Below are 55,812 nucleotides of genomic sequence, written 5' to 3'. Positions count from 1 at the left end.
GGCGAGATGGACGAAGGCCAGCCGTGAGATTACGACCGCGCTGTTGTCCGGCGACCCGCAGACGGGTCCGTTGCAACTCATCGTGAATCGGGCGCTGGAGTTGGCCGGTGCCGAGCAGGCGATCTTGCTGGTGCCCAAGGATCCCGAACGGCCCGTCGACGAGGTTGACACCCTGGTCGTCGCCGCGACGGCGGGCCGGTATTCCTCGGAGGTGATTGGTCGGCAGGTTCCGATGGACGGCTCGACCACCGGCGGTGTGGCGCGCCGCGGCCTGCCGTTGATCACTGATTCCTTCGAATACCCGATCGAGGGATTCACCGACGTCGGCAAACGCTCGGCGATCGTCATGCCCCTGATCGCCGACGGTGCCGTGCTCGGCGTCATCGCCGTCGCACGCGACCCGCACCAGCCGGCCTTCGGCAACGATTACCTCGACCTCGTCAGCGACTTCGCCCGGCACGCCGCCATCGCGCTGGCGCTGGCCGCGGGCCGCGAACACGCGCTCAACCAGGAATTGGCCCAAGCCGACACCGTCGAGGAGGCGGTGCACGCCGCCGCCGAGGAACTGCGTCGGCTGTGGCGGGCACGCCGGGTTCTGGCCGTCACCTTCCCCACGCAAAGCTCGTCGGCCGAGGCGGCGTTCGGTGAACCTCAAGTCGTTTCGGTCGGCGAGCCGGCGCAGTGGGCCGACCTGCCAGCGCGCACCCAGCAGGCCCTCAGCTCATTGCGCGACGGCGATCTGCTCACCTCCAACGCGACGCAACCCGGAACGGCGGGCATCGCACTGCAGCATCCCGACGGTGTGCTCGTCGTCTGGATCGATCTGACCGAGCAGCGTCTGTTCACCCTCGAGGACCAGACCTTGCTTACGGTCCTGGCGGGCCGCCTCGGCCAGGGTCTGCAGCGGGTGCACCAGGTCGACCAGCAACGCGAAACCGCACTGGCCCTGCAGCACGCGATCCTCGGCCCCGCCGATCTGCCGGCCGGGTTCGCGGTGCGATATCAGGCCGCCACACGGCCTTTGCAGGTCGGTGGTGACTGGTATGACATCGTCGACCTGGAAGACGGACGGATCGCGTTGATCGTCGGCGACTGCGTCGGCCATGGCCTGGCCGCGGCCACCGTGATGGGCCAGGTGCGCAGCGCTTGTCGCGCCCTGCTGTTCGAAAACCCAAGTCCCGGTGCGGCTCTGGCAGGGATGGACCGCTTCGCCGCGCGGCTGCCCGGCGCGCAATGCACCACCGCGGTCTGCGCGGTGCTCACTCCCGAGACCGGTGAACTGGTCTACTCCAGCGCCGGCCACCCGCCGCCCATCCTGGTGCACAGCGACGGCAGCACCCAGATGCTCGACGACGGTCACACCATCGCTTTGGGGGTCAAGGGGGACTGGCCCCGCCCGGAAGCCCGCGTGACCATCCCGGCGCGTTCGACGCTGGTGCTCTACACCGACGGCCTGGTCGAGCGTCGCCGCGTCCCGCTCGACCACGGCATCTCCCGGGTGGCCGACGCCGCCCAGGACGCGCGCGCGTTGACACTGGACGATCTGGCCAACCACGTCATGTCGCGGGTCGCGCCGAGCGGCGGATACCAGGACGACGTGGTCCTGTTGCTCTATCGCCACCCGGCCCCGTTGGAGCTGAACTTCCCGGCCGACGTCAGCCAGCTTGCCCCCACCCGCAACGCCTTGCGCGACTGGCTGAACAAGGCCCGACTGGACCCCGACCAGACAATGAACGTGCTGGTGGCCGCCGGGGAAGGCGTGGCCAACGCCATCGAGCACGGCCATCGACATAGACCGCAAGGCACTATTCGCCTCGGTGCGATCGCAACCGGCGACGCGGTCCAGCTGACCATCACCGACACCGGCTCCTGGAAGGCCCCACAACCCGCGTCCTACCCGCACCGCGGCCGGGGCATTCCCCTCATGCGAAGCCTCATGCACGATGTCGATATCCGGCCCGACAACGACGGCACCACGGTTCACCTATCCGCGAGGATCACCTGATGACCACCCCGCTCACGCTGGACACCGCGCGCGGCAGCGACGGGAAAACCGTGCTGGTCGTGGGGGGCGAAATCGACCTGAGCAATATCGACACGTTCAACCAGGCGTTGGCCGGCGCCACCACCCAGGTCACCGGCGGACAGGAAGCGCTGCTCGTGGACATCAGCGCGGTCGAGTACCTGGACAGCGCCGCGATCAGCGCTCTGGCCGCCCACGCCGACCGCATCGAGCTGCTGGCCAACCCGATCCTGATGTCCGTGCTGCGAATCAGCGGTCTCAGCGAACTGACCAAGGTCGAAGCCGCGCCGCCGGCCGGGGGGCGCTGACGCGGCTGCGGTGCCAGGTTTCCCACCGCGCGCACTCGCCGCCAAGTGTTCGGTTCGAAGCGCTGAATGCGTATGCCCGGGATCATCATCCGGTTGCCCATCATCAACATGATCGACACAGTCAATCTGCTTGCTACACAGCGTGATTGCGGCGCAAGGTGGCCGACTTGCGCGCCGCATGCCACGATGGCGTAATGGGTGACGACGCGCTGAGCTCAGAACGTGAATTCAACGAGCAGAACATCGAGGAGTTCCGCCGCAATGGCGGCAAAGTGGGCGGGCAATTCGAAGGTTTTCCGCTGCTGCTGTTGACTTCGACCGGAGCGCGAAGCGGCGCTCAACGTGTCAACCCCGTCGCCTACTTCGATATCGACGGCAAGATCTATGTCGTCGGTTCCGCGGCGGGCCGGGACAACAATCCCGCGTGGGTGCACAACATTCGCGCCAACCCTCGCGTGTCTGTCGAGATCGGTTCGGAGGCGGCGAAACCGGCGACAGCGCGGGAACTCCCGCGCGACGAACGGGATTCGGTCTATTCGGTGGTGGTCGAACGCGCACCCGGGTTCGGGGAGTACGAGCAACGCACCGATCGAGTGATCCCGGTGTTCGAATTGATAACCGACTGAAGGCGTGGGCGGCAACGGCATTCGAGCTCACCGAATTCGGCACGTTAACGGGGCGATTGCCGCACAATGATGTTCGCGGGTAAGACCGATGCGACTAGTAGTCACCGCCCGCGTTGCACGAACGACGAAGTGAGGTCGGCGATGAGACATTACCTGCGGCGCTGCGTGATCGGTGCGGTCGTTCTGGTGTTGGCCGGGTTACCGGTGACGGTGATTGCGCCGCCGGCGATCAGCCGCGCCGACGGTGAATGCGCCCCGGGTTGGGGCTGGAGCGTCGAGCTGAACGAATGCGTGTTCCTGCTCCCGGCCGCAAACGGGCCGGGCGGGCCTGGAGGGCCGGGCGGGCCTGGAGGGCCGGGCGGACCCGGGGGACCGGGCGGGCCCGGGGGACCCGGCGGCCCCGGCGGACCCGGGCGCCCGGGGCCCCACTAGAAGTCCCGCTCGCTGCGGCGACGCGACGCCGACCTGGCGAAATAGCCGCGCGGCGGCAGCGTGGGAACTCCACGCGCCTGTCGTTCGTTATGCCGGCTAGGTAACCTGTGATTCCGAGGGGGACAGTAGCCGCATGCCACGCACAGACAACGACACCTGGGATTTGGCGACCAGTGTCGGCGCGACCGCCACAATGGTCGCGGCCGCCCGAGCGATCGCGACCAATGCCGACACCCCGCTGATCGAGGACCGCTTCGCCGAACCGCTGGTACGCGCGGTAGGGGTGGACTTCTTCACGCGCTGGGTGTCCGGCGAGCTGGCGGTCGCAGACGTCGACGACCATGAATCCGGCTGGAAGCTCGAACACATGCCGGCCGCGATGGCCGCCCGGACCCGATTCTTCGACTCCTTCTTCCGCGACGCCACGCATTCCGGGATCCGGCAGGCCGTGATCCTGGCGTCGGGTCTCGACGCCCGCGCCTACCGGTTGGCGTGGCCGGCCGACATGACCGTGTTCGAGATCGACCAACCGCAGGTGATCGCGTTCAAGTCCGCCACGCTGGCGGAGCTGGGCGCCGCCCCGACGGCGCAGTTGCGTACGGTCGCCGTCGACTTGCGCAATGACTGGCCAAAGGCGTTGGCGGAAGCCGGTTTTGACAAAAGCCGCCCCACCGCGTGGATCGCGGAGGGGCTCTTCGGGTACCTGCCCACGGAGGCGCAAGACCGCCTGCTGGACAACATCACCGCGCTCAGCGCTGACGGCAGCCGGCTGGCGTGCGAAGCTATTCCGGACATGTCAGAAGTGGACACCGAGAAAGCCCAGGAAATGATGCGCAGGGCCACCGCGAAGTGGCGTGAGCATGGCTTCGACCTGGAATTCGGCGAGCTCGGCTATCAGGGCGAGCGCAATGACGTCGCGGTCTATCTGGATAACCTGGGATGGCGATCGGAGGGCGTCCGGATGACTCAGCTGCTGGCCGACTCCGTTCTGGATGCGATTCCGCAGACCAACGATTCCGTCTCGGTGGCCGACACGATCTACTACAGCTCGGAGCTTTGTCGATGACCGCACCGCAGCGACGAGGGCTCAACGACGCCGTCACGCGGATATGGAGCTTCCTCGCTCCGGTCTACGATCTGCCGTTCTTGCAGCAGTGGGTGTACCGGCCTCCGCACGACGAGGTGATCGCCCAACTGCGCAATCACGGCGCCCGTAAGATCGCCGACGTCGCCTGCGGTACGGGGATTTTGAGCGATCGGATCCAGCGTGAACTGCAGCCCGACGAGATCTATGGCGTCGACATGTCCGACGGCATGCTCGGTCAGGCTCGCGCCAGGTCCGACCGGGTGCAGTGGATGCGCGCCCCGGCCGAGCAGCTCCCTTTCGACGACGGCGCCCTCGACGCCGTCGTGACAACCTCGGCCTTTCACTTCTTCGACCAGCCGGCCGCATTGCGCGAATTCCACCGCGTGCTGGCGCCCGGCGGCCTGGTGGCCGTCTCGGCGCTGAGCACGCGGCAACCGCGGCTGCAGTCCTCCGCGAACTCCCGGTGGAAGCCCCAACACAACGCCTCCGCACCCGAGATGCGGACGTTGTTCGAGAACGCCGGGTTCGCGATCAGCGACCAACACCGGATCCCGCGACCGGTGTGGACGGCGTTGGTGCCCGACCTGCTGACCGTCGGCATCAAAGGCTAGAACCAGCGCCGAGAGCGAAAACCGCTCGGCGCCAACGTAGTAAACGACGACGCCCGCCTCGCCAATCGGCGAAGCGGGCGTCGTGTCAGTTATCGATCACAGCGGGATCCACACTCCGAAGAAGTCAAATCCCCACTGATTGAAACGGGGGTTCCAGTACGGCGTTTCGTTGTATCCCCAGTAGTTGATCGGGCCGTAGTCCCAGCGCCCACCGGGCGGGGGAAGCGGTCGATCCCATGCCGGCCGCGGCGGCTCGCCCGCACCCCAGGGTGCCGGCCCATCGCCCCACGGTGCCCCGTGGAAGTAGCCGCGGTGGTCATCTCCGTGCCACGGGCCGCCCGGGTGCGGATCCGGTCCACCGAAACCGCCGGGAGCACCGGGATGGTCACCGGGGCCACCAGGCCCGCCAGGGCCGCCCGGGTGGTCACCAGGACCGCCGGGGCCACCCGGACCACCGGGTCCACCGGGTCCGCCCGGGTGATCGCCAGGCGGCGGTCCGCCAGGACCACCGGGGTGGCCGCCAGGGCCTCCGGGTCCACCCGGACCACCCGGACCACCGGGACCACCAGGACCGCCGGGACCGCCCGGATCGTTGGGACCGGTGGGCGCGTGCCCGCCACCGGGCGCCGCCCCGCCATTATTACCCGGAGGCTGTGGCGCCCCGGGTGCGGCGTTGGCAAATCCGGCGCCCATTCCCAGGGTCGCAGCGCCGAGCGCTCCGGCGATGGTCACCCCTCCGACAAGTTGCTTCAACTTCATGATGCTTCACCTATCCACTAGGGATTTCTTGCAAGGAAGTTCCTTCGAACACCCCCCGTTACCAGCCCGACGTTAGATAGCGTTCCTATGGACTGGCTGTGACCCGCCCATGCGCAACGTTTGGTCGCGGCCGTCACCCAGGTGGTCGCTGCCGAGCGCAGCCTCTCGCCGCAGCCCCTGGCAGAGGCGCTCAGCAGGCACTTTGCCCGCGGGCCGCCGCGAACCAACCCTTCGCGCGGGCCGGTTTGGGAAGGCTACGTTGTCTAGTCGGCAAGGGTTTTCGTCTATATGGTTGCGGCCGTGCCGAGTGCGTCACATCCGCACGAACCCCACGTCGGTTCGGTGTCGTCGAAATTGAATTGGCTGCGCGCAGGCGTCCTGGGGGCCAATGACGGAATCGTCTCCACCGCCGGCATCGTCGTGGGGGTCGCGGCGGCCACCGCCGCACGCGCCCCGATATTGACCGCGGGCAGCGCCGGACTGGTCGCCGGGGCGGTGTCGATGGCGCTGGGCGAATACGTGTCCGTCAGCACCCAACGCGACACGGAAAAGGCGTTGCTGAGCCAGGAGCGTCGCGAACTGCGCGACGACCCGGCCGCGGAGCTAGACGAGCTCGCCGCCCTGTATGAAGCCAAGGGCCTGACGCCGGCGACCGCGCGCACCGTGGCCGAGGAACTCACCGACCACAATCCGCTGCTCGCCCACGCCGAGGTCGAACTGGGCATCAACCCCGACGACCTCACCAATCCGTGGCAGGCGGCCTCGTCGTCGGCGCTGTCGTTCGCGGTCGGGGCCCTACTGCCCTTGATCGCGATCCTTGCCCCGCCGACCACGTGGCGAATCCCCGTCACCGTCGTGGCCGTGCTTGTCGCGCTGGTGATTACCGGTGCCGTCTCGGCCGGCTTGGGCGGAGCCCGCAAGCGCCGGGCGGTGCTGCGCAACGCCGTCGGCGGCAGTCTCGCGCTGGCCGTCACCTACCTGATCGGCCATCTGGTGGGCGCCGCAATCGGGTGACCGATGACTGTCGCGGCGCGGTGCGCACCCAGCGACTGGAAGCGCAACTGTAACATCCACAGTTGCGGTCCTCAGCTGAGCCCGCGATCCCATCAGCCGAAGGGTCATGCAGTGGCCGAGCCCAATATCGTGCCGGATGAAGCCTCCTGCGCAGAACCGGCGCCGTACTTCGTCCGCGACGAAAACTATCTCGTTCCAACCAAAATCGCCCGGGGTGGATGGGGCCCCTCGCTGAGCGGACACGTCGTCGGCGGACTCTTGGCGTGGGCGGTCGAGGATGCGGCCGGGGATGCGGACCTGCAACCGGCGCGATTGACCGTCGATCTGCCCCGCCCGACCGCCTTGGCGCCGCTCGAGGTGCACACGAAGGTGCAACACGACCGGCGCCGATTGCGGCTGGTCGAGGCCGTGATCACCCAGGACGGCGCCGCGGTGGCGCAGGCGAGCGCGCTGTTTCTGCGGCGCGGGGCGCAACCCGAAGGCCAGGTCTGGTCACCACCGGTGCAGATGCCGCCGATCCCGGTGGACGAGGCCTACTCGACACTGTTCATGCGAACCTACGGCTGGGGCGCCGACGTGCAGAACCCCGACCCGGACTGGCCTGAGGGCGACGGCTCGAAATACACGTGGATCCACGAGACACGGCCGTTGATCGACGACGACCCGCTTACCGCCTTCACCCGCGTGGCGATGGCCGGTGACATCACGGCGTCGATTGCCAACTGGGGCACCAACTCCCTGCAGTTCATCAACGTCGACTACACGCTCACGCTGAGCAGGCTGCCCGAGGGCGCCCATATCGGGCTTGCCTCGCTGATGCATCACAGCCACGACGGGGTGGCTAGCGGCTCGGCGGTCCTGGTGGACGCCAAAGGCCCGATCGGCACCGGGGTATCCGTCGCGGTCGCGCACTCGGGATTCCGCCCACCCACTACCGACCCGTCGGCGCGGTGAGCCCGAAGGGATTGGCGCGGTGACGTTCTGGGCCCTGATCGCCGAGGCGGCGCAGCGAGGATCACCACGACCGCTTCTCGCCGATGAGTACGGGCGCAGCCTCACAGCGCGTCAACTGCACGACGCCGCGTGCGCGACCGCAGCCGCTCTGGCCGAACGAGGGGTTCGCGCGGGAACCGTCGTGTCCTGGCAGTTGCCCACCACGCTGGAGACCATGGTGGTGATGGCCGCGCTTGCCCGACTCGCCGCGGTGCAGAACCCGATCATTCCGATATTGCGGGAAAGTGAGGTGGGCTTCATCACTGGCCAACTCGATACCGAAGTCTTTGTGGCGCCACAGCTTTGGCGCGGATTCGAGTACGGTGAGCTGGCCCGGGCATTGTCGCGGGACAGGGGCTTCGAGGTCGTCGCGCTCGACTTGGCAACGCCCCCGTCCACCGGCGGGCTGCGGCTGCCCGGCGGCGACACCGGGGCACTCCCGCCGCCGCCGAGAACCGCCGACGACGCGCGCTGGATCTACTACTCCTCGGGAACCACCGCGGCCCCCAAGGGGATCCGCCACACCGACACGTCGGTGATCGCCGGCTCGGCGGGCGTGGTGGGCATGGTGGGGGCCAACAGTAGCGACGTGGATCCGATCGCCTTCCCGATCGCCCACATCGGCGGGGCGGCGATGCTGGCCACCGGGTTGCTGACCGGCATGCGGTTGGCCCTATTCGAGACGTTCGATCCGGCTACCACGCCGTGGGCCATCGCCGCGCACAATCCGACGTTCCTGGGCACCGCGACCCCATTCTTCGTCGCATTCCTCGAAGCCCAACGGGCCCAACCCGATCGGCCGCTGTTTCCTTCCGTCCGGGGCTGCCTGGCCGGAGGGGCGCCCGTCACCGCCGAACTGAGCCGCCAGGTTCGTGACACCTTCGGCCTGGCCGGCATCGCCAATGCCTGGGGAATGACCGAGTTTCCATGCGCGACCTCGCCGTCGTTGACCGCCGCGCCCGAGGTGCTCGACCACACCGTCGGGCCGCCGGTGCCCGGGGTCAAGGTTCGCGCGGTGGACAGCCGCGGCGCCGAAGTGCCCGCCGGGCAGGAAGGCGAGCTGCGGCTCAAGGGACCCCAGTGCTTCCTCGGCTACGCCGACGCGGCACTTGACGCCGATGCGTTCGACAGCGACGGGTGGTTGCGCACAGGCGATCTCGGCATGATCGACGCCCACGGCAATGTCCGCGTCACCGGCCGTACCAAGGACGCGATCATCCGCAACGCCGAGAACATCTCGGCGCTCGAAATCGAGAATGCGCTCGCCACCCATCCCGCCGTCGCCGATGTCGCCGTCATCGGCATTCCCGACCCCCGGACCGGCGAACGCGTGTGTGCGGTCGTGGTGCCCGCGACAGCCGACGGCGTGTCATTGGAATCCCTTGTGCGACATTGCCAATCACGCGGCCTCAGCCGATACAAGCACCCCGAACACCTGGTGGTCGTCGAGACCTTGCCGCGCAATCAATTCGGCAAAGTGATCAAGAAAGAGCTGCGGGCGGCCTTCGGGTGACCCGCGTCCGGAAATTCGGTTACGCCTCCTGAACGGCCCGCGAGCGGCCGCCGCGATCGCCGGACCTATAACCCTTTAGGCGCATCGCGCACGGCCTGCACCGCCGCGGCGTCGCCGTCGAAGTCGACCTTGGCCTGACGTCCCACGCTGAACAACAACAGTTCCTCGGGAGCACCGGTCACCGTCACCGCCGGCCCCTGGCCTGCGGTGAGCACCGTCTTGCCCTCCGAGGTCCGCAACGCCACCCGGCCGGGCACCTTGGCGAGGGTGAGCCGGGCCATCAACGGCAGGGTGCGCCGCAGCATCTTGCTCAGGGCCGGCTCCAGCGAGCGCGGCTGCCAGCCCGGCTGCGCGCGGCGCACGTCCTCGTGGTGGATGAACATCTCGGCCACATTGGCCACCGGGTCGAGCAGTTTGAGCGGCGAGTAGACCGGCGGGCCGGCGGCGAGCTTGCCGACCAGCTCCTCCCAATCGTTCCGCTCGGCGACCTGGTTCTGCACCTTCTCGGTGTGGGAAGCGAAGAAGGGGATCAGGATGCCGGGCGCGGCGTCGGGGCGGTACTCACGGATCACCAGGTGCGCGGCCAGGTCCCGCGTCTTCCATCCCTCGCACAGCGTGGGCGCGTCCGGCCCGACGCCGCGCATGGTTTCCACGAGGGCGGCACGTTCGCGTTGAGCAACAGACATGCGTTCAGCCTAGAGGCGGTCGACGCGTGAGTGGACGGGTCCACAACACCAATAGTGGGCGGCTCGGTAAATTTGAGACGTCACTGTCCTTTGGAAAGGAGATGTAGGAGAAGCCATGAACGCGCGCGTCGAGCAGTTGGAGTTTCAGGCAGAGGCTCGCCAACTGCTGGATCTGATGGTCCATTCCGTCTACTCCAACAAGGACTCGTTCCTGCGGGAGTTGATCTCCAACGCCTCCGACGCGCTGGACAAGCTGCGGCTTGAAGCGTTCCGGAACAAGGACCTCGACGTCGACACCTCCGACCTGCACATCGAGATCGACGTGGACAAGGACGCGCGCATCCTGACCATCCGTGACAACGGCATCGGAATGACCCGCGCCGAAGTGGTGGATCTGATCGGCACGCTGGCCAAGTCCGGCACCGCGGAGCTGCGCAAGCAACTGCGCGAGGCCAAGAACGAAGCGGCCTCCGAGGAACTCATCGGCCAGTTCGGGATCGGTTTCTATTCGAGTTTCATGGTCGCCGACAAGGTCGAGCTGCTCACCCGCAAGGCCGGCGAGAGCGACGCCACCAGATGGGAATCTAGCGGCGAGGGCACCTACACCATCGAATCGGTCGACGACGCTCCGCAAGGAACGTCGGTCATCCTGCACCTCAAGCCCGAGGACGCCGAGGACGAGCTGCACGACTACACCGCGGAGTTCAAGATCAGGAGCCTGGTCAAGAAATACTCCGACTTCATCGCGTGGCCCATCCGGATGCAGGTGGAGCGACGGCAACCGGCGAGCGAGGAGGGCGGCGAGGAGACCGTCACCATCGAGACCGAGACCCTCAACTCGATGAAGGCCCTGTGGGCCAGGCCCAAAGAAGAGGTCTCCGAAGAGGAGTACAAGGAGTTCTACAAGCACATCGCGCACGCCTGGGACGACCCGCTCGAGGTCATCGCGATGCGGGCCGAGGGCACCTTCGAGTACCAGGCACTGCTGTTCATCCCGTCGCACGCCCCGTTCGACCTGTTCAACCGGGACGCCCAGACCGGGATCCAGCTGTACGTCAAGCGCGTGTTTATCATGGGCGACTGCGACGAGCTCATGCCCGAATACCTGCGCTTCGTCAAGGGTGTCGTTGACGCGCAGGACATGTCGCTGAACGTGTCCCGCGAAATCCTGCAACAGGATCGGCAGATCAAGGCCATTCGGCGTCGGCTGACAAAGAAGGTCCTCTCCACGATCAAGGATCTGCAGTCCGAGCGCCCCGAGGACTATCGCACCTTCTGGACCCAATTCGGCCGGGTCGTCAAGGAGGGCCTGCTGTCGGACTTCGACAACCAGGAGACGCTGCTGCAGATCTCCTCATTCGCCTCGACCCGCAGCGACGAGGAAGCCACCACGCTCGCCCAATACGTGGAGCGGATGAAGGACGGCCAGACGCAGATCTTCTACGCCACGGGCGAGTCGCGCCAGCAGATCCTGAAATCGCCGCACCTCGAGGCGTTCAAGGCCAAGGGCTACGAGGTGCTGCTGCTCACCGACCCAGTCGACGAGGTCTGGGTGGGAACCGTGACCGAATTCGACGGCAAGCCGCTGCAGTCGATCGCCAAGGGCGAGGTGGACCTCAGCTCCGACGGCGAGCAGAGCGAGGCCGAGCGCGAGGAGCAGCAAAAGGAGTTCGCCGACCTGCTGACCTGGCTCAAGGACACCCTGAGCGACCACGTCAAGGAAGTTCGGCTGTCTACCCGGCTGACGGACTCGCCGGCCTGCCTCATCACCGACGCCTTCGGGATCACGCCTGCGCTCGCGCGCATCTACCGCGCTTCCGGGCAGGACATTCCGGTGGGGAAGCGGATCCTCGAACTCAATCCCAACCATCCGCTCGTCACCGGTCTGCGCCAAGCGCACCAGGAGCGCAGCGACGATCCCTCGGTCGCGGAGACCGCGGAATTGCTGTATGGCACAGCGCTTCTCGCCGAGGGCGGCACGCTCGACGATCCGGCGAGGTTTGCCGAGATACTCGCTCACCGGCTGGCCCGCACGGTGTAACCCGGGGTTTACCGGCAAATAAGCCATTTCCGGGATTGAAAACTCCCAGGCAGGGATACTTAGATCCCATGCCTGCGTTTCGCGTCATCGACCCACGGGGCCGGGTCGTTGCGACGAAGAGTTTTGCCAACGCGGAGGCCGCGTACGCCTGGTTCGTCAACTCCGTTGGCGGCAACACCGAGTTGGGTTGGCGCATGGAGGTCAACGACGACGGCCAGTGGGCATTCTTCGACGACACCGAAGGCTTCACCGCCCCGGTGAGCCGGCGGCCAACGAAACGCTGAGGCCCGGATTCGGGCTCAGGGCCCGATCACGAAGCAGCGGCCGGCGCTGCTGACGAAGAGGACCTCATCAACCGTGGACTGCGCGATGGCCGGAAATTCGAAGCGATGGGCCTGCTGGCCGACCTCGATGTCGGCGTCCTGCGACTCGCTGGTGCCGTCTTTCTTGCGGACTAACGCCGTCACCGCGTCGGGTTTCGACGGACTAGTGGCACACCTCGCAGGCTATGCCGTCGTTGTCACGATCGAGGCCGGCTCGATAGCCGGGCTGCCCGCGGTAGATCGGCGCGACACCCGCCGCGCAGGCCGCCCTGCAGTTCGGGTAGTAGGCGCTGGCCCCGCTGGTGGGCGACGTCGACGTTGTGGTCGTGGTGGTCGTAGTCGTCGTCGTTGACGGAGCCGCCACGGCTACGGGCATCCCCGCAATTCCCACTGCGATTGCTCCGGCGAAGAATAATCCACGAAGCACGTTCGGAAGCCTCCTGTTAGCGGAAAAAACGACGGTTGCTGACGACTACAGAGCTAACACCCTGGGCCGGTCGTCGGGCAAGAGGCTGACGAGCCCGCCGCGCGGTCGGACGCGCGACGTATGCTCCCACCATGCATGTCGACGCGATGACGATTCCCCAGCCACTGGGCCAGATCGGTGAGCTCGCCCGGCGGACCCACGCCGTCGGGTTCTCCGGCTTGTTGTTCACCGAGACGGGCCGCACCGCATACCTGAATGCCGCCGTCGCGTCGCAGGCCGCGCCGGATCTGGAATTGTCGACGGGCGTCGCCGTCGCCTTTCCGCGCAGCCCGTTCGTGACCGCCGCCGCGGCCTGGGAACTGCAGGAAGCCACCAGGGGAAGGTTCCGGCTGGGCCTCGGAACGCAGGTGCGCACCCACGTGGTCCGGCGCTACGGCACGGCCTTTGAGCGGCCCGGGCCCCGGCTGCGCGACTACCTCCTGGCCGTCAAGGCGTGTTTCGCGGCCTTTCGTTCCGGGACGCTCGACCATCACGGCGACTTCTACGATCTCGACTTCATCACCCCGCAGTGGAGCCCGGGGCCCATCGACGCTCCAGACCCCAAAGTCGATATCGCAGCGGTCAATCCGTGGATGCTGCGGATGGCGGGCGAAGTGGCCGACGGGGTTCACGTCCACCCCATCGGCGAACCGGGTTATCTGGCCCGTCACGTCCTGCCGACGGTCGGCGAAGGCGCGCAGAAAGCGGGTCGTTCGCTGTCGGACATCGCGATCATCGTGCCCGTCATGACGATCGTCGGGGATACCGACGAAGAGCGGGACCGGCAGCGTGAAGTCGTGCGCGCCAGCATGGCCTTTTACGGAAGCACGCCCAACTACGCATTCATCTGGGACGAGGCGGGTTTCGAGGGCACGACCGCCCGGATCCGGGAAAAGCAGAAGGCCGGCGACTTCGCCGGCATGGCCGCCCAGGTCAGCGATGACCACATCGCGGTCTTCGCCACCGAATCGAGCTGGGAGGGATTGGCGGACGCGTTGGCCGCGAAGTACGCCGGAACGGCAACGCGGTTGGTGATGTACAACTCCGTCGCCGACCAGGATCGCTTCGAGCGCTACGGCGAGGTGGCCCGCCGGATGCAAGCCGTCAGCGACCGAGCTGGATCGCTTTGACCACCAAAAGCAGCGCCCCGACAACCAAATAGGCCCTCAGCGCGATCATCGCGAGCCGGGTTCCTGGTGACCAGGTGACCGGTTCGAGCAGGGCCAGCGGCGGCATGCGCCAAGTGTTGCGATCGACGCCGCGGCCCGGAAGTTGTGGCCGGGCTCGCTCGGGCTGACGCCGCGCCAGCCAGCGCAGCACCGGTGCCGCGGCCGCCGCGAGGATGACCAGCCCAAGCGTCAGATAGCCCGCTACCGCGACGACGTCGAGTCCGGGAAACAACGTGGTGGCCATCAAGATTCCGGACAGCAGCAGCAGAACGCCGACGATCAGTCCGGCGAGCCAGTTGAGCCAGGCGCGATTGACCCAGGGCCCCAACACTTCTCGGTCATTGCACAGCAACAGCAGAAACACGCTGGCGCTGGGCAGCAGTAATCCCGCGAGGGCCTGGACGGCGGTGGTGATCAACCCGAGCGGAGCGCCCGGAATCAGCACGATGGCCGCGGCCAGGACCACCATCGCGGTATAGGAAAGGTAGAACTGTTTGGCGTCGGCGAAGCCGCGGTGCAGCGAGTGCTTCAGTCCGAACACGTCGCCGAAGGCGTAGCTGGTGGCCAGGGTCACCGCGGCGGCCCCGATGATCGAGGCGTCCATCAGCACGATGGCAAAGATCGAGCCGAGCACCGGGCGGTGCTCGCCCAGCAGATGCGCCGTCGCGCCGGCATCGGTGAAGCCGCCAAGGGTGTTGGTGGAGCGCGCCGCCCACTCGCCGGTCATCATCAGCGCGGCGGCGCCGACCACCACCACGAAGGCGCCCAGTACGGTGTCCGCGCGTTCGTACCCCATGAACCGGGGCGTGATGCGCTTGTCGACGACGTTGGACTGCTGAAAGAACAGCTGCCACGGCGCCACGGTGGTGCCGACGATGGCGATGATCAACAGCACGGCATCCGAGCTGATGCCGCCCGAAATGCCGGGCACCACAAACGACTTCGCCGCGTGCCCCCACTGTGGATGGGACATCAGCAGCATCGGGATCTGCAGCAGCGTGACGGCGATGAAAATGAACATGGCCCGCTCCCATCGACGGAAGCTGCCGCTGGCCATGATCGCGACCAACGCCACGCCGAGATCGGTACCACAACGTATTTGGAGATGCCGATGTATTCGGCGGCCAGGCTGATGCCGATGAATTCGGTGACGATCGTCAGAAAGTTCAGCAAGAACAGGTCGCCGACGGAAAACCAGCCCCAGCCGCGGCCGAAGCGTTCGTTGATCAACCGGGCGTGCCCGACCCCGGTGACCGCGCCGAGCCGGACCACCATCTCCTGGTTGACGATGAGCACCGGGATCAGCAGCAGCAACACCCACAGCAGTGAGTAGCCATAGTTCTGGCCGGCTTGCGCGTAGGTCGCGACCCCACCCGCGTCGTTGTCGCCGACCATGACGATGATTCCGGGTCCGACGATCGCGAGCAGGGTCAAAAGCCGGGTCTTCCAGGTGCGGGCGTGCTCGGTTTCCGCGACGCTGATGCGCCCGAACGCGCCCTCGATGTCACCCAGATGCGCGCTGTCCAGCACCGCTGTGCGCCGGGCCGGCGCCGGCTCGGGACGCTGAACCGCCTGCGCCTCAGCCTGCGTGGTGTCCTCCCCGCCGGAGCTCACTGCGCGCTTCCTCCCTGTGGCGGCGTGTCACGGTCGTCGGCGGCGGTGATCTCGCGGATGGGGCGCGGTGCGGGCTCCCGGCGCCGCCAGTCTTCGGGGATGGTCGCCTCCAGCACGTCGTCGACGGTGACCACCCCGAGTAGGCGGTCCTGCTCGTCGACGACGGGGATGGAGTAGAGATTGAAATCCGCCATCAGCAGCGCGATGTCGGTCAGGTCCGCGTCGGCGTTGACCCGTACCGGGTCGGAATCCATCAGGGCCGCAAGGGTTTCGGCGGGATCGACCTGCAAGAGGGTGATCACCGAGACGACGCCGTCGAGCCGTTTGTCCTCGTCGAGCACGTGCACCTTGATGAGCGCTTCCGGTTGTATGCTGCGCGACGCGGCGATCAGCGCCAATGCCTCACCCGCGGTGGCGGTGGCCGAACACGTCACGGAATCGACGTTCATCAGCCCGCCCGCGCTTTCGGGGTTGAATCCCATCAGCGTGATGACCTTGGTGCGCTGCGGGGCGGGCATCAGCTCGAGCACGCGCCGGCGCCGTGACTGGCGCAGGTCGGCGATCGCGTCGGCCGCGTCGTCGGCGCGCATGCGGCCCAGCAGCGCGGCGACCTCGTTGTCGGGCATGCCGTCCAGCAGCCGGCTGGCCTTTTCCGGGTCCAGCTCTTCGAAGACGTCGGCCTCCAGTTCGGGGTCGCTGTGTACCCGGTCGAGGATCTCGCCGCCCTCGGCCTTGTCCGCTTCCTCGAGCAGATCGGCGATCTCGGCGGCCTTGAGCTCGCCGAATCGGTCCGACAGGCGCCGCACGGCATCGGAACGTGCGTGGCCGATCAGCGGCTCGAACGCCTTCCAATCGCGAGACGCGTGCCCTCCCGAGTGCTTGATCAGGCCGAACAATCGCGGGGGACGCCGGGTGTCCAGGCGGGTGACCATCCAGCCCTCGCCGGTGCGCTCCAGCTCGATGTCGTAGGCACGCACCAACTCGACGGTGGCCACGTCGATCAGCCGGTGGCCCAACACATCGGTGCGCAACAGCACCTCACCCTCGCGGCGCTCGAACCCGCGAAGGTCAATCTTGTTCTTGGTCAACAGAACTCGATCCGCCGAGTATGCGTCGATGGATTTGTCGCCGATGAACACGCGCCGGCCGCCGACCCCGGCCACGATCCCGGCCACCAGCGGATACTCCTCGGCCCCTCGCAGCCGCACGATCACGTCCTCGACCCGGCCCACCGTTTCCCCGGAGCGTGCCAGCACGGGGGCGCGCAACAGCTGCGAGAGGTGGATGACTTGCTGTCCGGCGCGCGGTTTGGACGCCTTTTCCGATGTGCCCATCCCTCCTCAAGGCGGTACGACCGAACCCGCGGACAACCTACCTCGAAAACCGGTTGGTGCGATGCCAGGTAGCTGAGAGCGGATTCAGTGGTGACGCAAGCACCGTCTCGGCCGCCAGAGTCTACGCCCACATGACCATGCGGAACGGCCGCCAATAGGTAAACAGCAGAAGGCTATTCGGATTTCGCCGTCTCGGTGACGGCTACTGTTTGTCGACTTTCCCGGCGATCTGAGTGGCGATGCTGACACCGAGGTCCCCGATGTCCTTGCGGCACGCGTCGACATCGATGACGACGTTGTTGCGAACGGTCAGCGCCCGCTGGCACGGCATGGTCACGCTGTTGCCGTTCGAGGTGATGGTGAGGGTCACCGGAGCGCTCAGAACGCCGTTGGCGTTGGACACCTGACCCACCTTCCACTGCAGTTCGGGCTTGCCGTCGGCGGCGGGAACGGTGTCCTGCCGGTTGGCGCAGGCGGGCCAGCGCTGGGTCGACGTCGTGAAGAACGCGCCGGCCTGCTCGGGGGAGGCAAACAGCACCACAAATTGGTATACGTCAGGGCTTTCCAGTTGATCGGCCCCCGCGGGCGCGGGCGCCTGGTCGTGGTAGCCGTACACCGCGGTGCTGCCGCTGTCGGCGTAGACCGACGCCAACGCGGCGTGAGTGCTGTATCTGCATTCGGCGGCAAACGTGTAGTCCTGGCGCTTGACCGGATCTTCCACCAACGTGGTAAGCGGTGGGTCGCTCGTCGTCCCGGTCACGCCCAGCACGGTGTCGATATCGTTCGGCGAGAGCATCAGGTCGGGCAGCGCGGATTGCGCGAGGGGAGTCTTCGACGACGCCGTCGTGGTGGACGCCGCCGACGACGCGGCGCCGCCCGCGTGGTCGCCGCCGCACCCCGTGATCAGTATTCCGGCGGCGGCCATCGCAGCTGCCGCGGTCAGCTGGCTCCTCATGCGCATGGAGCCTACGACAGCGAGGCGGTCTCCCATGCGGATTTGCCGCATATGCGGTCGCGTGCAGGGCCTTACGTCAGGGACCGCCGTGGTGCGCACATGCGGAGCCAACGGTTATGTTCGCTGTGTGTCCGCAGTCGACTTCACCTCGGTATCGCCGATCGTCCCCGTCCGAGACCTGGACGTCGTACTCTCCCGGTACCGCCGGCTCGGCTTCGACGCCCGCGCATACGAGGGCCCGGACCGGTACGGCTTCGCCGATCGCGGGTCGGTGTCGATCCACCTCACCGAGTGGGCCGAGCACGATCCCTTGCGCACCGCCGCCGGCGTGTACCTCTACGTCAGTGACGCCGATGCTCTCTACGCCGAGTGGGCGGCACTGCAAGACCTCGGCGGGCGCCTGATCGCGCCCCAGGACACACCGTACGGTCTGCGCGAATTCGCCTACGTCGACCCCGACGGCACAGCGCACCGGGTCGGCTCACCCCTGAGTCGACCTCATGCCGATTCCGCTGTGTGAGAGGGCTTTTCGTCGGACGACGGAGCGTAGCTGGCCTGACTGTGGGCCAGCGCCACCGTCGCGGCCGCCATCAGCGCGACCGATAGACCCAAGGCCACCCAGCCGATGTCGTTGGTGCGCAGCGTCTCACCCAACACGGTGACACCGAGCACCGATCCGACGATGGGCTCGGCCACGGTGACCGCCGGGAGCGACGCGGTGAGCGGGCCGGCCCGAAATGCTGACTGCTCCCAGGCGGTCGCGGCGATCGCCAGCACCACCCACACGTAGAACTCGGGTGCGCGCAACAACTCCGGGACACCGCGGCCGAGCTGGTCGACCACGCCTTTGGTCAGCACCGAAAACAACCCCCACAGCGAGCCGGACATCAGGCCCAGCAACAGTGCACCGACCGAACCAGGAAACATGCGCGCCCCGATCACGCACAGGACCAGCGCCGGGCCCATGACCAACGCCACGACTGTCCACGTGTGCACCGATCCTCGCGGGGCGCCCTGCTGGGGGTCGCCGACCGTCACCACCACCGCAACCGCGACGGCGAGCAAAACCGCCCAAATCCCTTGCCGGCGTGTGATTCGGCGATGTCTCACCCGCGCGCTGATGAGCAACGCGAACAGCAGCGAGGTCACCAACAGCGCCTGCACCAGCACCACCGAGCCCAGACCCAGGGCCGCGGCCTGGAACCCGAACCCGGCGGCGGCCACCAGGCTGCCCGTCCACCACTGCTTGTCGCGCAGCAGCCGGCGAAACAGGGCGACGGTCCCGACCGGCTTATCGGTGACTTGCTGTGCGGAGCGCTGCTGGACGACGTCGCCGGCGCCGACCATCAGGGCGGCCGCGACGGCGAGCAACGCCGCGATGCCCGTTTTGCTCACGCCGGTCTCCTAGTCGCTTGTGCGGGGCATTCCGCTTGTCGCACAACGCATTCGTGGGCGCGGCCGGCCCAACTTACGCGGCCGGTCAGCTGTTGCGCCGAATCTTGAGCGCGGTGGTGATCATCGGAATCTGCAACGGCAGCCGGCCCAGGGCGACCAGGCGCATGGGCCACGGCTTGCCCCACCACAGCCGGCACATGTTGACGTTGCCGGGGAACACCCCGACGAACAGCGCCACGGCGGCCAGCGCGGCCGAGCGTCTGGTGCTCCGCGGCACCAGCAGAGCCCCGATCGCCAACTCGGCCACGCCAGAACCGTAGGTATAGAGCCGCGGGCTGCCCGGCAGCTCGACCGGAATGATCGAGTCGAACGGTTTGGGAGCGACGAAGTGCAGGGTGCCGATGCCGAGCAGCATCGCCGCGACACGATAGGCGAGTTGCTCTGTCGTGTCCCGCCCGGCGAGGGGTCTGGTTGTCATGCAGCCATTGTGCCCATAGCGGCCACCGCTTACGTGCGGTCGGCGTCGATCTTGACCACCGACGTCTGGTGCACCACCACATACGGTGCGAACGTGCCCAGCAGCGACATCGGGATGACGTTTCGGCCCTGCGCCGTGACGCGAAACGATCCGTCGGACACCGATTGACCCGACAGCAGGCCCATGCCGAGGTCGCACAGGTTGTGCAGCCCGGTCTGGCACCGCGTGCATTTTCCACAGGACGGGATGAACGACAGGACCACGTGATCACCGACGGCCAGGTGCTCGACACCCTCGCCGATCTCGGTGATGACGCCGGCGCCCTCGTGGCCTCCGAGCACCGGATAGCTCGGGATCGGGAAGTCGCCCGTCATCAGATGGTGGTCGGAGTGGCACAGACCGGCCGTCTCCAATTGGACGGTCACCTCGCCGTGGCGGGATCGCCGAGGTCGACCTCTTCGACCGACCATGGCTCGTTCAGTTCCCAGACCAGCGCACCTTTGGTCTTCAACGGCTTGGCCTCCGTTTTACGCGAACCGCTTAAATGTTAACGCCGTCACACGAACCGACCCACCGAACTTAGACCATTACTATTGCCTATACAGTATTTGAAACGATTCGCGGCGTCTGACCGCCCACAACAACGAGGTTGAGAACATGGGAACACCCGTCATTGTCGGAGCCGTCCGGACCGCGATCGGCCGATCGTTCAAGGGGACGCTGGTCAACACTCCGCCCGAGACCCTGATCACCGCCGTGCTGCCCGAGGTGGTCCGCCGGTCGGGTGTTGATCCCGCGGACATCGACGACATCATCTTCGCCGAATCTCATTATGGCGGTGGCGATCTCGCCCGTTACGCGGCGACCGCGACAGGCCTGGAGCACGTTCCCGGCCAGTCGGTCAACCGGCACTGCGCGGGCAGCCTCACCGCCATCGGGAACGCCGCGGCCCAGATCGGCTCCGGCATGGAGCGCGTGCTGATCGCCGGGGGTGTGCAGTCGCTGTCGATGACGCCGCTGACCAACTGGCGCATCCCCGGTCCCGAGCTGAAGTTCGAGGAGCGCTGGATGCCCCCCACGCACGTGGAGACGCCCGACGCGCCCGCCAAGGACATGTCCATCACCGTCGGCTGGAACACCGCGCAGGCGGTTGGCATCACGCGCGAGGAGATGGACGCCTGGGCCGCCCGCTCGCATCAGCGCGCCGTCGCGGCCCAGGACGCCGGCAAGTTCGCCGACGAGATCCTGCCGCTGAAGATCACCCAGTTCGACGGCTCGGTCACCGAGTTCGCCGTGGACGAGCACCCGCGTCGCGACACCACCATCGAGAAGCTGGCCGGCCTCAAGGTGCTGCACCCCGAGATCGAGGGTTTTTCGATCACGGCCGGAAACAGCAGCGGCACCAACGACGCCGCGGCCGCGGTCGCGCTGGTCGACAGCGACTACGCCCAGGCCGAGAAGCTCAACGTGATGGGCACGGTGCGGGCCTGGGCCGCCGCCGGCGTAGCGCCCCGCGACTGCGGCCTGGGTGCCGTCAAGGTCATCGGGAAGGTGTTGCAGCGGGCCGGTCTGTCGCCCTCCGACGTCGCCCTGTGGGAGATCAACGAGGCGTTCGCTTCCGTCCCGATCGCGGCTTGCCGCGAATACGGCATCGACGAGGAGAAGGTGAACTTCTCCGGTAGCGGCTGCAGCCTCGGCCACCCCATCGCGGCCTCGGGTGCACGCATGGTGACCACCTTGGCCTACGAGCTGGCCCGCCGCGGCGGCGGCATCGGTGTCGCCGCGATGTGCGCCGGCGGCGGCCAGGGCGGCGCGGTCGTCATCGAGGTCTGAGCGACCGGCGCTCGGCGGCTAATTGCAGAACGTGTAGCCGATGAACTGGGTGCCGCGCGTGTCGCCGCTCGAGTAATTGGCGAAGTGCACGGCCGGCTCGCCGTTGTACTGGGTGTTCATCTTCTGCACCGTCGGCGGGGGAACGCCCTTGGGGAAGGCCAGGATCATATCGGCGTAAATCTCCAAGCCGGACTGGCAGATCGCCTCGCGCCGCGGCGGCTGCGGATTCCACGCGTGCACGACGACCGGCTCGGTCAGCTGAGACCCCGCCGCGCAATTCGGGTCGCAGAGCTTGAACACCGCCGTGCCGGTCCCGTCGGCGCCCTGCGGTCCCCAGGACGTCCACGACATGTCCTGCAGCGCAACGGCCACACTGGCGCAGCCCAGAACGTTCAGCTTCTTCGGACGCGCGACCGGCGGAACGGAGGGGTTATAGCAGCCCGGGATGGCGAAGCTCTCCGGCGCCGATGACGACGGCTGGGCGCTGGGCGCCGTCGCGCTCTGATGGCCCCGGCTCAGCTGCACGCCCACCACGGCGAGGACCCCGACCAGCACCGCGGCCGCGACAATCCCGGCCCCGATCAATCGCCCCCGCGAGGTGTGCCGCAACCGCCTCGATAATGGCACGTTGGCGTTGCCGCTCACGCTCATTAGATTACGGGTGAAACTTCTCCGGCGGGCTGCTGCCCGCCTCCGCGCATGACAGGGTAAAGTTGGTCATCGCTGCCAAGATATTGAGGATTCCGCGGAGTGCCGATGAATGACCATGATCTGGCCGCACGGTTGGCCACCGAGGCCGGTCGGTTGTTACTCGGCGTTCGAGACGAGTTCGCGCGAGCGGAAGCCGCTGAACGGAAAGCCGCGGGGGACAAGCGATCCCACGATTTCCTGATGGAGGCGCTCACCGCCGAAAGGCCCGCCGACGCGGTGCTGTCCGAAGAGGGCGCCGATGACCCGGTGCGATTGCGCTCGGACCGCGTTTGGATCGTCGATCCGCTGGACGGCACCCGGGAGTTCTCTGAGCTGGGTCGCGACGACTGGGCCGTGCACGTCGCGCTCTGGGAAGCCGGTGAGTTGGTCGCCGGCGCCGTGGCGCTACCGGCACAGGGCATCACGCTGGCGACTCCCGACGTTGCCTCGCCTCCCGCCGTCCCAGGGAAGCCGCGCATCGTGGTATCGCGCACCCGACCGCCCGCCATCGCCCTGAGCGTGAAGGACGCGCTGGACGGAGTCCTGGTGGAAATGGGCTCCGCGGGAGCCAAAGTCGCCTCGATCGTCCAAGGTTTGTCCGACGTGTACGTGCACGCCGGCGGCCAGTTCGAGTGGGACTCCGCGGCGCCGGTGGCGGTGGCGCGAGCCGCCGGGTTGCACACCTCTCGCATCGACGGGTCCGCCCTGGCCTACAACCAACCGGATCCCAAGCTGCCGGATCTGGTCGTCTGCCGTCCGGAGCTGGCGGAGGCGGTGCTCGCGGTTACGCGCTGAGGGTCATTGCGAACTGCATCGCGTGGCCCACTTGCCCACTGACGGTAGGCATCTCGCGGACCCGTCAGGTCGGCGGGCCCTCAGAGCAATGCCTGCCGCCACGACTGGATGCGTTCGGCCAGCTCGGGTCCGCGGTCCTCCTGAATGAAGTGGCTCGCGTTGATGCGGGCGTGCGGCTGGCCCGCGGCACCGGGGATGTGCTTGATCAGGGCGCTGTCCGCCTGCCCGAGGATGGGATCGCGGGCCCCGAAGATGGCGAGGAACGGCTTTTCCCAGCGGCCGAGGGCCTCCCACGCCTTCCTGTTGGCCGGAATCGCCGGATCGGTGGGCGAGGTCGGCACCAGCTGAGGGAAGGCCCGGGCCCCGGCTTGATAGGACTTAGCCGGGAAGGGCGCGTCATACCCGGCGCGAACCTTCGACGGCACCCGGCGCACGGTCCCGGCGCTGACGATGCGGCCCGCGGGCAGCACGGGGGAGTAGCGGGCGAAGGCACGCCAGGCGTAGAAGGCGGGCGGAGTGCGCCGTTGCGCCGTGGGCAGGAAACCGTTGGCCACCACCAGCCGCCCGATGCGGTCGGACTGCTCGGCGGCGATGCGCAGCCCGATCAGCGATCCCCAGTCCTGCACGAACAGGGTGACGTCCCTGAGGTTGAGGTGCTCGAACCAGGAGGTCACCCATTCGACGTGTCGCTGGTAGGTGTAGTCCTCGACCCGGCTGGGCTTGTCCGAACGCCCGAACCCGATCAGATCCGGCGCCAGCACACGGTTCCCGGCGTCGGTCAGGGGCGGGATCATCGTGCGGTAGAGGTAGCTCCAGGTGGGCTCGCCGTGCAGCAGCACGATCGGCGGCCCTTCGATCGTCCCCTCGTCGAGGTAATGCATGCGAAGCGGGCGGGTGTCGCTTGCGGTTACGTCGAGGTAGTGCCCAACGAACGGGTAGCCCTCCAGGTTTTCGAATCGGGAGTCCGGGGTTCGCAGCACATGCATATTCAGCTCCTCCGGTGAACCGGCACCTCTGCTAGCCTCTCTCGCCGACGCGAGTTCGTCTAGTAGCAGATTCATTGAGCTGGGCCCAGAGGGCCATTAAACTCGTTTATTCATGGCAATTCGGCGCGCGGTTCTGCTCATCGCCGACATCGGCGGCTACACGCATTACATGCAGTGGAACCGGACGCACCTTGCCCATGCCCAGCTGACGGTGGCGGGCCTGTTGGAGTCGGTCATCAACGCGGGCAAGGGTTTGAAGCTGGCCAAACTCGAGGGCGATGCCGCGTTCTTCTGGGCACCGGACAGCCACGCCAAAGTGGTGGTGTGCGACCGGCTGTCACGGATGCGTGCGGCGTTTCTGCAGCGGCGCGAGCAGATGAAGAACGACATCGCCTGCCAGTGTGCGAGTTGCGAACAGCTGGACAAGTTGTCGCTCAAGTTCGTCGTGCACGTGGGCGAGGTGGCGGATCAGAAGGTGAAGCGCCATGCCGAGTTGGCCGGCTTCGATGTCATCCTGGTGCACCGGATGCTGAAAAACATGGTGCCGGTTGCCGAATACGTGCTGATGACCGATCCCGTCGCCGCCTGCCTCGACGAGCAGATGCGTGACCTGTGCCTGCCGTTGGTGCACGTCTTCGACGGCATCGGCGAAACCCCGACGCACTACATCGACCTCGCATCGTTGCAGGTTCCCGTCGCGGCGCCCCGGCGCAGTTTCCTTCGTCGGCTGGGTGCGACGACGAAGTTCGAGATCGACAGCCTGCCCTTCACGCTCGGCATGAAGGAACCCGCCCAAGGGTTCCGCAACTTGGGCCGGGGTACCGAGGAAGTCTCCGCATAGCCGAAAGGCCTTGTGGCTCGGTGCTATTGCCTAACGTGCCCCGGTCAGGGCGCGGCCCATGCGCGACAGGGCCTCGCCGAGAATGGTCTGCGAGGTGGCGAAGTTCAATCGCACGTGTCCGGTTCCGCCGGTTCCGAACACGTGGCCGGAACTCAGTGCCACCCGCGCGTGATCGAGGAACCAGCGGGCGGGTCCGGACAGGTCGGCGACCACGGCAAGGCCATCGGAGGCCTCCTCGTCGAAACCGAGTTCGCGGCAATCCAGCCACGCGAGGTAAGTGCCTTGCGGCCATTGGTATTTCACTCCGGGAAGGTGCTCGGCGACCAACTCACCCAGCAATGTCCGGTTCTCGTCCAGACCCCGCAGGGTCGCGTCGAGCCAGTCGTCGCCGCTGCGAAATGCCTCCGCGTGGGCGAGCACGCCGAGGTGGCTGGGCCCGTGGCTGACCTCCTCGGGCATCCGGTCCAGGTCGGCGGCCGCCTCCGGTCCGGCGATCGCCAGCGCGGCTTTCAATCCCGACAAGTTCCAGGCCTTCGATGCCGAGGTCAGGGCGAAGGCGTTCTCGGCGCCGGGAACGGTGAGGAAGGGGGTGAAGCGCGATCCCGGCAGGATGATGGGCGCGTGAATTTCGTCGGAGACCACCCGCACGCCCAATCGCCGGGCGAGCTCGGCGACCCCGCGCAGTTCGTCGGCGGTATGCACCGATCCGGTCGGGTTGTGCGGATTGCACAACAGGTAGGCGACCTTTGCGTCCTTGGCGGCCCCGGCACGGGCCCGGACGAAGGCATTTTCCAAGCCGCCCAGGTCAATTCGCCCGTCACGCAGCGGCGCCTCGACCACCCGGCGGCCGTCGTGGGAGACGAAGGCGTAGAACGGCGCGTAGACCGGTGGGTTCACGACGACGGCGTCGCCGGGATCGGTCAGCAGGCGCAACACCTCGACGACACCGAGCATGACATCGGGAACCAGCGCCGTGCGGCTCACGTCGAGGTCGTGCCACTGCCAGCGCCGCGCCGCGAATCGGCTGACCGCTTCGGCCAGCGCGGTGCCGCACGGATACCCGGTGTCGCCGTCGTCGATGGCCTTCCGCAGCGCTTGGGCCACCGTCGGCGCTAGGTTGACGTCCATCTCGGCGACCCACAGCGGCAGGACGTCGGCGGGATGCGCCCGCCACTTCATGCTGGTGCGCAGCCGCAACCGTTCCAGCGTGAGTTCCTCGAGGGGATTTACCGTCACGCCCGCAGAGTAACCGGCGGGCACTACCCGCCGACAAACGCATTTTGCGGGATCGTCAACGGAAGATCCACCGAAGTCAGCAATCCCGGCTGGGCGGCAATGACATACGGGACGGCGTTGACGACGCGCATCGCGGTGGCGACCATGGCGCCCGCCCCGGAGGTCATCCCGCCGATGCCGGCCTTCGCGGGATCCTTCAGCGTCGCGGCCAGCGTGCAGTCGATGTCCGGATCGCCGGAGATCATGACTCGGTAGGACAGATCGCCGATCCCGGTGGGCCAGTCGGGGGCGACGTCGTGCGCGAGCCGGGTGACGTGCTCGATGACGATGGCTTCCCGGCCGTCGACCACGCCGATCGCCTGCATCCGCAGCGCGCCGCAGGTTCCGGCCTCGACGGTGCCCATCGCAACCCCCAGCGTCCGGGTGGTGACGGCGCGGTCGAAACCCTCGCGCACTTCCTGGACTTCGACGCCCAACGCGTCGGCGATCAGCCGGATCTGCCCCTGCCATTCGCCGGCGGTGGCGCCCGGGTAGCTGATCCAAGGCTGGTAGTCGAGCGGACGGCCGAAGCCCAGCGCATCACTCATGATGTCGGGAACCCCGTAGTCGTCGTACAGGCCGATCTCGAAGGAGTGGATCTTGTCGATCGACGACGACTGCGTGGACAGCACCAGCGGCAGATAGTCGGCGGCGAAGCCCGGCTCGATGCCGGAGGCGTACAGCGACACCTGGCCCTGTTTGGCCGCGGCGACCAGCTGGTCGCGCCACTCCGCGGGCTCGTAGGCGTGGGGGTTGACCAATCGCGTGGTGCTGGTGGTCACGACGTTGATCCCGGCCTCTAGCAGCTTGACGTAATCCGGGATGGCCAGCGCGTCCCGCTCCGGACCGCTGGCCGCGTAGATGACACAGTCGGGCTTGAGCGCGATCAACGCGTCGGCGTCGTTGGTAGCTTTCAGGCCGATCGGCTCACCGCCGGCCAGCTCGCCCGCGTCCTTGCCGACCTTGTCGTCCGAGTGCACCCACACGCCGACCAGATCCAGATTGGGGCGCCGCTGGATCGCGCGGATGGCGATCGAGCCGATGCCACCCGTCGCCCACACCACCACGCGATGAGCCGTCATCTTGTTCCTCCTCAGGTGCGTGCGCGGCGCGCAACACGACGAAAGCCAGTGCGGCCGTTGCACTTACGTGGACGCAGCGGCCGCTGTGACCCGACGTTCGACTTGGAAACTACCGCCGCGAATCCGCGCGGTCAAGGATTTAAGAAAGCGGGCACTATCTTAACGAACAAATTTTAGGTTAAGGTGCAGCTGTGACGGCGCACCAGCGTTTTGCCCGCCTTCGAGCGACAATTCGGGGCGGCGGGCGCTGATGTTCACGCTGAGGTTCGACATGCGCGCCCCGGGTGGGAGTGCACCGGCCACCGATCTGTACGCCGCGGCCATCGACATGTGCGAGTGGGCGGAAACGCGGGGCGCCGTGCTGGCGGTGCTCTCCGAGCATCACGGCGCCGACGACGGTCATCTGCCGGTACCGCTCACCCTGGCGTCGGCGATAGCGGCCAGGACGCGCACGTTGGCGATCCTGCTGGCCGCGGTGCCGGTTCCGTTATGGGATCCCGTCCGGCTCGCCGAGGAAATCAGCGTGCTGGACCTGATCAGTCGCGGACGGGTGTCCTACGCATTCGGCGTGGGACATCGCCGTGAGGAATACGAGCACTTCGGCATCGACATGAGCACGCGCGGTCGCGCGGCCGACGAGATGCTGGACGTCCTTGGGCCGCTGGTGCGCGGTGAGCCCGTTGGGTACCGGGGGCGCACGGTCCGCGTCACCCCACCGTGCGGCTCGCCCAACGGGCCGATGGTGCTGATCGCCGGCGGCAGCAAGGCCGCGGCGCGGCGGGCCGGCCGCCACGGACTCGGGTTCATCTCGCAGACCGCGTCGCCCGGGCTGAAGGAGTACTACGAGGAGCAGTGCCGTGCGCACGGACACGAACCCGGAATCATCCAGTTTCCCCAACCCGGCGCTCCGACAGCGGTTTTCGTGGCCGAGGACGTCGACGAGGCCTGGGATGAGCTGGGAGCACACCTGCTGCACGACGCGAAAACGGCGGCGTCCTACCGGCCGCACGACGACTCGGTCGCCAGCATCATCCGCGCCGACACCGTCGCGGAGCTTCGAAAGGGCGGCAGCCCGTACCGCATCTTCACCCCCGACGAGGCGGTCGACTACGTGCGCGCCGGGCAACTGCTGCCCTTGCACCCGCTCTGCGGCGGCGTCGCACCGGATGTGGCGTGGCCCTATCTCGAGCGCGCCGCGGCCGCCTTTGCAAACGACCAGTGAGGAGAGTGCCTATGCGTGTTGTCGTGTGGTCGACCGGCGGAGTCGGCTCGAACGCGATCGATGCCATCCGACGACGGCCGGACCTGGAACTTGTTGGTGTGTGGGTGCATTCACCCGACAAGGTCGGTAAAGACGCGGGCGAGCTGGCCGGCGGCGAGCCCCTGGGCGTCGCGGCCATCAATGATGCCGACGCGCTGATCGCACTGCAGCCCGATTGCGTGGTCTACGCGGCCAGCGGCCCCGACCGCGATGGGGCGGCCGTGCCCGACTACGTGCGTCTGCTGGCGGCGGGCATCAATGTGGTGTCGACGTCGTCGACCAGCCTGGTGTACCCGCCGTCCTATTTCGCGCCCAACTGGCGCGACGAACTGGACGCGGCGGCCAAAGCCGGCCAGGCGTCGTTCTACGTGTCGGGCATCTTCCCCGGCTTCGCCTCCGATCAGCTCGCCCTGCTCATGACGACCCAGTCCAAGAGCATCCGCCGGATCACGGCCAGCGAGGTGGCGCTCAACGATCACTACCCGGTGGCCGACGTGATGATGGACGGGATGGGCTTTGGCCGGCCGCTGGACTTCGAGCCGATGCTCAAGACTCCCGGGTTCATCGAAATGGCTTGGAAGGCACCGATTCATCTGATGGCGGAGGGGCTCGGTGTCGAGGTGGAGGAAATTCGCGGTTCGCTCGACCGGGAACTCACGGACCGGGACATCGAGGTGGCCTTCGGCACCGTCAAGGCCGGCACCTGCGGTGCCGTGCGCACCCGGGCGGCGGGAGTGGTCAATGGCCGCGAGGCCATCGTGATCGAGCACGTCATCCGGATGGCCCGCGACGTCGCACCCGATTGGCCCACCTCGGACTGTGACGCCACGTATCGGGTCGACATCGAAGGAGACCCCGACATCTACTGCGAGATGACGCTGGGCGAGACGGCGGGCCACGGGGCGGGGCGAGCCGCGATGGCGTCCACGGCCATGCGCGTCGTCAACGCGATCCCGTACGTCGTCGAAGCGCCCCCGGGCCTGCTGAGCTCGCTGGACCTCCCGACCACGCTGCCGCTTTACGCCTTCGACTGAACGTGTAACGTACGTCGCAAAGATTAGGGCAGCTAGGAGTTTGCCGTGTACACACTGCGCTTCGATATGCGCGATCCCGAATGGGCCGCGCCCCCAGCCGATCTGTACGCGGCGGCGCCCGAAATGTCCGCGTGGGCCGAGGAACACGGCGGTCTAGCCGCCGTCCTGTGCGAACATCACGGCTCCGAGGACGGTTATCTGCCGTCGCCGTTCTTGCTGGCCTCGGCGGTGGCCGCGCGGACGCAGCGGCTGGCACTGAGCCTGATCCTGATCCTGCCGTTCTACGAAATCGTGCGTCTCGCCGAGGACATGGCGGTGCTCGACATCATCAGCAACGGGCGAGCCTCCTACATCCTGGCCCTGGGCTACCGGCCCGAGGAGTTCGAGCACTTCGGCCTGCCGATCAAGAAGCGCGGTCGCCTCTGCGACGAGAAACTCGCGCTGTTGCGGCGACTTCTTGCCGGTGAAACCGTCGTCGAGGACGGACGGCGGATCAGTGTGACGCCCCGCCCGCTGACTCCCGGCGGGCCGGGACTGATGTGGGGTGGGGGCACGGTCGCCGCGGCCCGGCGGGCCGGCCGGTACGGCCTGGGCATGCTGGGCAACGCCAACGCGCCCGGCATGCAGGAGGCCTACGAGGAGGCCTGCCGCGAGCACGGGCATACTCCCGGCCCGACGATGTTCCCCGACCGCAACACGCCCTCGGTCGTATTCGTCGCCGAGGACGTGGACCAGGCGTGGAAAGAGATCGGCGAACACCTGCTGCACGACGTGCGCACCTACGCCGCGTGGAATCCGGGGGACGAGACGACGGCGGGATTCAGCCACGTCAACACCATCGACGAGCTGCGTGAGACGGGGGCGTCGCATGTGATTATCTCGGTGCCGGAAGCGATTTCGCGGGTGAAGGCGGGCCAGGTGCTCAACCTGTCGCCGCTGTGCGGTGGGCTGCCGCCGGAGATCGCGTGGCCGTACCTCAAGCGCGTGGGCGAAGTGGTGCTGCCGGGGGCGCTCGGCTGAGCGCTATTCCTCGCTGAAGCGATCGACGAGGTGCGAGTTGACGCCGTCGGCGTCGAGTCGCCGCGCCACCAGATAGCCCGCCCCCATCCAGGCGCGGCGAGACCAGTTGCCGAACGACACCCGTGTTCCCGGGGCGCCGGATGCGGCCGGCATCATCTTGACGCGTTCGAGCGCCTCCTTCACCCCGCGCGGGCTCAACGGGTGGGCGTCGGCGAGCGCCCGTAGCAGCGTGTGCGCGACGTCCCGATTCACCACCGGCACACACCATTCCGGTCGCCGGCCGTAGGCCTCGTTGTACTCGTCGAGGAATTCCTGCCCGACCGTGTTGCCCTCGTCGTACTGGTCGACGCCGGTCCAGCCCATGAAGGCTTTCCACATGATCGGGTTGAGCCAGGCGTTCTGGAAGGCGGTACCGCAGAACCGGGGCGGATCCCAGCCCAGCGCCTCGAGCGCCGGGTTGACGAACACGATCCCGAAGCCGAATCCGCAGTGCACGATCGCCTGCGCTTTGGCGTCGTGAAGTGCCTGCACGGCGCCGCTGACGTCCCCGGCGGTCTGGGCGATCGACGCCTCGGCCACGATACGAATACCCTTGCGCCGGCACGCATCCCGGAAGTTCTTCAGATAGGCCTCGCCGACCAGGGATTGCTCGATCAGCACGCCGACCTCGGTGTGACCACCCTTGGCCAGCAGGTCGGACCAGAAGATCGGCTCGTCGGTGTGCGAGCCCATCGGATACGCGAAAACCCATTCGCTCAGCGCCGCGTCCGATCCCGTCACGCTGATGCAGGGAACTTTGAACCGCTCGTCGATCGCTTCGCGGGTCGGGATCACGTTGTCGCCGATGTTCGGGCCGAAGACGGCCAGGCAGCCCTCGTCGCACAGCTCGCCGTAGGCGTCGATGACCGCCTTGACCGACCCCTTGGGCAGGCCTTCGACTTCGCGGTAGATGATCTCGATCGGCCGATCGATCAAACCCTGCTCGACGCCCTTCTTGAAGACCAGGTCGAAGGGTTGCGTCAGGTCCTCGAAGTACGTTTGCGGAAAGCCTTCCGGCAGTAGGAAGTCCATCAGGTAGCCGATCTTGATCGGCTCGGCGGTGCTCTCGTAACCCATGTGATCGCTGCCTTATTGGGGTTGGTTGGGGACGCCCGGGTACAGCTGCTCCGTGGGCCCCGCGGTGACGTAGCCACCCAGCTTCGTGATGAGGTGCGGCGCAAAGACCGCACCGTAGACCAGGTGTCCGACGACGATGACGGCCACGATGGAGAGCACCGCAGACTGGCCCCGGCTCTTGGACCTCTTGTCCGCCCACATGTCGATGACGTTGCGGCCTTCGGCATCGGTGCGCCCGAGCAGATACGTGAAGAGCATCATCTGGATGCCCATGGCCAGCGAGTCGTACAGCGGGTACTGGTGCTTGGTCCCCTCGAAGATCGCGAGGCCGGGAATCACGTACCCGTAATAGAAGTTGCCGAGCTGGGCGCCGGTGAAGGCGTTGAAGAACAATGCCCAGCAGAAACCGACGAGGAGGCCGACCACGAGCAGGGTGATTGGCCTGCGCCAGTTGAACTTTGCGCTCAGCCATCGTCCGAGGGCGGCCCCGGTCACCGCGGGAATGATGAAGTAGGAGACGTAACCGATGGGCACCGCCAACGGCAACCCGCCCCACGTCACGTTCAAGGGCCACCAGGACGGCATGCGGGGCAGCGCGGGCGGAAACTGTGCGTACATCGCCCAGTCGTAGGGTGATTCGATCCAGGAGAACGAGATCGCCGAAATGCCGAGCAGTAACAGCGGATGGATGCGGCGGCGCCGGAAGCTCAGGTAGATCCCGATGATCAGGAACGCGATGCTCGCGGCGTAGGAGAAGTACTGCACCCCCGCCATCGCCGGCGTCATTTCGGCGTTCACCGGCGGCCCTCGTCGCTCGGCGCGCGCCGCGCCTCGGGGTCGAAGCGGAGCACCAGGCCGAATATGAGGAGGATCAGGCCGAACAGCGTGCCGAGCATGATGACAGCGCCCACGGTGTCGCCCTTCCGATGGTTTCGCCTTTAAGGTAGTGCATACTATCCTATCTAGATAGTGGATACTATCCCCAAGGTCGTTCGAGGAGTGGACATCGGTGCCCCAGCGAGCAATTAAGCAGCCGACGCCGGCCACGGTGGCGCGTCGTCCCCGTGGCGAGCCGCGCCGGCTGCTGCTCGACGCCGCCCGGGAACTCTTCGCCGGCCGGGACTATCGCAGCACCACGACACGTGAAATCGCCCAGGCCGCCGGCGTCACCGAACACCTGCTGTTCCGCAACTTCGGTTCGAAGGCCGCGCTGTTCCGCGAAGCGCTCGTCGTGCCCTTCGTGAGCTTCGTCGACGACTTCGGCCAGACCTGGCAGTCGGTGGTTCCCGAGGAGACCGACGAGCAGGAGCTGACTCGGTTGTTCGTCTCGAAGCTCTACGACGTGTTCGTCGACCATCAGGGCTTGCTGTTGACCCTGATGGCCGCCGAGAGCCTCAGCGACGAGGAAAAGACCGACGCCGGCATCGCGGAGATCCGCCGGGCGGTCACGGTGCTGGGTCAGATCAGCGTCGAAGGCATGCAATTGCGGGGGTTGCGGTCCGATCACCCCGACCTGCCTGCCCACTCGACGGTGTCGATGATCGCCGGCATGGCCGCGCTGCGTTCGACCTACTTTGGCAACGATCCACCGCCGCGGGAGGTGATCGTTGAGGAACTCGTCCAAGCACTCTTGCATGGCTTCTTGCACCGCAACGACTGAGATAGGCATTCGACAATGACCAGCCCCAGCGCCATCGAGTTGTATTACGACCCATTCGATGTCGAGATCGACTCGAATCCCTACCCGGTGTGGAAGCGGATGCGCGAAGAAGCGCCGTTGTACTACAACGAAAAGTACAACTTCTACGCGCTGAGTCGATACGACGACGTGGTGCGCGAGCTGCCGAACTGGGAGACCTACCGCTCCGGCAAGGGCACCACCGCCGACATCCTGTTCGCGAACATCGAAGTGCCACCGGGCATTCTGCTGTTCGAGGATCCGCCGCTGCACGACCTGCACCGCAAACTGCTGTCCCGCGTCTTCACGCCCCGGCGCATGTTGGCGGTGGAGGATCTCGTGCGTGGGTTCTGTATCCGCGAACTGGACCCGCTGGTCGGCGGGAGCGGCTTCGACTTCATCGCGGATCTCGGCGCGATGATGCCGATGCGGACCATCGGGTACCTGCTGGGCATTCCCGAAGCCGATCAGGAAAAGATCCGAGACCGCAGCGTCGCCAACATCGAATTGTCCAGGGACGGCGACCCGGCCGCGGTCGACGCCAACGTCTTCGCGAATTCCATTGCCCTGTTTGCCGAGTACATCGAATGGCGCGCCGATCATCCCTCCGACGACCTGATGACCGAACTGCTGCGGGCCGAGATCGACGAACCGGACGGCACGCGCCGCCCCCTGTCGCGGACCGAGGTGCTGTCGTACACGGCGATGATCGCCGGTGCCGGCAACGAAACCACCGCTCGTCTCATCGGTTTCATGGGCCAGCTGTTGTCGGACCACCCGGATCAACGCCGCGAACTGGTTGCGGATCCGTCGCTGATCCCAGGGGCGATCGAGGAGACGCTGCGCTACGAGCCGCCGTCACCGGTGCAGGCCCGCTACGTCGCGCGCGACGCCAAACACTATGGGCGCGTGGTGCCCGAGGGGTCGTTCATGCTGCTGCTGAACGCGTCGGCCAACCGCGACGAAAGCCACTTCCCGGATGCCGATCGCTACGACATCCACCGCCGCGGAAGCCATCTCAGCTTCGGCCAGGGCCTGCATTTCTGCTTGGGCTCGGCACTGGCACGGCTGGAAGCGCGGGTGGCCTTCGAGGAAGTGCTGAAGCGTTGGCCGGACTGGGAAGTCGACTATGCGAACGCCCAGCGGGCGCACACCGCGAGCGTGCGCGGGTGGGCGCGCCTGCCCGTCGTCACGCGATAGGCCGGTGGCTCGCGGCCCCTTTCGCCGAGCGTGACGTTAGTTTCACGCTCGGCGCCCAACGTGACGTTAGTTTCACGCTCGGCGTGACTACGAGGCGCTTTGGTCGACCAACACCGCGCCGTCGGGCTGGCTTCCCAACGTCTGCAGCGGAATCTCCTCGCCTCGGGCGGTGAGGCGCACGATCTGGGCTAGTTGCCCTGGGGCGTCGCACTGCGGGTAGTGGTCGGCGCCCGGGATCACCCAGTAGCGGTTGCGGCCCGGCTTGTTCCTCAGATACGTCTGCCAGACATGGTTGGGGACCCGCAACGGTGCCACGTTGTCGTGGACGCCCCACACCACCGTCGTGTTCACGTCACTGGTGGAAAGCGCTTCCAGCCAACCGGTTTCGTCGGCGGCGCGCTCGTGCAGGTATTGAATGGTGTCGGGCAGCACCCGGACTCCGTCGTTGTGCGCAAAGCATTTCGCCAGGGCGGCGATCTCCGGGTCGTCCAGTGTGCGCCGCGGCATGAACGTGCTTGCGCCCATGCCGGCCGCCAGCATCTCCGGCGTCGTCGCCGCCGCGGTGGCGCGCGCGGTCGCGGGGTCGAGCAGCGCGGTCTGGAACGCGGTGAGATTGGACAGCGGAAGGTAGATGTTGGCGTTGGTCAGGATCAGGTCTTCGGGTGCGGTCCGTGGATCGAGGGCGGCCAGCATGCCGACCGCGATCATGCCGACGCTGCTGCCGCGGTCATGGGTCAGCATGCGGTAGTCACTGAGTCCCCATACCTCAGTGATCGCATGGACGAGCAGGCGCGCGTCGTCGTAGAGCGAGTACACGTACGGCTCGGGGGGTTTGTCGGAGAGCCCGTAGCCGGGAAAGTCCAGCAGGTAGATGTCGAACTCCGCGCTCAGCTCACCGGCCAACGCGAAATAGTCGATACTGCTGGTCGGAAACCCGTGCACCAACACCAATGCGGGCGCGCCGGGAATGCCGTAACGGCGGGTGAACACCGCGACTTCCGCGCCGTCGTTGGCCGCGGTCGTCGAGCGCCATCGCAGCTCGGTGCCGCCGTCCTGCCACTGCTCGAAGATGTCCAAGCTGTCAGCATCGCAGAGGCGGTCGCGACAGACAACTACCCGCCTACGGGCACGTCACGTGGATGCCGAATGTGACGTCGCGCAAACCACTTTGGCCGGGTGTAGTCGCCTGGCCCGTCCCGGTCACGGTGTAGCTCTTGGCGTCCTTGGTCGCTTGGACCTGATTCGGTGATTTGGTTCCCTGGTAAGGCAATTGGTATTGGCCGTTGTCCAGCTTGAGCGAGATGGCGAACCCATCGACGGTGGGCGGTTGCTCGTCGGAGACCGCGAGCGACACCGACGCGGAGTCATCGTGCACGCTGATCCGGGTGGTGAGGTCGCCCGATTCCGGGGGAGACGCGCTCGGTTGGGCCGCCGACCGCGTGCAGTCCACGGCGGCGATCATCGTGTGCTTGTTCCCGTCGATCATGACGGTCGTGCTCGCCAAGCGCGGCCCCGAGCTCGGGGCGGCCGCCGGATGCGTCGATGAACAGGCCGGCACGGCGGCCCCCAACGCCACCAGGCCGAGCGCGGCGCCCGCGCGAACGACCCACCGCCGGCTGCGGCGCTTGCCGGATGTGGTCATGGCACCCCCTTGGGCTAGGTCGACACGAGGACTATAGGTCTCGTTCGTTTCCCCTGCCTGACTAAGGCCGGAGCACGGGAAAAACTCCACCACTGGCGCGTTGATTCGATATGTGTTTATATAGATCAATGCCGAATCAATCGATGACGGGGTGCTGCCCGGCGCTGGGGGCGGCCGCGTTGGCCGAGCCGCAAGCCGCTGAGCTGGCGGCGATGTTCAAGGCGCTCAGCGATCCGGTGCGGCTGCGACTGTTGAGCCTGGTCGCCAGCCACCCCGGCGGCCAGGCCTGCGTCTGCGAGATTTCCCAGACATTCGACGTGTCACAGCCGACGATCTCCCACCATTTGAAGACGTTGCGGTCGGCGGGCCTCTTGGACTGCGAACGCCGCGGCACGTGGGTGTATTACTGGGTTGTTCCCCGTGCGTTGCAACAACTTTCGTCGGTGTTGAGTGCCGACGCACGCGTTGTCGCGGAATGTGAATCATGAGCGAGACGAGGATCGACACGCCGGTGGGCTCGCGGCTTTCGACGCTGGATCGATTCCTGCCGGGATGGATCGCGCTCGCCATGGTCGCGGGGCTACTGCTCGGCCGGTTGGTCCCGGGCGTGGGGCGGGCGGTCAGCGCCGTTGAGGTCGACGGCATCTCGTTGCCCATCGCGATCGGCCTGCTGGTGATGATGTACCCGGTGCTGGCCAAGGTGCGCTACGACCAGCTCGACGGCGTCACCGGCGACCGCAAACTCATGATGGCGTCGGTGGTGCTGAACTGGCTGATCGGGCCCGCGGTGATGTTCGCCCTGGCCTGGCTGTTGCTGCCGGATCTGCCGGAGTACCGCACCGGGCTGATCATCGTGGGTTTGGCGCGCTGCATCGCCATGGTCATCATCTGGAACGACCTCGCGTGCGGGGACCGGGAAGCCGCCGCGGTTCTGGTCGCGCTGAATTCGATCTTCCAGGTCGTCATGTTCGCCGCCCTGGGCTGGTTCTACCTGGCGGTGCTGCCCGGGTGGCTGGGGTTGAGCACGACCGGCATCGACGTATCCGCCTGGCGGATCGCGAAATCCGTGCTCATCTTCCTGGGCATTCCGCTGCTCGCCGGATACCTGTCGCGGCGCCTCGGTGAGCGCGCCAGAGGCCGCGACTGGTATGAGAGTCGTTTTCTGCCCCGGATCGGGCCGTGGGCGCTCTACGGTTTGCTGTTCACCATCGTCATCCTTTTCGCGCTGCAAGGTCACCAGATCACCTCCCGGCCTTGGGATGTGGCCCGGATCGCGCTGCCGTTGCTGGTGTACTTCGCCATCATGTGGGCCGGTGGATACGGGTTGGGAATCCTCCTGCGACTCGGATACGCCCGCACCACCACCCTGGCATTCACCGCCGCCGGCAACAACTTCGAACTGGCGATCGCGGTGGCGATCGCCACCTACGGCACAGCGTCCGGTCAGGCCCTGGCCGGTGTGGTCGGACCGCTTATCGAAGTCCCGATCCTCGTCGCGCTCGTGTACGTCTCGCTGGCCCTGCGGCCGCGGCTCTTTGGTGACGCCGGCCAGAGACCTAGCGTTCTGTTCGTCTGCGTGCACAACGCCGGTCGTTCGCAGATGGCCGCCGCGCTGCTACGTCATTTGACCGGCGACCGCATCGAAGTCCGCTCCGCCGGAACGGAGCCCGCCGATCAGATCAATCCGGCCGCGGTGGCGGTGATGACCGAGTGGGGCATTGACCTCACCGACGTCCCGAAAATTCTCACCGCCGACGCGGTGCACAGCAGTGACCTCGTGATCACGATGGGCTGCGGCGATTCCTGCCCTTACTTCCCGGGCGTCTCGTATCGCGACTGGCAACTGCACGACCCCGCCGGCCAGTCGATAGAGACCGTGCGGGCCATTCGCGATGACATCGCCGAGCACGTCCGTGCGCTCATCGAAGAACTGCTCGGGACAACGATGACGATCGAAATGCCCACCGCGAAAGGAAGATAGCCATGCCGCGTGTTCAACTCGCCCTGAACGTCGACAACATCGACGAGGCGATCGCGTTCTACACCAAGCTTTTCGATGTCGAGCCCGCGAAGGTCAGACCCGGCTACGCCAACTTCGTGGTCGACCAGCCGCCGCTGAAATTGGTGTTGCTGGAAAACCCCGGCCAGGGTGGCACCCTCAACCACCTCGGCGTCGAGGTCGCGTCCAGCGACGCCGTACACGCCGAGAGCGGCCGCCTCGCCCAGGCCGGCCTGCTGACCGACGAAGAGATCGACACTACGTGTTGCTTCGCAACCCAAGAAAAGGTGTGGGTGAGCGGTCCGGGCGGTGAACGGTGGGAGATCTATACGGTGAAGGCCGATTCCGACACGTTCGGACCCACGGAGCAATCGGACAGCACCTGCTGCGCCTCATAAACGATGGCGGCGGCCTACGGCCAGGCGTCCCAGCTGATCATGCTGCGCAGCGGCCCGGCGAACACCGGCCGCACCGCCGTTGAACGCCAACGCTCTTCGATGATGGGGGCCAACGCCTCGGTCGTGGTCAGCGGATCCTCGTCGAGGTAGACGACGGTGATGTACTGGTGATCGGTTCGCCAGCCCCGGGGCAGGTGGCTCCACCCGGCGCTGGAACCGAACGTCCACGCGCCGGCCGTGCCCGGCGTCGCCAGCAGCGCCGGATAGTGCTCGGCATGCAACCACTGCAGCCAGTCGTCCGGCCGGCCGTCGGTGGGTTCTTCAACGATCAGCAGGATGCCGCGGTGCGGGCGGAACGGCACCACATCGGGGGAGACAAGCGCGTGTGGCGACGATCGCCACTGCAGCAGACGCAGGCCGGCCACTTGCAGTGACGGCCTGACGACCGGAAAGCGGCCGTTGTCGCGCAGGGCGCGGCCGAGGGTGACGAAGTCGTCGAAGGTCTTCTCGACGGGGTCGGTGACGAGATACTGCACCGCGTTGCCGATCTCGCCCAGCGGTCCCTCGGACGCGATGCGATGGTCGGGGTAATCGCCGTCGGCGATCCAGCGTAACCCTTGCACGATGCCCGGCAGTTGGTATTGCTCGGGCATGTGGTCCAACAGGTGCCAACGCAGATAACTGCCGTCGTCATCGGCCGGTGCCGCGGCGGTGAGACTGAATATGCCTGCCTTGACCCGCATTAGGCAAAGCCCCCGGTGGGCGGGTGCAGTTCGGCGAGGGCCTGCAGGCTGTCCAGGTAGTGCCGCAACGAGGTGTGGCGGAAGGCGGCGCTGACGATGGTCGCGCCGTGGGCGGCGGTCTCGCCGAGCAGGTCGCGGGCCCGCTCCGGCTCGCCGATGGGATCCAGCAGTTCGGGGGTGGGCAGGACGACCTCGAAGCCAGGGCGAATCTCGAAGCGTCCCAACCAGTCCCGGGCCTGCGCCAGGGTCACGTTGAACGGGGCCCAACCGTCGGCCAGCGTTACCGCGCGGCGCAGCGATCGAAGCGTCCGCCCGCCGATCCAGAGGGGCACGCGCTCTTGCGCCGCGCACGGATCGACGACCATGCCGCCGAACGAATAGAAGTCGCCGTCGTACGCGGGTTCGGCGACCGACAGAGACGCGCGCAACGCCCGCAGGGCGTCGTCCGCGCGAGGGCCGCGGTCGTCGAAGGGTGCGCCGATCAGATCGAATTCCTCCTTGAGGCTGCCGACGCCAACCCCCAGAATCAGTCTCCCGCCGCTGATCTGGTCCAGGGTGCCGTAGCGCTTGGCGATCTCGAGCGGATGGTGATAGGCGAGCACCAGCACGTTGGTGGCCAACCGGATTCGTCGCGTGCGGGCGGCCAGGTAACCGAAGGTGGCCAGTGGATCCCAGTAGCGGGTGCCGCGGCGGTCCCGCTCGGCCGCGGGCAGCGCGATGTGCTCGCTGCAGGTGAGGTGGTGGTAGCCGAGTTGGTCCGCGGCCTCGGCGATCTCGGCCAGGTCCTCGATGGTGGCGTGTTTCTCCCAGTCGCCGCTGCTCTTTGGAAACATCGTCACCACCGGGGTGGCGACCGACAGTTTGACGGACCCGCTCATCCCTGCATGTACCCCCCGGCGTCGACGGGGATCGACTGGACCGTGATGGTGCGGCTTTCGTCGCTGGCGAGGAACAACGCCAGATTTGCGACATCGTCAGTCGAGGAGATATCTTGCAGGGCAACGCCTTTGAGTTGCTTCGCGCGAACGGCTTCGACGTCGACGCCTTGTTCGTTCGCTGTGCGTTGTAGCCAGTTGCGCCACAGCTCGGTGTCGATGGCCCCGGGCACGATGCAATTGCACCGGATGCCGTGCGGGCCGACCTCGAGCGCCACGGCCTTGGTGAACGCCCGCAGCGAGGCCTTGGCGGTGACGTAGTGCGTTTTGCGGACCATCCCGGAGTAACTGACCGTGGACGAGAAGTTCAGGATCGCGCCGCTGCGGCGCGCCAGCATCGAGCGGTTGAGTACCTCGCGGGTGCACAGCATCGCGGCGGTGACGTCGATGGCGAAGGTGGCGTTCCAGTTGTCCAGCGTCTGCTCCCAGATCCAGCGGTCCTGGCCGGGCGCAGCGGCGTTGTTGCACAAAATGTCGACGTGACCGAACTCGTCGACCGCCCGCGCCACCATGGCCGCGACGTCATCTTCATCGGTCACGTCGGCGCGCATGGCGATGGCGCCGGGACCGGCCGCGCGGGCGGCCGCGTGCACCAGCTCTTCCCGTCGGGCGGCCAACAACACCGTGGCGCCTTCACGGACGAACAGCGAGCCCAGCACCGGGCCCAGGCCGGTACTGGCGCCCGTGATGATCGCGACCTTGCCGTCGAGGCGGCCGGTCATTGCGTGGACTTCCCAAGCGGATTCATGCCGGGCCGAATTCTAGCTCGCAGATCCGCTAGCGCATGTGCCAGCGCTTTGGAAAGTCTCCTCATGGTCCCCGGGCGACGCAAGGCGGCTACGCGCCGCCACGCCCCACCGGGTGGTCGGGATCGGAGCTCCACTCCGACCACGACCCCGGATACAAGGCGGCCTCTCGACCCATCGCGGCCAGCGCGGCGATGGTGACCGTCGCGGTGACGCCCGACCCGCAGTAGGCGGCCACCGGGTCGGGACGTTCGATCGCGTGCTCGGACAACAGTTGTGCCAGTGCATCGTCGCCCAGAAAGGTGCCATCGGCCGCGAGGACCGAACCGCTGGGCAGATTCTTCGCACCCGGGATGTGGCCGGCGACGGGATCGAGGGGTTCCACGTCGCCGCGGTAGCGTTCCGGTGCCCGCGCATCGAGCAGCGTCACGCCGCCCTCGGCGACTCGCTCGGCCGTCAGCGTGGACCGGCGTCCCGCATACAGATCATCCTGCGGCACAGTCACATTCCCGGGGACCGGATCGACCGGACCGGTCTCGAGTCCGTGCCCGGCCGAGCTCCACGCGGCCAGGCCGCCGTCCAGAATGCGGACATTGTCGATCCCGGCCGCGGTCAGCACCCACCATGCCCGTGCGGAACCGGCGCGGTTCCAGTCGTCATACACCACTACCGATCCGCCCTGGGGGATTCCCCACCGGCGTGCGGCGGCCTCCAGCGCGCGGCCCGACGGCAACGGGTGACGGCCGCGACCGGACACCGTGTGGTCGCTGAGCTCGTCGTCGAGCGAGACGTACACCGCGCCCGGAATGTGTCCGTCCAGGTAGGCCCCGCGCCCGTCGGGATCGTCGACCCGCCACCGCACGTCCAGAATGGTCACCGGTTCGCCGGCCGAAATGATGTCGGCCAACTCGGCGGCGGTGATCAATACCTGAGAGCGTGCTCCCACCGGATCCTCCTCCTCGGTCTCCAGCGAGCCTAGCCAGCACCGCCGGCGGACCCGGGGGCGTGGGCGGTCTCCGACTTCCGAAACGCTAGGCGGTCTGTTCGGAATGGCCGGGCGGGTCGTTGAAGGACGGCGCCCCCAGCGACGCGAGCATGCCGGCCGCGGCGCGGTGCCAGGTGAAGTCCTCGGCGCGGCGTCGCGCGCAGATGCGTCGCTCGCGTTCGGGCCGACTGGCGATGGCGCTGACCGCTTTTGCGATGGCGGAGGGGTCGTTGTCGGCCGACGCCCCGCTGTCCGGGGTGATGATCTCGGTGAGCGCCGACGTCCGGGAGACCACGGCGGGCGTTCCACACGCCAGCGACTCCAGCGCGGCCAGCCCGAACGTCTCATGCGGCCCCGGTGCCAGTGTCACGTCAGCGGACGCGAGCAGCTGCGCCACGGTGCTGCGATCGGAGACGAAACCGGTGAAGTCGATCGGCAGCCGGGCGGCCTGGCGCTCCAGCCTGGCCCGCAACGGACCCTCGCCCACCACCACCAGCCGCGCATCGACACCGGCGTGGCATAACGCGCCCAGCGCGTCGATGCTGCGATCGACGCGCTTTTCCACCGACAGCCGCCCGCAATGCACCAGCAGCATCTGCGTCGGCGCGGCCCAGCGCCCACGCACCGCATGGGAGTGGCGGTTCGGATGAAAGGTCTGCAAGTCCACGCCGAGCGGCACCGTGACGGTGTTATCCGCGCCGATCCGGTCGAATTCCTCGCGCGCAAACCCGGTGGTGCACACCACGGTGTCGTAGTTGGCGGCGGTGCGCGCGTTGGCGAGGTCGGCGAATCGCCGTGCGGCGCGGCGCGGAAGGACCTGTCCCACAAGGCGATCCAGGCGCTCGTGAGAGATCATCACCGTGGTAGCGCCGTAGTCGCGGCCCCAACGGCCCAGCGACCGCAACGTGAGGCGGTCCGAGACCTCCACCGCGTCGGGCCGCAGCGACGCCAGGAGCGCCTTGACCGGGCCCGGCAGCACCGCGCGGTAACCGCCGGTGAACGGAATCAGGCGGGCGGGCAAGGTGATTCGCACGACGCCGGTGTACAGCTGGGCGCGTTCGGCGCGCTGGCCGGGGACGATCAAAAAGACTTCATGCCCGCCGGCGCAATACTCCGCGCCCAGCCGGTCGATCGCGGTGCGAAGGCCGCCGGAGCGAGGGCCATAGAAATTGGCGACCTGTACAACGCGCATAACGTGAGGACACGCGGCGCGCGTGTGCACTCATCAATGCGGGACCGACGCGTGCCTGAACACTGCGTGAACTTCGCTTGCGTGCGGCGTTATCTGCTCGTCGGCGGCCCGAACCAGCGTTGCAGCGCCGCCGTCAGGGCCGCCTCTTCGGCCGCCCCGAATTCGTCGGCGGCCCACGCGACATACCCGTCCGGGCGGACCAGCAGTGCGGCGGCGGGCCGCTCGGCGATGCTCGCGCTGACGGTGTCGACACGATCGGCCCACCCACGCGCGGTGTCGGCGACAGCTCCGTCGAGGTCGAGCAGCACCGGGCGCGCATCGCGCAGCAGCTCGGCGACGCGCCGGCCGTCGTCGAGGGTCAGGTCGGGCACGAGCCACCCCGACAGCCGATGATCGTCACCCACGTCGTACCCGACGTCGGCGCCGGCCAGCAGCGCCGCCATGTGCTTCTGGGTGTCGGGGAACGTGACCAGCTCACCCACCAGCGCCCGCAGCGCGGCGACTTCGGGTCCCGGTGCCATGAGGGCGATCTGCGCCAGCGAGTGCATCATCACCCGCTGACCCACCGGGTAGCGCTCGGACTGGTAGGTGTCCAGCAGTCCCGCCGGCGCAGTGCCGTTGATCTCGGCCGCCAGCTTCCAGCCCAGGTTCATCGTGTCCTGCAGGCCTAGGTTCAAGCCCGGGCCACCGAGCGGGCTGTGCACGTGCGCGGCGTCTCCGAGCAGCAGCACCCGGCCGTCGCGGTAGCGCTCGGCATGCCGGGTGTTCTGGCCGTTGATTCGGCGAAGGGCGTGCGGCCCATCGTCTTTCGGTGCCTCGAACGGGATGTCCACACCCAGAACGCGGCGCGCGCTTTCGCGCAGCTCGGTCAGGCTCATCGGCACGTCGGGCACCGGCGGGCCGAATTCGAGGGTCCCGAGCAGGGACCGCCCCGGCTCGAACTCGGCATAGATGATGCCGCCACGGTCAAAGCGGCTGTGGCCGAAGGGGAGCAGGCCGAAACCCGGGACCTCGATACAACTGTGGGGCCGGTGGAACTCGTCGGGCACGTGCACATGCGCGAGGCGGGCGATCATCGGCGAGGTGACGCCGGGAAAGTCGATGCCCAGGGTCTTGCGGACCAGGCTGCGACCGCCGTCGGCGCCCACGGCGTAGCCGGCGGCGATGGAGTAATCGCGCTCGGGCGAAGAAACCATCAGCGCAACGGATTCCGCGCTCTGCTCGAGGCCGACGAGGGCGTGGCCCCAGCGCAGGTCCACCCCGAGGTCGCGCGCCCGCTTTTCCAGCAGCCGCACCAGCCGGGGCTGCTGCATGGCCAGCACATACATCGGGTTGTCGGGCACCTCGGAGAAGTTCAGCCCCATCGCCGCGAAAATCCATCCGGGGTTCGGTCGGGGCGGCGCGTCGTCACCGGTGAAGTCCTGATATAGCCCGCGCATGTCGAGCAGCCGAATGATCTGTCCGACAATGCCATTGGCCTTCGGCTCGGCGCTGGGACCGGGCAGGGCGTCTAACACGACCGGCCTGACGCCGGCCAGCGCCAATTCGCAGGCCGCCAGCAGCCCGTTGGGCCCGGCGCCGACGATGACGACCTCGGCGTGTTCGTCAGCCATGGCGTGCCTTCTTTCTGGTGGGTTCGGGTAGGCCCGCGCTGACGGCGGCGAAGCCCTCGCGGATCAGTGCGGTGATGGCCACCGGCGGATCGGCGCGCACGTAGGCGTCGGCGGCGGCGTCGCCGACCGCGCGCACCACGGCCATCACCAACCGTGGGTACAGGTCGTGGTCGGGGTCGGTCCCCGTGCGTTCGGCGATCACCTGGAGCAACTCGTCGAAGAGATTGTGCGGCACCGAGTTCCGCACCTGGGGGCGCATGACGAGCTTGCGGACCTCGACGAGTTCTTGGCGGCTGGGGACGCGGTTCTCGTCGCCGTGCATGTCGCCGAAGTCGGCCTCCAGGGGTTGCAGCACGGCATGGGTGAGCGCCGTCCAGAGCGGTTCGTCGGCGGGCCGCTCCCGCAGCGCGTCGACGCTGCGACGCATGCGTTCGGCTTGGCGATAGGCCAGCGCCTCGTACTTCCCGCTGAAGTAGTTGTTGAACGTGCGCAGCGAGACGCCCGCCATGTTGGCGACGTCCTCGCGTGTCACGTTTTCCAGGCCGCGCTCGAAAGCCAGCTGTAACGCCGCATCACTGAGCGCGCGCCGGGTATCGGCCTTCTTGCGCTCGCGGAGTCCGGTCACAGCGCTCAACCTACGCCAAACTTGCCCGGCGGGCAAGATTGCCTAACGGGCAAGTTTCGAATGCCGCGAAGGCGCCGAGACTAGCGCGTGCCCCAATCCCAGCGGGGCGTGCTGGTCAGGGTCTGGCCGCTGATGCGTGTTTCGCCCCAGTCCTTGTACAGCTCGATTTCGACGGCGTCGCCGTCGGAGCCCTCGCCCAGCGGAGCCGTATCGAGAAATTCCAGCAGCGCGCGGGAGTGGGTGACCACGACGACCTGAGTCTTCGCCGCCGTGGTGCGGATCAGCGAGGCCAGCGGGGCCACCAGGTCGGGGTGCAACGACGTTTCCGGTTCGTTGAGCACCATCAGCGACGGCGGTTGTGGGCTCAACAGCGCGGCGGCCCACAGCAGGAAACGCAGTGTGCCATCGGATAACTCGGCGGCGCGCAGCGCGCGCAGCATGCCGCGCTGGCGCAACTGCAGGTCGAACAGCCCGTCATTGATGGCCACCGAGACGGTGGCGCCGTCGAACGCCTCGGCGACCGCCCGGCTCAGGTCGTCGAATCCCGATTCGAGGATCGTCTGGATCGCGGCGGCGAGGTCGCTGCCGTCGTCGGAGAGCACCCGGGTGCGGGTGCCCACCTGCGGGTGCCGCGCGGGCGCCCCCGCGTCGACGCGGAAGCCGTCGTAGAAGCGCCAGCCGCGCAACCGTTCTCGCACGGCCGCCAGCTCGGGAAGCGCGTGCGGATGGGCGTATTCGGCGAGCACGCTGTGATACGACGCCAGGGCTCGGGACAACTCGTCGAAACCGCTGCCGGACTGCGCGCTGGCCTCGGCGTACACGCGCGACCGTCGCACCAGTGTCGTGCTGGGCCGCAGCACCGGGCCGGCGAACAGCACTTCGCGTTTGATCTCCGGATCGCGGGCGAACACCGACTTCCCGGCAGACTGCGGCAGGCCCAGATCCACCAGATAGCCGAAATCGTCAGCGGCGAAACCCATTTCGAGGGACACGGGCCGAGTGCGCACGGTGCCCTGGCTTTTCCCGGCGCGTCGCGCGCCGGCCGGCTGCTCGGGCCCGGCCCACAGCACCGATTGCAGGCCGCCCTCGCGGGCCAGCGACCCGATCACCTCACCGCGGCCGCAATCGGCCAGCAGCCGCAGCGCGCGATATAGCGACGACTTGCCGGTGCCGTTGGCGCCGGTGATCACCGACAACCGACCCAGCGGCAGGATCACCTCGCGCAGCGAGCGATAGCCGCGGATGGCGACGGTGTGCAGCATGGGGCCGACTGTACGGTCGGCCACCGACGGGCCTTATTCCTCCTCGTCGCCGTCGTCGATCGCGGCGGCGAGAAGCTGCACCTCTTCGAGATCCATCTCGTTTTGCAACTCGCGCAGCACGATGTCGTCGATGAGGTTCTGGTTGCGCAGCGCGGTGATCTCGCGGCGCTTGTGTTCGAGCACCCCCAGCCGCACCCGGCGGACCTTCTCGCGGCCCTTGAGGATGCGGGTGTCCGGCGAACCGTCCTCGGTGGCCAGGACCAGCGCGGCCTTCTCCTCGTATTCCTTCTGCAGGCGCCGCCTCAGCTCGTCGCTGATGCCGACCTCGTCGGCGACCGCGGGCAGGGCGGCGAGGGCGGCCTGGGATCCGCGGCAACGAGCCAGTTGCAGTTCCTGGGCGTGGGTGGCGTCTTCGGGCATGTTCGCCCACCGGACCACGGCGGGCAGCGTGCTGCCCTGCACCAGCACGGTCACCAGGATGACGACGGTGACGATGAAGATCAGCAGGCTGCGGTCGGGGAACGGGGCGCCGCTCAGCGTCGTCGTTGGCACCGCCACCGCGGCGGCGAGCGAGACCGCGCCGCGGAATCCCGCCCAGACGGTGACGAACCGCTGGCGCCAGTTGACGCGACGCTCGCGTTGCACCTCGCGGCGGTCGACGAGGCGGATCAGCAGCGTGGTGATCTCTCCCCAGAAGATGCGGGACACGATCACGACGCCGGTCACGACCAGCGCGACGAACAGCGCGTGGCGGATGCCGCCGTCGACGCCGGCGATCCCGCGCAGCGCAGCCGGGATCTGGACGCCGACGAACACCCAGAGCGAGCCGTTGAGCAGGAACGTCGCGATGTCCCAGAACGCCGACGACTGCAGCCTCGAGCGGGCCCGGATCACCACGGGACCGGCGTAGGCCAGGACCAGGGCCGAAACCATCACCGCGACCACTCCGCTGCAGTCCATCGATTGAGCCAGCAGGAAGGCCGCGAAGGGCGTCACCAGGCTCAAGGCCCCTTCCTCCTGGGGCGCGTCGATTCGCTTGCGCAACAGCGTCACCGCGCCACCGACCAGCAATCCGGCTGCGATGCCCCCGAGGTAGGAGCCGATGAACCGGGCAGTCACCTCGGGCGGGCTGATCGCCGACCCACCGATCGCGACGTTGACGCTGACGGCGAACAACACCAGGGCGGTGCCGTCGTTGATCAGACTCTCGGCCTTGAGCACGGTCAGCGACCGGCGCGGCAGCTTCTTGGCCAGACCGGCCACCGCGGCCGCGTCGGTGGGGGACAGCACGGCGCCCAGGACGCCGGCCGCGTGCGGATTCATGCCCAGCGCCCGCGCCGTCCACGACACCGCGACCGCGGTGGCGATCACCAGGACGACGCTGAGAAAGACGATGATGCGCGCGTTGGCCCGGATCTCGCGGAAGCTGGTGTTCAGGCCTTCCCAATAGAGGATCGCGGGAAGGAAGAGCAGCAACACCACTTCGCCGTTCACGTGGATCTGGCCCAAGTGGGGAACCAGGCCGAGCAGCACGCCCATCAAGATCAGCAGGACCGGGGGTCCCACCCGGTAGCGGCGGCCGACGACCGTGCCGACGATGACGGCGGAGACCAGGGCAACGATCAGTTCGAGGCCAAACACCAGCCCATCCTGCCGGACGCCACACACGACGTCCTCGTCGCCTATCTTCGGTCTGGATCAGACCTATTAGGCTCCGGAGCGACACCGAAAGGGGATCTGGTGAAGGTCAGGCTGCTGGTAACAGTCGCCGTGCTCATGTTGTCGACGCTGGTCGGGTGCCACTTCGCGTCCAGGAATCCGCCGTCGACCAAAACGCTCCAGGTCCCCATGGCCGACGTGCTGACGCAGAGCGAGATCAGCCAGACCGTCACCCTCGCCGTCGGCAATACCCTGGTCGTGCAGCTGGGTTCGAACTACACGACGCCCTACCGGTGGAACCCCGACACCAAGATCGGCGACTCGTCGATCATCAAGCAGCTCAGTCACGAGTTCGAGCAGCCGGCCTCGGACGCCCTGGGGGCGCCGGGCACCGAGGTGTGGACGTTCACCGCGCTGAAACCGGGGACCACCACCGTGCGCACGGCCTACACGAGCTTCGTGGGCAAGGACGCCAAACCCGCGTGCACCTACACGCTGACCGTGACCGTGCAATAAGGCTGCGGGCTTCGCTGTCGTCGGGCTACGGTCTGGTCGTGTTCGGATTTCTTCGCAATCTGACCCAAATCGGCCAGCTGCCCGCCGCGCTGCGCGAGGAACTCGAAGCCGAGGGGATCATCTTCAGCGCCGGGCGGGTCGGGGTGGTCCGGCACTTCAGTGGCCATGTGCCCGGCGTGTATTCGGCCTCCGGGGTCTCCCGCTACTCGGGCGGGTTCGCGTTCAGCGCGGCCCGCATCGTCGCCACCTTTCCCGCCCGCGGCGACGCGAACCTGCGCTCCATCGACTGTCCCTGGGACAGCGACACGGGGCCGGCGCGGGCCGCCGTCACCAACAAGGGCCTTGGGCTCGAGATCGACCTGCACGGAGTCGACACGGCCTTCAGCGGCTCGATGAGGCTCAACTACAAGACGAAGATCCCCGACGAGGTGCTGCACGCCCTGCCGACGACCACGCTGCGGGTTGCGGTGGACCCGGTGTTCGTGTACCGGGCGGCGGGCGTGCGCCCCAAGGCGTAGCGGCTACGAAACCTCCGGCGCCGCAAGCACATCGGCCCCAAGGTGCGCCGCGTAGATCTCGGTGAGGAATTGCTCGACGGCCACCGCGGTGTGCGCGGCGCGGACCGAGCCGAAGATGTCGAAAGCGTGTTGGGTGAATGGCAATTCGGCGTAGACCACCGGTTGCGTGCTGGACTTGCGCAGTTGCTCGACGAACGCGCGGGCCTGCTCGACGTAGGCCAGCGAATCGTTGCGGCCGTGCAGGACGAAGAACGGGGGAGCGTCGGGGTTGACGTGGTTGACCGGCGACGCGGCCTCGAACGTCTGCAGGTGCGTCGACGGCTTCTGCTTGATGATCGACTTGATCAGCAGCCCCGGCATCATCGGATGCAGCGTCTTGTCTAACCGGGTGAAGTCGTAGATGCCGTAGAACGGCACCGCCGCCTGCACGCGGGTGTCGGCGTCTTCGAACCCCGGCTGGAACTGCGGGTCATTCGGCGTCAGCGCGGCCAGCGCCGACAGGTGACCGCCGGCCGATCCGCCGGTGATGACGACGAAGTCCGGGTCGCCGCCGTATTCGGCGATGTGCTCTTTGACCCAGGCGAGGGCGCGCTTGACGTCGACGATGTGATCGGGCCAGGTGTTGCGCGGGCTGTGCCGGTAGTTGATCGCCACGCAGACCCAGCCCAGCTCGGCGAGGTGGCTCATCAACGGATGTGCTTGTCCGCGTTTGTTTCCCGTCGTCCAGGCGCCGCCCGGGATCTGGAAGAGCACCGGAGCCTTGCCGGCCGGGTCGAGGTCGGGGCGTCGCCAGATGTCGAGGTGGTTGGCGCTGCCGTATTCGCCGTAGCTGATGTCGGAGTCATGGGCGTAGTCGCGGTAGATCCGCAACATCCTGACCAGTCCCGGCGTCTTGGCGGTGCCGCCGCCGGCGGGCCGGCGCCACAGGCCTTTCGACTCGGTGAGCCGATCGGGCCCCAGCCCGCTGTCCAACGCCTCGGTCAGCGGGACGTTGGCCCGATGGCCCGCGCGGCTGAGGTTCAGCAGGCCGAGGGCCGAGAGGCCGGCGACGACCCAGGCGACGATGCGCAGCGGCCGGTTCAGGCGACGACCGGTCAGCGCCAGGCCCGCGAGTTGGCTCAGCAGGGTCTGCAGCGGTAACTCGGTGACGACGAGGCCGAACATCCAGGAGTACAGCGACGGGAATCCGCCGCGCGCCAGGGGCCGGTAGGCGTTGAGGGTGGATGCGGCGGTCACGGTGGTGACGGCGGCCGACCCGATTTGCCGGATGACGTGGCTGATTCTCGCTCTCCGCATTGCCTCACCTTACGTGACTCTCGGATTCGCTAGCGGATGTGCTAGCTGATTCGGGACGGGCTTTGTGGCTTTGGAGAGGGCCGCCCGCCGCCGCCTCCACCCATGCCCCGCCGTCGCCTCTCCAACCGGGTCCCGCCGCCTCTCCGCTGGGGATACGTGACTCGCAAAACCGCTAGCGCCCGTGCTACCAACCCGGCGTGAACCACTACACCTACCGCATCGCGTGGTCGCCGTACCACGGCCAATACGTCGGCTCCTGCCTCGAACTGCCGTTCATGCGGCGCGAAGCGCCGACCGCGCAAGAGGCCATCGGCGAAATCGAGACGGCCGTCGACCGGCACGTCGAAATCATGTTGTCGACCGGCGAGACAGTCCCGACCCCGATGGCCGACCGCCGTTACAGCGGCACGATCGTCGTCAGGACCTCCCCGGAACTGCACAGCCGGCTCGCCATCGAAGCCGCCGAACAGCAGGTCTCGATGAACCAGTGGGTGGTGCAGAAGCTTTCGGGGCGGCGACCGAGCGATACGTTCGGCCTCTCCGGCTGGGACTAGCTACGGCTACGACGCCTCGGCTCTGCTCTCCAGCTCCTTGACCGGGGCGGGGTCGTTCTCGGTCAGCCCGACCTTCGCCGCGCCGCCGGGCGAGCCGAGCTCGGTGAAGAAATCGGCGTTGATCTGCAGGTATTGGCTGTGCTCGTCGGGCAGGTCGTCTTCGTAGAAGATGGACTCGACCGGGCACACCGGCTCGCAGGCACCGCAGTCGACGCACTCGTCGGGGTGGATGTAGAGCATCCGCGCGCCCTCGTAGATGCAGTCGACGGGGCACTCCTCGATGCACGCCTTGTCTTTGATGTCCACACAGGGTTCGGCGATCACGTAGGCCACGGTTGTTGTCCTTCCTTCTGGCGAGCGGGTCAGCCGGGTGCGAGCCGTCAAAACACGGCCAGGCTGGCTAATTTAGCGCGATGGCGCCCGCGCGGGCTACCGGCCTCTTGGTTGAAGCGATCGGCGGCCCGCAAAAGAGCGGGACCCAGGCTGCGGGGTCTGAACCTGGCGGGCGGCGGGGCTCATGCATCCCATCGTTGCGGCTCGGGCCGGGCGTGAGTAGAGGTGTGGCGTTGTGGTGTCACAAGCTATAGTTGTGTCACACGATTTGATTGTGAGCTGCCGCCCATGCCCCTCAGCCCCCGGCTGCCCGACCTCGCCTCGTTCGAGGCGTTTCTGGCGATCGCCGAGACCGGCAGCCTCGGCCGGGCCGCACGCGAACTCGGGCTGACCCAGCAGGCCATCTCCCGCCGGCTCGCCACCATGGAGGCCCAGATCGGCGTCACGCTGGCCGTGCGCACGACGCGCGGCTCGCAACTGACGCCGGCCGGCGCGATCGTCGCGGATTGGGCGACCCGCCTGCTCGAAGTGGCCAACGAGGTCGACGCGGGGCTGGGTTCGCTGCGCAAGGAGGGGCGCGAACGCATCCGGGTGGCGGCCAGCCAGACCATCTCCGAACAACTCATGCCGCACTGGCTGCTGTCCCTGCAGACCGAGGCGGCGCGCCGCGGCGACACGGCGCCTCAGGTGATCCTGACCGCCACCAACAGCGACCACGCCATCGCGTCGGTTCGCGACGGCACCGCCGATCTCGGATTCGTCGAAAACCCAGGCACACCAAAGGGTTTGGGCAGTTGCGTGGTGGGGGAGGACGAGCTGGTGATCGTGGTGCCGCCCAACCACAAGTGGGCGCGACGGTCGCGGGTGGTGACCGCACGCGAACTCGCGCAGACGCCGTTGGTGGCGCGCGAACCCCATTCGGGCATCCGCGATTCGCTGACGGCGGCATTGCGCAAAGTTCTGGGTGAGGACATGCAGCAGGCCACCCCCGTGCTGGAGCTGACCTCCGCGGCGGCCATGCGCGCCGCCGTGCTGGCCGGCGCGGGCCCGGCCACCATGAGCCGGCTGGCGGTGGCCGACGACCTGGCCGACGGCCGGCTCTACGCGGTCAACATCCCGAAGTTGGATCTGCGGCGCAAGTTTCGGGCGATCTGGATCGGCGGACGGACGCCGCCGCCCGGCGCAATCCGCGACCTGCTCAGCCACATCACCAGCCGCACTGCGGCTTTGAAGGGTTAGGCCGCGGCGTCGTCGGCCAGCGCCTCGTCGTAGCGGTCCAGCACGGTCTCGGCCACCAGCCGGTGGGCCCCCAGCGGTGCCGCCATCGGAATGGCGTTGTCGCGGGCGAACTTTGATACCCCATCGGTGATGAAGCCCGGTGCCAGGAACCACGGCGCGATGACCAGCCGGCGCGCACCGCGGCGGCGCAACTGGTCGGCGGCGCGGGCCACCGATGCCTCGGGCCGCGTGGCGAATGCGGTTGTGGCCGCGGCCCAGTGGGTTCCGGCGGCCAGCCTGGCCGCCACCTTCGCGGTGCGCGCATTGGCGGCGCGGTTCGACGAGCCGATCGCGACGACCATGACGCCCAGATCGTCATCGAGTGGGGAGACCTCGACCTCGGCCAGGCGTTCGCGCAGCACCGACACCAGCCGATCGTCCTCGCCGAGCACGTCGGCCTGCCGGATGCCGTGCGCCCCGGCATCGGCGATCTGTTGGGGAATGTCCAGGCGCGCGTGATAGGCGCTAGCCAGCAGGAACGGGGCGACCACCGCGCGGCGGCTGTCCGGCAGCCCGGCGAGCACGTCGACGAAGTTCGGGGTGTTCAGCTCGAGGAACGCCAGCCGCACATCGAGATCCGGCCGCATCCGCGAGAGCCGGTCGGCCACGGCTTCGGCATTGGCGCCCGATCGGGGATCGCGGCTGCCGTGGGCGGTGAGTACGAGCGTATTCATCTGGGCCTCAGCGCAATTCGTCCTCGTCGGCGCGCAGCGCCCAGGAGGCGAACGTCTCGTCTTCCTGGCGGCCGTCGAGGTACTTGCGCGTCACCCGGTCGATGTAGTCGCCCAGTTCGGCGCTGGTGACCTTGTGCTGGCGCAGTTTCCGGCCGAAGCCGCTCTGCTCGCCCAGGCCGCCGCCGAGGTGCACCTGGAAGCCCTCGACCGAATTGCCGTCGCCGTCGTCGATCCACTGGCCCTTGAAACCGATGTCGGCCACCTGGATTCGGGCGCACGAGTTGGGGCATCCGTTGAGGTGCACGCTGATCGGCAGGTTGAGCCTGGAGTCGACGTCGGCCAGTCGCTGCTCCAGCTCGGGCACCAGAGTCTGTGCCCGCACCCGGGTTTCGGCGAACGACAGCTTGCAGTACTCGATCCCGGTGCACGCCATGGTGTTCTTGCGCCACGAGGACGGCCGTGACGGCAGGCCCAGCGCGTCCAGGCCCGCGACGAGTTCGTCGACCTTGTCGTCGGCGACGTCGAGGATGACCAGCTTCTGGAAGGGGGTCCACCGCGCCCGGTCCGAGCCGGCCTTCTCCATCAGATCGGCGACCGCCGACAGGGTGCTACCCGTCACCCGACCGACGATCGGCGCGACGCCGACGGCGTTGAGCCCGTTCTTGATCCGCTGCACCCCGACGTGGTCGATGGTGTGCTTGACCGGCGCGGGCGCCGGTCCATCGATCAGGCGACGGTTGAGGTATTCCTGTTCGAGAACTTCACGGAATTTCTCCACACCCCAGTCCTTGACCAGGAACTTCAGCCGGGCCTTGGCGCGCAGCCGCCGGTAGCCGTAATCGCGGAACAATCGGGTGACGCCCTCCCAGACGTCGGCGACCTCGTCCAGAGGCACCCACACGCCGAGGCGCTGGGCCAGCATCGGATTGGTCGACAGGCCTCCGCCCACCCACAGGTCCAGGCCGGGGCCGTGATCGGGATGGTTGACGCCGACGAACGCGATGTCGTGGGTTTCGTGGGAGACGTCCTGCAAGCCGGAGACCGCGGTCTTGTACTTGCGCGGCAAGTTGGCGTACTCGGGGTTGTTCAACGAGCGCCGGACGATCTCGTCGATGGCGGGCGAGGGGTCGAGGATCTCGTCGAGCGAATCGCCGGCCAGCGGCGACCCGTGGATGCCACGGGGGCAGTCACCGCAGGCCTCGGTGGTCTGCAGGCCCACCGATTCGAGCCGGCGCCAGATCTCGGGGACGTCCTCGATGCGGACCCAGTGCAGCTGCAGGTTCTCCCGGTCGCTGATGTCGGCGGTGTCGCGGGCGAATTCGGTGGAGATCTGGCCCAGGATGCGCATCGTGTGCGCGGTCATCGCCTTGCCGTCGGAGCGGACCCGCATCATGAAGTACTTGGCTTCGATCTTGTCGGTGTTCTCGTCACCGGTCCAGCTGCCGTCGTAGCCCTGCTCGCGCTGGGTATAAAGCCCCATCCAGCGGAACCGGCCGCGCAGGTCGTCCTTGGCGATGCTGTCGAAGCCCTCTTTGGCGTAGATGTTGATGATCCGGTCGCGCACGTTCAGCGGCGCGTCGTCGCTTTTGAACTGCTCGGCGTGGTTGAGCGGCTCGCGATCGCCCAGCGCCCACTGACCGTCGTTGCGGGTCTTGACGGGACGTGCGGTGGTCATGGCGTTCTCGTTCCTCGCGGCGGCGCATTGTGAGCGGTTTGCGGCCCCAGGGCGGGCTGTCGGGCCGCGGCATCGCGATGATGTTGGGTCTGTAGGCACCCGCGGAGTTCGTCGTTGGATCCACGGGTCGCGATTTCCATGGTGCACCAGTTAGGGCGGCGTCAGTAGAGGTCATGTGTTGTGAAGGCACAACCGCGCGTTGTGTGCGCTGCTTCACGTCTATGCCTTGGCGGCCAGAGGGATTGGGCCCGGCGCTTCGCGGATTCGCAGTAGTGTGGCCGCTTATGAGCGCTTCCGATGTCCACGATGTGGTCGTTATTGGTTCGGGTCCTGCTGGGTATACCGCGGCGTTGTATGCGGCGCGGGCGCAGTTGGCGCCGGTGGTGTTTGAGGGGACGTCGTTTGGTGGGGCGTTGATGACGACGACTGAGGTGGAGAATTTCCCGGGGTTTCGTGACGGGATCACGGGTCCGGAGTTGATGGATCAGATGCGTGAGCAGGCGTTGCGTTTTGGGGCGGATCTGCGGATGG

57 protein-coding genes and 2 pseudogenes (1 of these 59 only partly in view) are annotated in these 55,812 nt (G+C 67.4%); 28 read left to right on the top strand and 31 right to left on the bottom strand.

Annotated elements, in window-relative coordinates; translation table 11 throughout:
• The 5 genes from DQP57_RS11700 to DQP57_RS11675 all read left to right on the top strand — a co-directional run.
• A protein-coding gene (locus DQP57_RS11700; RefSeq protein WP_112633132.1) for a SpoIIE family protein phosphatase crosses the window boundary here: on the top strand, positions 1–2,005 show its 3' portion. 566 nt of this gene lie to the left of the window's left edge; the window shows 2,005 of its 2,571 coding nt (coding positions 567–2,571); its start codon lies beyond the left edge, outside the window; it ends in the stop codon at positions 2,003–2,005.
• Positions 2,005–2,331, top strand: a complete 327-nt coding sequence (locus tag DQP57_RS11695) for an STAS domain-containing protein (RefSeq protein WP_112633131.1) — start codon at positions 2,005–2,007, stop codon at positions 2,329–2,331. Before DQP57_RS11700 ends, DQP57_RS11695 begins: the two co-directional genes overlap by 1 nt.
• 194 nt (positions 2,332–2,525) lie before the next feature.
• The gene (locus DQP57_RS11690) at positions 2,526–2,957 is read left to right on the top strand and encodes a nitroreductase family deazaflavin-dependent oxidoreductase (protein ID WP_112633130.1); all 432 of its coding nucleotides are present in this window, start codon (positions 2,526–2,528) and stop codon (positions 2,955–2,957) included.
• 565 nt (positions 2,958–3,522) lie between these two features.
• On the top strand, positions 3,523–4,455 hold the full coding sequence (locus tag DQP57_RS11680) for an SAM-dependent methyltransferase (RefSeq protein ID WP_112633129.1): 933 nt from the start codon (positions 3,523–3,525) through the stop codon (positions 4,453–4,455).
• Entirely contained in the window at positions 4,452–5,087 is a 636-nt protein-coding gene (locus tag DQP57_RS11675) for a class I SAM-dependent methyltransferase (protein ID WP_112633128.1), read from the top strand. The genes DQP57_RS11680 and DQP57_RS11675 overlap by 4 nt, the downstream gene beginning before the upstream one ends.
• Positions 5,088–5,183: 96 nt before the next feature.
• Here DQP57_RS11675 and DQP57_RS27160 read toward each other — a convergent pair whose 3' ends face one another.
• Entirely contained in the window at positions 5,184–5,846 is a 663-nt protein-coding gene (locus tag DQP57_RS27160) for a chitin-binding protein (protein ID WP_112633127.1), read from the bottom strand.
• A 300-nt stretch (positions 5,847–6,146) separates the two neighbouring features.
• Here DQP57_RS27160 and DQP57_RS11665 point away from each other — a divergent pair, with 300 nt between their 5' ends.
• From DQP57_RS11665 to DQP57_RS11655, 3 genes are all read left to right on the top strand, one after another.
• Positions 6,147–6,860, top strand: coding sequence for a VIT1/CCC1 transporter family protein (locus DQP57_RS11665; protein ID WP_112633148.1), 714 nt, complete (start codon positions 6,147–6,149; stop codon positions 6,858–6,860).
• A gap of 111 nt (positions 6,861–6,971) precedes the next feature.
• A complete protein-coding gene (locus tag DQP57_RS11660; protein WP_112633126.1) occupies positions 6,972–7,814 on the top strand; it encodes an acyl-CoA thioesterase domain-containing protein in 843 nt (280 codons plus the stop codon).
• A 19-nt stretch (positions 7,815–7,833) separates the two neighbouring features.
• A complete protein-coding gene (locus DQP57_RS11655; RefSeq protein ID WP_112633125.1) occupies positions 7,834–9,366 on the top strand; it encodes a class I adenylate-forming enzyme family protein in 1,533 nt (510 codons plus the stop codon).
• A 65-nt stretch (positions 9,367–9,431) separates the two neighbouring features.
• On the opposite strand, the gene DQP57_RS11650 is transcribed toward DQP57_RS11655, so the two are convergent.
• Entirely contained in the window at positions 9,432–10,052 is a 621-nt protein-coding gene (locus tag DQP57_RS11650) for a TIGR03085 family metal-binding protein (protein ID WP_112633124.1), read from the bottom strand.
• A 115-nt stretch (positions 10,053–10,167) separates the two neighbouring features.
• Here DQP57_RS11650 and htpG point away from each other — a divergent pair, with 115 nt between their 5' ends.
• Positions 10,168–12,093, top strand: coding sequence for a molecular chaperone HtpG (htpG, locus tag DQP57_RS11645; RefSeq protein ID WP_112633123.1), 1,926 nt, complete (start codon positions 10,168–10,170; stop codon positions 12,091–12,093).
• 68 nt (positions 12,094–12,161) lie between these two features.
• Positions 12,162–12,377, top strand: coding sequence for a hypothetical protein (locus DQP57_RS11640; protein ID WP_112633122.1), 216 nt, complete (start codon positions 12,162–12,164; stop codon positions 12,375–12,377).
• Between the two features lie 15 nt (positions 12,378–12,392).
• Here DQP57_RS11640 and DQP57_RS26850 read toward each other — a convergent pair whose 3' ends face one another.
• The gene (locus DQP57_RS26850) at positions 12,393–12,560 is read right to left on the bottom strand and encodes a hypothetical protein (protein ID WP_240631739.1); all 168 of its coding nucleotides are present in this window, start codon (positions 12,558–12,560) and stop codon (positions 12,393–12,395) included.
• Positions 12,561–12,579: 19 nt separating this feature from the next.
• Complete coding sequence (locus DQP57_RS27620; RefSeq protein WP_112633121.1) at positions 12,580–12,792, bottom strand: excalibur calcium-binding domain-containing protein; 213 nt, start codon at positions 12,790–12,792, stop codon at positions 12,580–12,582.
• A 182-nt stretch (positions 12,793–12,974) separates the two neighbouring features.
• On the opposite strand from DQP57_RS27620, the gene DQP57_RS11630 reads away from it, so the two are divergent.
• Positions 12,975–14,012, top strand: a complete 1,038-nt coding sequence (locus DQP57_RS11630; RefSeq protein ID WP_112633120.1) for a TIGR03617 family F420-dependent LLM class oxidoreductase — start codon at positions 12,975–12,977, stop codon at positions 14,010–14,012.
• Here the strand turns inward: DQP57_RS11630 and DQP57_RS11625 are convergent.
• The 3 genes and pseudogenes from DQP57_RS11625 to DQP57_RS11615 all read right to left on the bottom strand — a co-directional run bounded on the left by DQP57_RS11625 (position 13,987) and on the right by DQP57_RS11615 (position 17,954).
• Positions 13,987–15,665, bottom strand: a pseudogene (locus tag DQP57_RS11625) (NRAMP family divalent metal transporter). The gene DQP57_RS11630 and the pseudogene DQP57_RS11625 overlap by 26 nt on opposite strands.
• Entirely contained in the window at positions 15,662–16,999 is a 1,338-nt protein-coding gene (locus DQP57_RS11620; protein WP_112633119.1) for a magnesium transporter MgtE N-terminal domain-containing protein, read from the bottom strand. The pseudogene DQP57_RS11625 and the gene DQP57_RS11620 overlap by 4 nt, the downstream one beginning before the upstream one ends.
• A 202-nt stretch (positions 17,000–17,201) precedes the next feature.
• On the bottom strand, positions 17,202–17,954 hold the full coding sequence (locus tag DQP57_RS11615; protein ID WP_112633118.1) for a sensor domain-containing protein: 753 nt from the start codon (positions 17,952–17,954) through the stop codon (positions 17,202–17,204).
• A gap of 127 nt (positions 17,955–18,081) precedes the next feature.
• Between DQP57_RS11615 and DQP57_RS11610 the strand changes: the two genes are divergently transcribed.
• A complete protein-coding gene (locus DQP57_RS11610; RefSeq protein ID WP_205869099.1) occupies positions 18,082–18,474 on the top strand; it encodes a bleomycin resistance protein in 393 nt (130 codons plus the stop codon).
• On the opposite strand, the gene DQP57_RS11605 is transcribed toward DQP57_RS11610, so the two are convergent.
• The 3 genes and pseudogenes from DQP57_RS11605 to DQP57_RS11595 all read right to left on the bottom strand — a co-directional run.
• Positions 18,453–19,349, bottom strand: coding sequence for a DMT family transporter (locus tag DQP57_RS11605; protein ID WP_112633117.1), 897 nt, complete (start codon positions 19,347–19,349; stop codon positions 18,453–18,455). The genes DQP57_RS11610 and DQP57_RS11605 overlap by 22 nt on opposite strands.
• An 85-nt stretch (positions 19,350–19,434) precedes the next feature.
• The gene (locus DQP57_RS11600; RefSeq protein WP_112633116.1) at positions 19,435–19,827 is read right to left on the bottom strand and encodes a DoxX family protein; all 393 of its coding nucleotides are present in this window, start codon (positions 19,825–19,827) and stop codon (positions 19,435–19,437) included.
• A gap of 44 nt (positions 19,828–19,871) precedes the next feature.
• Positions 19,872–20,338, bottom strand: a pseudogene (locus DQP57_RS11595) (alcohol dehydrogenase catalytic domain-containing protein); the annotation flags it as partial.
• Between the two features lie 146 nt (positions 20,339–20,484).
• Here DQP57_RS11595 and DQP57_RS11590 point away from each other — a divergent pair.
• Positions 20,485–21,660 carry a thiolase family protein gene (locus tag DQP57_RS11590; protein ID WP_112633115.1) on the top strand — a complete coding sequence of 392 codons (1,176 nt, stop codon included), beginning with the start codon at positions 20,485–20,487 and terminating at the stop codon, positions 21,658–21,660.
• A gap of 18 nt (positions 21,661–21,678) precedes the next feature.
• Here DQP57_RS11590 and DQP57_RS11585 read toward each other — a convergent pair whose 3' ends face one another.
• Positions 21,679–22,311, bottom strand: coding sequence for a hypothetical protein (locus tag DQP57_RS11585; RefSeq protein ID WP_430918899.1), 633 nt, complete (start codon positions 22,309–22,311; stop codon positions 21,679–21,681).
• 105 nt (positions 22,312–22,416) lie between these two features.
• Here DQP57_RS11585 and DQP57_RS11580 point away from each other — a divergent pair, with 105 nt between their 5' ends.
• The gene (locus DQP57_RS11580) at positions 22,417–23,145 is read left to right on the top strand and encodes a 3'(2'),5'-bisphosphate nucleotidase CysQ (RefSeq protein WP_112633113.1); all 729 of its coding nucleotides are present in this window, start codon (positions 22,417–22,419) and stop codon (positions 23,143–23,145) included.
• Between the two features lie 80 nt (positions 23,146–23,225).
• On the opposite strand, the gene DQP57_RS11575 is transcribed toward DQP57_RS11580, so the two are convergent.
• Positions 23,226–24,131 (bottom strand): haloalkane dehalogenase, encoded by a 906-nt coding sequence (locus DQP57_RS11575; RefSeq protein ID WP_112633112.1) that lies wholly within the window; start codon positions 24,129–24,131, stop codon positions 23,226–23,228.
• Positions 24,132–24,243: 112 nt separating this feature from the next.
• On the opposite strand from DQP57_RS11575, the gene DQP57_RS11570 reads away from it, so the two are divergent.
• On the top strand, positions 24,244–24,972 hold the full coding sequence (locus DQP57_RS11570) for a DUF2652 domain-containing protein (protein ID WP_112633111.1): 729 nt from the start codon (positions 24,244–24,246) through the stop codon (positions 24,970–24,972).
• A 30-nt stretch (positions 24,973–25,002) separates the two neighbouring features.
• Here DQP57_RS11570 and DQP57_RS11565 read toward each other — a convergent pair whose 3' ends face one another.
• Entirely contained in the window at positions 25,003–26,208 is a 1,206-nt protein-coding gene (locus DQP57_RS11565; RefSeq protein ID WP_112633146.1) for a MalY/PatB family protein, read from the bottom strand.
• A gap of 23 nt (positions 26,209–26,231) precedes the next feature.
• Positions 26,232–27,329, bottom strand: coding sequence for an NAD(P)H-dependent amine dehydrogenase family protein (locus DQP57_RS11560; RefSeq protein WP_112633110.1), 1,098 nt, complete (start codon positions 27,327–27,329; stop codon positions 26,232–26,234).
• Between the two features lie 250 nt (positions 27,330–27,579).
• Between DQP57_RS11560 and DQP57_RS11555 the strand changes: the two genes are divergently transcribed.
• The 3 genes from DQP57_RS11555 to DQP57_RS11545 are packed head-to-tail and all read left to right on the top strand — an operon-like array spanning position 27,580 to position 30,644.
• Positions 27,580–28,551, top strand: coding sequence for an LLM class flavin-dependent oxidoreductase (locus tag DQP57_RS11555; protein ID WP_112633109.1), 972 nt, complete (start codon positions 27,580–27,582; stop codon positions 28,549–28,551).
• Between the two features lie 11 nt (positions 28,552–28,562).
• Entirely contained in the window at positions 28,563–29,624 is a 1,062-nt protein-coding gene (locus DQP57_RS11550) for an NAD(P)H-dependent amine dehydrogenase family protein (RefSeq protein ID WP_112633108.1), read from the top strand.
• A 45-nt stretch (positions 29,625–29,669) separates the two neighbouring features.
• Positions 29,670–30,644, top strand: coding sequence for an LLM class flavin-dependent oxidoreductase (locus DQP57_RS11545; RefSeq protein WP_112633107.1), 975 nt, complete (start codon positions 29,670–29,672; stop codon positions 30,642–30,644).
• Between the two features lie 3 nt (positions 30,645–30,647).
• Here DQP57_RS11545 and DQP57_RS11540 read toward each other — a convergent pair whose 3' ends face one another.
• Both DQP57_RS11540 and DQP57_RS11535 read right to left on the bottom strand, forming a co-directional pair.
• Positions 30,648–31,760: an ABC transporter substrate-binding protein gene (locus DQP57_RS11540; RefSeq protein WP_112633106.1), complete on the bottom strand. Its 1,113-nt coding sequence runs from the start codon at positions 31,758–31,760 to the stop codon at positions 30,648–30,650.
• Between the two features lie 12 nt (positions 31,761–31,772).
• Entirely contained in the window at positions 31,773–32,558 is a 786-nt protein-coding gene (locus DQP57_RS11535) for a spirocyclase AveC family protein (protein WP_112633105.1), read from the bottom strand.
• Between the two features lie 211 nt (positions 32,559–32,769).
• Between DQP57_RS11535 and DQP57_RS11530 the strand changes: the two genes are divergently transcribed.
• Together DQP57_RS11530 and DQP57_RS11525 are read left to right on the top strand one after the other, a co-directional pair.
• On the top strand, positions 32,770–33,420 hold the full coding sequence (locus DQP57_RS11530; protein WP_112633104.1) for a TetR/AcrR family transcriptional regulator: 651 nt from the start codon (positions 32,770–32,772) through the stop codon (positions 33,418–33,420).
• Positions 33,421–33,435: 15 nt separating this feature from the next.
• Positions 33,436–34,638, top strand: a complete 1,203-nt coding sequence (locus DQP57_RS11525) for a cytochrome P450 (RefSeq protein WP_112633103.1) — start codon at positions 33,436–33,438, stop codon at positions 34,636–34,638.
• 87 nt (positions 34,639–34,725) lie between these two features.
• On the opposite strand, the gene DQP57_RS11520 is transcribed toward DQP57_RS11525, so the two are convergent.
• Together DQP57_RS11520 and DQP57_RS11515 are read right to left on the bottom strand one after the other, a co-directional pair.
• Positions 34,726–35,715 carry an alpha/beta fold hydrolase gene (locus DQP57_RS11520; protein ID WP_112633102.1) on the bottom strand — a complete coding sequence of 330 codons (990 nt, stop codon included), beginning with the start codon at positions 35,713–35,715 and terminating at the stop codon, positions 34,726–34,728.
• Between the two features lie 43 nt (positions 35,716–35,758).
• Complete coding sequence (locus tag DQP57_RS11515) at positions 35,759–36,280, bottom strand: lipoprotein LpqH (RefSeq protein WP_112633101.1); 522 nt, start codon at positions 36,278–36,280, stop codon at positions 35,759–35,761.
• A 128-nt stretch (positions 36,281–36,408) separates the two neighbouring features.
• Between DQP57_RS11515 and DQP57_RS11510 the strand changes: the two genes are divergently transcribed.
• From DQP57_RS11510 to DQP57_RS11500, 3 genes are read left to right on the top strand one after another with little or no spacing between them, the layout of a single operon-like run.
• Positions 36,409–36,768, top strand: coding sequence for an ArsR/SmtB family transcription factor (locus tag DQP57_RS11510; protein WP_112633100.1), 360 nt, complete (start codon positions 36,409–36,411; stop codon positions 36,766–36,768).
• Positions 36,765–38,261, top strand: a complete 1,497-nt coding sequence (gene arsB, locus DQP57_RS11505) for an ACR3 family arsenite efflux transporter (protein WP_112633099.1) — start codon at positions 36,765–36,767, stop codon at positions 38,259–38,261. Before DQP57_RS11510 ends, arsB begins: the two co-directional genes overlap by 4 nt.
• Before the next feature lie 2 nt (positions 38,262–38,263).
• Entirely contained in the window at positions 38,264–38,677 is a 414-nt protein-coding gene (locus DQP57_RS11500; protein WP_112633098.1) for an ArsI/CadI family heavy metal resistance metalloenzyme, read from the top strand.
• A 14-nt stretch (positions 38,678–38,691) separates the two neighbouring features.
• Here the strand turns inward: DQP57_RS11500 and DQP57_RS11495 are convergent, their stop codons facing one another.
• From DQP57_RS11495 to DQP57_RS11455, 9 genes are all read right to left on the bottom strand, one after another.
• Positions 38,692–39,420: a hypothetical protein gene (locus tag DQP57_RS11495; RefSeq protein ID WP_112633097.1), complete on the bottom strand. Its 729-nt coding sequence runs from the start codon at positions 39,418–39,420 to the stop codon at positions 38,692–38,694.
• A complete protein-coding gene (locus tag DQP57_RS11490) occupies positions 39,420–40,298 on the bottom strand; it encodes a TIGR03619 family F420-dependent LLM class oxidoreductase (RefSeq protein ID WP_112633096.1) in 879 nt (292 codons plus the stop codon). The genes DQP57_RS11495 and DQP57_RS11490 overlap by 1 nt, the downstream gene beginning before the upstream one ends.
• Positions 40,295–41,077 carry an SDR family NAD(P)-dependent oxidoreductase gene (locus DQP57_RS11485; protein WP_112633095.1) on the bottom strand — a complete coding sequence of 261 codons (783 nt, stop codon included), beginning with the start codon at positions 41,075–41,077 and terminating at the stop codon, positions 40,295–40,297. Before DQP57_RS11485 ends, DQP57_RS11490 begins: the two co-directional genes overlap by 4 nt.
• Positions 41,078–41,192: 115 nt before the next feature.
• Positions 41,193–42,047, bottom strand: coding sequence for a sulfurtransferase (locus DQP57_RS11480; RefSeq protein ID WP_112633094.1), 855 nt, complete (start codon positions 42,045–42,047; stop codon positions 41,193–41,195).
• Positions 42,048–42,132: 85 nt separating this feature from the next.
• Positions 42,133–43,278 carry a glycosyltransferase gene (locus tag DQP57_RS11475; RefSeq protein ID WP_112633093.1) on the bottom strand — a complete coding sequence of 382 codons (1,146 nt, stop codon included), beginning with the start codon at positions 43,276–43,278 and terminating at the stop codon, positions 42,133–42,135.
• 89 nt (positions 43,279–43,367) lie between these two features.
• Entirely contained in the window at positions 43,368–44,891 is a 1,524-nt protein-coding gene (locus DQP57_RS11470) for an FAD-dependent monooxygenase (protein ID WP_112633092.1), read from the bottom strand.
• Positions 44,884–45,516, bottom strand: a complete 633-nt coding sequence (locus DQP57_RS11465; protein ID WP_112633091.1) for a TetR/AcrR family transcriptional regulator — start codon at positions 45,514–45,516, stop codon at positions 44,884–44,886. The genes DQP57_RS11470 and DQP57_RS11465 overlap by 8 nt, the downstream gene beginning before the upstream one ends.
• Before the next feature lie 80 nt (positions 45,517–45,596).
• On the bottom strand, positions 45,597–46,778 hold the full coding sequence (locus DQP57_RS11460; RefSeq protein WP_112633090.1) for an AAA family ATPase: 1,182 nt from the start codon (positions 46,776–46,778) through the stop codon (positions 45,597–45,599).
• A gap of 33 nt (positions 46,779–46,811) precedes the next feature.
• Complete coding sequence (locus DQP57_RS11455; protein WP_112633145.1) at positions 46,812–48,419, bottom strand: Na+/H+ antiporter; 1,608 nt, start codon at positions 48,417–48,419, stop codon at positions 46,812–46,814.
• Between the two features lie 99 nt (positions 48,420–48,518).
• Here DQP57_RS11455 and DQP57_RS11450 point away from each other — a divergent pair, with 99 nt between their 5' ends.
• Positions 48,519–48,953 (top strand): protease inhibitor I42 family protein, encoded by a 435-nt coding sequence (locus tag DQP57_RS11450; protein WP_112633089.1) that lies wholly within the window; start codon positions 48,519–48,521, stop codon positions 48,951–48,953.
• Between the two features lie 38 nt (positions 48,954–48,991).
• Positions 48,992–49,471: a hypothetical protein gene (locus DQP57_RS11445; protein WP_112633088.1), complete on the top strand. Its 480-nt coding sequence runs from the start codon at positions 48,992–48,994 to the stop codon at positions 49,469–49,471.
• 3 nt (positions 49,472–49,474) lie between these two features.
• On the opposite strand, the gene DQP57_RS11440 is transcribed toward DQP57_RS11445, so the two are convergent.
• The gene (locus DQP57_RS11440) at positions 49,475–50,767 is read right to left on the bottom strand and encodes an alpha/beta hydrolase (RefSeq protein ID WP_112633087.1); all 1,293 of its coding nucleotides are present in this window, start codon (positions 50,765–50,767) and stop codon (positions 49,475–49,477) included.
• 197 nt (positions 50,768–50,964) lie between these two features.
• On the opposite strand from DQP57_RS11440, the gene DQP57_RS11435 reads away from it, so the two are divergent.
• Positions 50,965–51,321: a type II toxin-antitoxin system HicB family antitoxin gene (locus DQP57_RS11435; protein WP_112633086.1), complete on the top strand. Its 357-nt coding sequence runs from the start codon at positions 50,965–50,967 to the stop codon at positions 51,319–51,321.
• A gap of 6 nt (positions 51,322–51,327) precedes the next feature.
• On the opposite strand, the gene fdxA is transcribed toward DQP57_RS11435, so the two are convergent.
• The gene (fdxA, locus tag DQP57_RS11430; RefSeq protein ID WP_066871453.1) at positions 51,328–51,654 is read right to left on the bottom strand and encodes a ferredoxin; all 327 of its coding nucleotides are present in this window, start codon (positions 51,652–51,654) and stop codon (positions 51,328–51,330) included.
• A gap of 288 nt (positions 51,655–51,942) precedes the next feature.
• Here fdxA and DQP57_RS11425 point away from each other — a divergent pair, with 288 nt between their 5' ends.
• Positions 51,943–52,893 (top strand): LysR family transcriptional regulator, encoded by a 951-nt coding sequence (locus DQP57_RS11425; protein WP_112633085.1) that lies wholly within the window; start codon positions 51,943–51,945, stop codon positions 52,891–52,893.
• Here DQP57_RS11425 and DQP57_RS11420 read toward each other — a convergent pair.
• Positions 52,890–53,606, bottom strand: coding sequence for a sirohydrochlorin chelatase (locus DQP57_RS11420; protein WP_112633084.1), 717 nt, complete (start codon positions 53,604–53,606; stop codon positions 52,890–52,892). The two genes, DQP57_RS11425 and DQP57_RS11420, sit on opposite strands and share 4 nt — an antisense overlap.
• A gap of 7 nt (positions 53,607–53,613) precedes the next feature.
• Positions 53,614–55,281: a nitrite/sulfite reductase gene (locus DQP57_RS11415; protein WP_112633083.1), complete on the bottom strand. Its 1,668-nt coding sequence runs from the start codon at positions 55,279–55,281 to the stop codon at positions 53,614–53,616.
• Between the two features lie 284 nt (positions 55,282–55,565).
• Between DQP57_RS11415 and DQP57_RS11410 the strand changes: the two genes are divergently transcribed.
• A partial coding sequence (locus tag DQP57_RS11410; protein ID WP_114149384.1) for an FAD-dependent oxidoreductase occupies positions 55,566–55,812 on the top strand: 247 nt, incomplete at its 3' end.

It is taken from the genome of Mycobacterium colombiense (genome assembly GCF_003284935.1).
GTDB classification, from domain to species: Bacteria; Actinomycetota; Actinomycetes; order Mycobacteriales; family Mycobacteriaceae; genus Mycobacterium; species Mycobacterium arosiense_A.
The sequence above is the reverse complement of the archived record's forward strand: the minus strand, read 5'-3'. Positions and strand labels throughout refer to the sequence as shown.

Excerpts from the sequence above, each read along its gene's own strand:
- DQP57_RS11415 (WP_112633083.1), bottom strand. The coding sequence starts at position 55,281 with ATGACCACCGCACGTCCCGTCAAGACCCGCAACGACGGTCAGTGGGCG.
- DQP57_RS11570 (WP_112633111.1), top strand. The coding sequence starts at position 24,244 with ATGGCAATTCGGCGCGCGGTTCTGCTCATCGCCGACATCGGCGGCTAC.
- DQP57_RS11525 (WP_112633103.1), top strand. The coding sequence starts at position 33,436 with ATGACCAGCCCCAGCGCCATCGAGTTGTATTACGACCCATTCGATGTC.
- DQP57_RS11475 (WP_112633093.1), bottom strand. The coding sequence starts at position 43,278 with ATGCGCGTTGTACAGGTCGCCAATTTCTATGGCCCTCGCTCCGGCGGC.
- DQP57_RS11555 (WP_112633109.1), top strand. The coding sequence starts at position 27,580 with ATGTTCACGCTGAGGTTCGACATGCGCGCCCCGGGTGGGAGTGCACCG.
- DQP57_RS27620 (WP_112633121.1), bottom strand. The coding sequence starts at position 12,792 with ATGCCCGTAGCCGTGGCGGCTCCGTCAACGACGACGACTACGACCACC.
- DQP57_RS11620 (WP_112633119.1), bottom strand. The coding sequence starts at position 16,999 with ATGGGCACATCGGAAAAGGCGTCCAAACCGCGCGCCGGACAGCAAGTC.
- DQP57_RS27160 (WP_112633127.1), bottom strand. The coding sequence starts at position 5,846 with ATGAAGTTGAAGCAACTTGTCGGAGGGGTGACCATCGCCGGAGCGCTC.
- DQP57_RS11560 (WP_112633110.1), bottom strand. The coding sequence starts at position 27,329 with ATGACGGCTCATCGCGTGGTGGTGTGGGCGACGGGTGGCATCGGCTCG.
- arsB (WP_112633099.1), top strand. The coding sequence starts at position 36,765 with ATGAGCGAGACGAGGATCGACACGCCGGTGGGCTCGCGGCTTTCGACG.
- DQP57_RS11600 (WP_112633116.1), bottom strand. The coding sequence starts at position 19,827 with ATGACAACCAGACCCCTCGCCGGGCGGGACACGACAGAGCAACTCGCC.
- DQP57_RS11500 (WP_112633098.1), top strand. The coding sequence starts at position 38,264 with ATGCCGCGTGTTCAACTCGCCCTGAACGTCGACAACATCGACGAGGCG.
- DQP57_RS11690 (WP_112633130.1), top strand. The coding sequence starts at position 2,526 with ATGGGTGACGACGCGCTGAGCTCAGAACGTGAATTCAACGAGCAGAAC.
- DQP57_RS11590 (WP_112633115.1), top strand. The coding sequence starts at position 20,485 with ATGGGAACACCCGTCATTGTCGGAGCCGTCCGGACCGCGATCGGCCGA.
- DQP57_RS11515 (WP_112633101.1), bottom strand. The coding sequence starts at position 36,280 with ATGACCACATCCGGCAAGCGCCGCAGCCGGCGGTGGGTCGTTCGCGCG.
- DQP57_RS11460 (WP_112633090.1), bottom strand. The coding sequence starts at position 46,778 with ATGCTGCACACCGTCGCCATCCGCGGCTATCGCTCGCTGCGCGAGGTG.
- htpG (WP_112633123.1), top strand. The coding sequence starts at position 10,168 with ATGAACGCGCGCGTCGAGCAGTTGGAGTTTCAGGCAGAGGCTCGCCAA.
- DQP57_RS11510 (WP_112633100.1), top strand. The coding sequence starts at position 36,409 with ATGCCGAATCAATCGATGACGGGGTGCTGCCCGGCGCTGGGGGCGGCC.
- DQP57_RS11675 (WP_112633128.1), top strand. The coding sequence starts at position 4,452 with ATGACCGCACCGCAGCGACGAGGGCTCAACGACGCCGTCACGCGGATA.
- DQP57_RS11470 (WP_112633092.1), bottom strand. The coding sequence starts at position 44,891 with ATGGCTGACGAACACGCCGAGGTCGTCATCGTCGGCGCCGGGCCCAAC.
- DQP57_RS11420 (WP_112633084.1), bottom strand. The coding sequence starts at position 53,606 with ATGAATACGCTCGTACTCACCGCCCACGGCAGCCGCGATCCCCGATCG.
- DQP57_RS11650 (WP_112633124.1), bottom strand. The coding sequence starts at position 10,052 with ATGTCTGTTGCTCAACGCGAACGTGCCGCCCTCGTGGAAACCATGCGC.
- DQP57_RS11575 (WP_112633112.1), bottom strand. The coding sequence starts at position 24,131 with ATGCATGTGCTGCGAACCCCGGACTCCCGATTCGAAAACCTGGAGGGC.
- DQP57_RS11585 (WP_430918899.1), bottom strand. The coding sequence starts at position 22,311 with ATGAGCGTGAGCGGCAACGCCAACGTGCCATTATCGAGGCGGTTGCGG.
- DQP57_RS11485 (WP_112633095.1), bottom strand. The coding sequence starts at position 41,077 with ATGACCGGCCGCCTCGACGGCAAGGTCGCGATCATCACGGGCGCCAGT.
- DQP57_RS11630 (WP_112633120.1), top strand. The coding sequence starts at position 12,975 with ATGCATGTCGACGCGATGACGATTCCCCAGCCACTGGGCCAGATCGGT.
- DQP57_RS11615 (WP_112633118.1), bottom strand. The coding sequence starts at position 17,954 with ATGAGGAGCCAGCTGACCGCGGCAGCTGCGATGGCCGCCGCCGGAATA.
- DQP57_RS11490 (WP_112633096.1), bottom strand. The coding sequence starts at position 40,298 with ATGAGCGGGTCCGTCAAACTGTCGGTCGCCACCCCGGTGGTGACGATG.
- DQP57_RS11580 (WP_112633113.1), top strand. The coding sequence starts at position 22,417 with ATGAATGACCATGATCTGGCCGCACGGTTGGCCACCGAGGCCGGTCGG.
- DQP57_RS11695 (WP_112633131.1), top strand. The coding sequence starts at position 2,005 with ATGACCACCCCGCTCACGCTGGACACCGCGCGCGGCAGCGACGGGAAA.
- DQP57_RS11425 (WP_112633085.1), top strand. The coding sequence starts at position 51,943 with ATGCCCCTCAGCCCCCGGCTGCCCGACCTCGCCTCGTTCGAGGCGTTT.
- DQP57_RS11540 (WP_112633106.1), bottom strand. The coding sequence starts at position 31,760 with ATGGGTTACGAGAGCACCGCCGAGCCGATCAAGATCGGCTACCTGATG.
- DQP57_RS11640 (WP_112633122.1), top strand. The coding sequence starts at position 12,162 with ATGCCTGCGTTTCGCGTCATCGACCCACGGGGCCGGGTCGTTGCGACG.
- DQP57_RS11550 (WP_112633108.1), top strand. The coding sequence starts at position 28,563 with ATGCGTGTTGTCGTGTGGTCGACCGGCGGAGTCGGCTCGAACGCGATC.
- DQP57_RS11440 (WP_112633087.1), bottom strand. The coding sequence starts at position 50,767 with ATGCGGAGAGCGAGAATCAGCCACGTCATCCGGCAAATCGGGTCGGCC.
- DQP57_RS11680 (WP_112633129.1), top strand. The coding sequence starts at position 3,523 with ATGCCACGCACAGACAACGACACCTGGGATTTGGCGACCAGTGTCGGC.
- DQP57_RS11495 (WP_112633097.1), bottom strand. The coding sequence starts at position 39,420 with ATGCGGGTCAAGGCAGGCATATTCAGTCTCACCGCCGCGGCACCGGCC.